42 protein-coding genes and 2 pseudogenes are annotated in these 51,557 nt (G+C 70.0%); 15 read left to right on the forward strand and 29 right to left on the reverse strand.

Annotated elements, in window-relative coordinates; translation table 11 throughout:
• Positions 1-54: 54 nt before the first annotated feature.
• Positions 55-4,761 carry an SDR family NAD(P)-dependent oxidoreductase gene (locus tag CCN37_RS27530; RefSeq protein WP_371505115.1) on the reverse strand — a complete coding sequence of 1,569 codons (4,707 nt, stop codon included), beginning with the start codon at positions 4,759-4,761 and terminating at the stop codon, positions 55-57.
• A gap of 84 nt (positions 4,762-4,845) precedes the next feature.
• On the opposite strand from CCN37_RS27530, the gene CCN37_RS27535 reads away from it, so the two are divergent.
• The 4 genes from CCN37_RS27535 to CCN37_RS27550 are packed head-to-tail and all read left to right on the forward strand — an operon-like array spanning position 4,846 to position 9,046.
• Positions 4,846-5,862, forward strand: a complete 1,017-nt coding sequence (locus tag CCN37_RS27535; protein WP_086826284.1) for a ketoacyl-ACP synthase III family protein — start codon at positions 4,846-4,848, stop codon at positions 5,860-5,862.
• A complete protein-coding gene (locus tag CCN37_RS27540; protein ID WP_086826286.1) occupies positions 5,862-7,394 on the forward strand; it encodes a (2,3-dihydroxybenzoyl)adenylate synthase in 1,533 nt (510 codons plus the stop codon). The genes CCN37_RS27535 and CCN37_RS27540 overlap by 1 nt, the downstream gene beginning before the upstream one ends.
• On the forward strand, positions 7,391-7,615 hold the full coding sequence (locus CCN37_RS27545) for a phosphopantetheine-binding protein (RefSeq protein WP_086826288.1): 225 nt from the start codon (positions 7,391-7,393) through the stop codon (positions 7,613-7,615). Before CCN37_RS27540 ends, CCN37_RS27545 begins: the two co-directional genes overlap by 4 nt.
• Positions 7,616-7,618: 3 nt before the next feature.
• Positions 7,619-9,046 carry an amidohydrolase family protein gene (locus tag CCN37_RS27550; RefSeq protein ID WP_086826290.1) on the forward strand — a complete coding sequence of 476 codons (1,428 nt, stop codon included), beginning with the start codon at positions 7,619-7,621 and terminating at the stop codon, positions 9,044-9,046.
• Here the strand turns inward: CCN37_RS27550 and CCN37_RS27555 are convergent.
• The 6 genes from CCN37_RS27555 to CCN37_RS27580 form a co-directional block, all read right to left on the reverse strand.
• Positions 9,009-10,076, reverse strand: coding sequence for a helix-turn-helix transcriptional regulator (locus tag CCN37_RS27555; protein WP_086826291.1), 1,068 nt, complete (start codon positions 10,074-10,076; stop codon positions 9,009-9,011). The genes CCN37_RS27550 and CCN37_RS27555 overlap by 38 nt on opposite strands.
• Before the next feature lie 148 nt (positions 10,077-10,224).
• Positions 10,225-10,932, reverse strand: a complete 708-nt coding sequence (locus CCN37_RS27560) for a TetR/AcrR family transcriptional regulator (protein ID WP_086826293.1) — start codon at positions 10,930-10,932, stop codon at positions 10,225-10,227.
• Positions 10,933-10,943: 11 nt separating this feature from the next.
• Positions 10,944-12,170, reverse strand: coding sequence for a hypothetical protein (locus tag CCN37_RS27565; RefSeq protein WP_086826354.1), 1,227 nt, complete (start codon positions 12,168-12,170; stop codon positions 10,944-10,946).
• 195 nt (positions 12,171-12,365) lie between these two features.
• Positions 12,366-13,319 carry a DUF389 domain-containing protein gene (locus CCN37_RS27570; protein ID WP_086826294.1) on the reverse strand — a complete coding sequence of 318 codons (954 nt, stop codon included), beginning with the start codon at positions 13,317-13,319 and terminating at the stop codon, positions 12,366-12,368.
• A gap of 5 nt (positions 13,320-13,324) precedes the next feature.
• The gene (gene aspS, locus CCN37_RS27575) at positions 13,325-15,118 is read right to left on the reverse strand and encodes an aspartate--tRNA ligase (RefSeq protein WP_086826297.1); all 1,794 of its coding nucleotides are present in this window, start codon (positions 15,116-15,118) and stop codon (positions 13,325-13,327) included.
• A gap of 76 nt (positions 15,119-15,194) precedes the next feature.
• A complete protein-coding gene (locus CCN37_RS27580; RefSeq protein WP_086826356.1) occupies positions 15,195-16,526 on the reverse strand; it encodes a threonine/serine exporter ThrE family protein in 1,332 nt (443 codons plus the stop codon).
• 315 nt (positions 16,527-16,841) lie between these two features.
• Here CCN37_RS27580 and CCN37_RS27585 point away from each other — a divergent pair, with 315 nt between their 5' ends.
• Entirely contained in the window at positions 16,842-17,678 is an 837-nt protein-coding gene (locus CCN37_RS27585) for a class I SAM-dependent methyltransferase (RefSeq protein WP_086826299.1), read from the forward strand.
• A gap of 10 nt (positions 17,679-17,688) precedes the next feature.
• Here the strand turns inward: CCN37_RS27585 and CCN37_RS27590 are convergent, their stop codons facing one another.
• The 7 genes from CCN37_RS27590 to CCN37_RS27620 are packed head-to-tail and all read right to left on the reverse strand — an operon-like array spanning position 17,689 to position 26,608.
• Positions 17,689-18,849, reverse strand: coding sequence for an acyl-CoA dehydrogenase family protein (locus CCN37_RS27590; protein WP_086826301.1), 1,161 nt, complete (start codon positions 18,847-18,849; stop codon positions 17,689-17,691).
• Positions 18,849-20,801, reverse strand: a complete 1,953-nt coding sequence (locus CCN37_RS27595; protein ID WP_086826303.1) for a biotin carboxylase N-terminal domain-containing protein — start codon at positions 20,799-20,801, stop codon at positions 18,849-18,851. Before CCN37_RS27595 ends, CCN37_RS27590 begins: the two co-directional genes overlap by 1 nt.
• A gap of 9 nt (positions 20,802-20,810) precedes the next feature.
• Positions 20,811-22,409 (reverse strand): acyl-CoA carboxylase subunit beta, encoded by a 1,599-nt coding sequence (locus tag CCN37_RS27600; protein ID WP_210408230.1) that lies wholly within the window; start codon positions 22,407-22,409, stop codon positions 20,811-20,813.
• Entirely contained in the window at positions 22,406-23,548 is a 1,143-nt protein-coding gene (locus tag CCN37_RS27605) for an acyl-CoA dehydrogenase family protein (RefSeq protein WP_086826305.1), read from the reverse strand. The genes CCN37_RS27600 and CCN37_RS27605 overlap by 4 nt, the downstream gene beginning before the upstream one ends.
• Entirely contained in the window at positions 23,545-25,248 is a 1,704-nt protein-coding gene (locus CCN37_RS27610) for an acyclic terpene utilization AtuA family protein (RefSeq protein ID WP_086826306.1), read from the reverse strand. The genes CCN37_RS27605 and CCN37_RS27610 overlap by 4 nt, the downstream gene beginning before the upstream one ends.
• Positions 25,245-26,036 carry a TIGR03084 family metal-binding protein gene (locus CCN37_RS27615; RefSeq protein WP_086826308.1) on the reverse strand — a complete coding sequence of 264 codons (792 nt, stop codon included), beginning with the start codon at positions 26,034-26,036 and terminating at the stop codon, positions 25,245-25,247. Before CCN37_RS27615 ends, CCN37_RS27610 begins: the two co-directional genes overlap by 4 nt.
• Positions 26,033-26,608, reverse strand: a complete 576-nt coding sequence (locus tag CCN37_RS27620) for a TetR/AcrR family transcriptional regulator (RefSeq protein ID WP_086826360.1) — start codon at positions 26,606-26,608, stop codon at positions 26,033-26,035. The genes CCN37_RS27615 and CCN37_RS27620 overlap by 4 nt, the downstream gene beginning before the upstream one ends.
• A gap of 633 nt (positions 26,609-27,241) precedes the next feature.
• Between CCN37_RS27620 and CCN37_RS27625 the strand changes: the two genes are divergently transcribed.
• Positions 27,242-28,306 carry a hypothetical protein gene (locus tag CCN37_RS27625; protein ID WP_086826310.1) on the forward strand — a complete coding sequence of 355 codons (1,065 nt, stop codon included), beginning with the start codon at positions 27,242-27,244 and terminating at the stop codon, positions 28,304-28,306.
• Positions 28,307-28,325: 19 nt separating this feature from the next.
• Positions 28,326-28,901 carry a GNAT family N-acetyltransferase gene (locus CCN37_RS27630; protein ID WP_086826312.1) on the forward strand — a complete coding sequence of 192 codons (576 nt, stop codon included), beginning with the start codon at positions 28,326-28,328 and terminating at the stop codon, positions 28,899-28,901.
• Here the strand turns inward: CCN37_RS27630 and CCN37_RS27635 are convergent.
• The gene (locus CCN37_RS27635) at positions 28,864-29,955 is read right to left on the reverse strand and encodes a cytochrome P450 (protein WP_086826314.1); all 1,092 of its coding nucleotides are present in this window, start codon (positions 29,953-29,955) and stop codon (positions 28,864-28,866) included. The genes CCN37_RS27630 and CCN37_RS27635 overlap by 38 nt on opposite strands.
• Before the next feature lie 50 nt (positions 29,956-30,005).
• Here CCN37_RS27635 and CCN37_RS27640 point away from each other — a divergent pair, with 50 nt between their 5' ends.
• Positions 30,006-30,569: a TetR/AcrR family transcriptional regulator gene (locus CCN37_RS27640; protein WP_143261841.1), complete on the forward strand. Its 564-nt coding sequence runs from the start codon at positions 30,006-30,008 to the stop codon at positions 30,567-30,569.
• A 554-nt stretch (positions 30,570-31,123) separates the two neighbouring features.
• On the opposite strand, the pseudogene CCN37_RS27645 reads toward CCN37_RS27640, so the two are convergent.
• From CCN37_RS27645 to CCN37_RS27660, 4 genes and pseudogenes are all read right to left on the reverse strand, one after another.
• Positions 31,124-32,035: pseudogene (locus CCN37_RS27645) on the reverse strand (RNA polymerase sigma factor); the annotation flags it as partial.
• Between the two features lie 87 nt (positions 32,036-32,122).
• Positions 32,123-33,163, reverse strand: coding sequence for an Rv2578c family radical SAM protein (locus CCN37_RS27650; protein ID WP_086826320.1), 1,041 nt, complete (start codon positions 33,161-33,163; stop codon positions 32,123-32,125).
• Between the two features lie 40 nt (positions 33,164-33,203).
• Complete coding sequence (locus tag CCN37_RS27655) at positions 33,204-33,815, reverse strand: hypothetical protein (protein WP_086826322.1); 612 nt, start codon at positions 33,813-33,815, stop codon at positions 33,204-33,206.
• On the reverse strand, positions 33,816-34,505 hold the full coding sequence (locus tag CCN37_RS27660; protein WP_086826362.1) for an MBL fold metallo-hydrolase: 690 nt from the start codon (positions 34,503-34,505) through the stop codon (positions 33,816-33,818). It abuts the gene before it with no gap.
• 138 nt (positions 34,506-34,643) lie between these two features.
• On the opposite strand from CCN37_RS27660, the gene CCN37_RS27665 reads away from it, so the two are divergent.
• On the forward strand, positions 34,644-35,462 hold the full coding sequence (locus CCN37_RS27665) for a peptidylprolyl isomerase (protein ID WP_086826324.1): 819 nt from the start codon (positions 34,644-34,646) through the stop codon (positions 35,460-35,462).
• 167 nt (positions 35,463-35,629) lie between these two features.
• Entirely contained in the window at positions 35,630-36,223 is a 594-nt protein-coding gene (locus CCN37_RS27670) for a lytic polysaccharide monooxygenase (protein WP_086826326.1), read from the forward strand.
• A 38-nt stretch (positions 36,224-36,261) separates the two neighbouring features.
• Here the strand turns inward: CCN37_RS27670 and CCN37_RS27675 are convergent, their stop codons facing one another.
• From CCN37_RS27675 to CCN37_RS27685, 3 genes are all read right to left on the reverse strand, one after another.
• Positions 36,262-37,236, reverse strand: a complete 975-nt coding sequence (locus CCN37_RS27675; RefSeq protein ID WP_086826327.1) for an aldo/keto reductase — start codon at positions 37,234-37,236, stop codon at positions 36,262-36,264.
• Between the two features lie 70 nt (positions 37,237-37,306).
• The gene (locus CCN37_RS27680) at positions 37,307-37,741 is read right to left on the reverse strand and encodes a MarR family winged helix-turn-helix transcriptional regulator (protein WP_086826329.1); all 435 of its coding nucleotides are present in this window, start codon (positions 37,739-37,741) and stop codon (positions 37,307-37,309) included.
• Between the two features lie 33 nt (positions 37,742-37,774).
• Positions 37,775-38,593, reverse strand: coding sequence for an oxidoreductase (locus tag CCN37_RS27685; RefSeq protein ID WP_086826332.1), 819 nt, complete (start codon positions 38,591-38,593; stop codon positions 37,775-37,777).
• Between the two features lie 54 nt (positions 38,594-38,647).
• On the opposite strand from CCN37_RS27685, the gene CCN37_RS27690 reads away from it, so the two are divergent.
• Positions 38,648-39,574 carry an SDR family NAD(P)-dependent oxidoreductase gene (locus CCN37_RS27690; RefSeq protein ID WP_086826334.1) on the forward strand — a complete coding sequence of 309 codons (927 nt, stop codon included), beginning with the start codon at positions 38,648-38,650 and terminating at the stop codon, positions 39,572-39,574.
• On the opposite strand, the gene CCN37_RS27695 is transcribed toward CCN37_RS27690, so the two are convergent.
• Positions 39,571-41,388, reverse strand: a complete 1,818-nt coding sequence (locus CCN37_RS27695) for an amino acid transporter (RefSeq protein ID WP_246843352.1) — start codon at positions 41,386-41,388, stop codon at positions 39,571-39,573. The genes CCN37_RS27690 and CCN37_RS27695 overlap by 4 nt on opposite strands.
• A gap of 556 nt (positions 41,389-41,944) precedes the next feature.
• On the opposite strand from CCN37_RS27695, the gene CCN37_RS27700 reads away from it, so the two are divergent.
• The 4 genes and pseudogenes from CCN37_RS27700 (at position 41,945) to CCN37_RS27710 (ending at position 44,369) form a co-directional block, all read left to right on the forward strand.
• Complete coding sequence (locus tag CCN37_RS27700) at positions 41,945-42,373, forward strand: hypothetical protein (RefSeq protein WP_086826338.1); 429 nt, start codon at positions 41,945-41,947, stop codon at positions 42,371-42,373.
• A gap of 250 nt (positions 42,374-42,623) precedes the next feature.
• Complete coding sequence (locus CCN37_RS40180; RefSeq protein ID WP_168200890.1) at positions 42,624-42,803, forward strand: hypothetical protein; 180 nt, start codon at positions 42,624-42,626, stop codon at positions 42,801-42,803.
• Between the two features lie 68 nt (positions 42,804-42,871).
• Positions 42,872-43,800, forward strand: a pseudogene (locus CCN37_RS27705) (cytochrome P450).
• Positions 43,797-44,369 (forward strand): ATP-binding protein, encoded by a 573-nt coding sequence (locus CCN37_RS27710; RefSeq protein WP_246843349.1) that lies wholly within the window; start codon positions 43,797-43,799, stop codon positions 44,367-44,369. The pseudogene CCN37_RS27705 and the gene CCN37_RS27710 overlap by 4 nt, the downstream one beginning before the upstream one ends.
• Here the strand turns inward: CCN37_RS27710 and CCN37_RS27715 are convergent.
• The 6 genes from CCN37_RS27715 to ruvB all read right to left on the reverse strand — a co-directional run.
• Positions 44,366-46,639 (reverse strand): bifunctional (p)ppGpp synthetase/guanosine-3',5'-bis(diphosphate) 3'-pyrophosphohydrolase, encoded by a 2,274-nt coding sequence (locus CCN37_RS27715; protein ID WP_086826343.1) that lies wholly within the window; start codon positions 46,637-46,639, stop codon positions 44,366-44,368. The genes CCN37_RS27710 and CCN37_RS27715 overlap by 4 nt on opposite strands.
• A gap of 171 nt (positions 46,640-46,810) precedes the next feature.
• On the reverse strand, positions 46,811-47,344 hold the full coding sequence (locus CCN37_RS27720; RefSeq protein WP_086826345.1) for an adenine phosphoribosyltransferase: 534 nt from the start codon (positions 47,342-47,344) through the stop codon (positions 46,811-46,813).
• On the reverse strand, positions 47,341-48,567 hold the full coding sequence (secF, locus tag CCN37_RS27725; RefSeq protein ID WP_086826348.1) for a protein translocase subunit SecF: 1,227 nt from the start codon (positions 48,565-48,567) through the stop codon (positions 47,341-47,343). Before secF ends, CCN37_RS27720 begins: the two co-directional genes overlap by 4 nt.
• Before the next feature lies 1 nt (position 48,568).
• A complete protein-coding gene (gene secD, locus CCN37_RS27730; RefSeq protein WP_086826350.1) occupies positions 48,569-50,260 on the reverse strand; it encodes a protein translocase subunit SecD in 1,692 nt (563 codons plus the stop codon).
• A 159-nt stretch (positions 50,261-50,419) separates the two neighbouring features.
• On the reverse strand, positions 50,420-50,776 hold the full coding sequence (yajC, locus tag CCN37_RS27735) for a preprotein translocase subunit YajC (protein ID WP_086826365.1): 357 nt from the start codon (positions 50,774-50,776) through the stop codon (positions 50,420-50,422).
• A 57-nt stretch (positions 50,777-50,833) separates the two neighbouring features.
• Positions 50,834-51,557: Holliday junction branch migration DNA helicase RuvB (ruvB, locus tag CCN37_RS27740; protein ID WP_246843350.1), on the reverse strand; the 724-nt coding region annotated here is incomplete at its 5' end.

Here is a 51,557-nt window from a genome sequence, read left to right on the forward strand (position 1 = left end):
ACCCCACGCTGGTACCGGCGCAAGCTGGAAGCCGGGCCACGCTGGAAGCCCGGCTCAAGCCCCAACAACCCCCGACAAATACCCCACAATCGCCCCCACCGACGGATAGTTCCACAACAACGTCGCAGGCAAAGCCACTCCCACAGCCTTCTCCAACTCCACCCGCAAAGCAGAAGCCAGCAAAGAATCCACCCCCAATTCACTCAACGGCCGATCCCCGACCACAGAAGCGTCCACCCCCAACACCTCAGCAACCCGAGTCAGCACGATCTCCGAAACATCCCCCACCACAACCGGAGCGGAAGAAGCGACCAACGAGGACAGCACCAACGGCCGAGGCCCGGAATGTTCCCGCAGCACTCGAAGCACCGCGACCACGTTCTCCCCGCACCCCACAGACTGATCGAACGCCCGCAGAGCCTGAGCAGCCGTGATGTCCGCAGTCCCCCGCGCCGCCAACTCCACGTCCGTCGCCGAAGCCGAAGTCGACATGCCGAGCCCGCGCCAGCTCGTCCACGCGAGGCTCACGGTCTCCCCGCCCCGCCGACAAGCCAGGTCGTCGAGGAACGCGTTCGCCGCCGCATAAGCAGCTTGCCCCGGCAATCCCAACAACGGCCCGGCGGAGGAGAAGAAGACCATGAACTCCAACGAGCCTGGCGGGAACAAGGCGTCGAGCACGCGAGCGCCCGAAACCTTGGGCCGCATGACGGAATCGAAGTCCGCAGCGGACAACGACCCAACGAGTCCACTGTGGACGACGCCTGCCGCGTGCACCACACCGGTGATCGGTGGAGCCTGAACGGCTTCCAATGCCGACCGCACCGAAGCGAGATCCGCGATATCGGCACACACGGGGAACACGCTCACTCCGGCCGCCTCCAAAGCGAGGATCGGCGAAGAAGCGGGCCACATCGAGCGCGGAGGTAACGGCGTCCGGCCGAGCAGCACCAGGCGGCGAGCACCGCGCTGAGCCAGGTGCGAAGCCATCTCCAAGCCCAGAGCACCGAATCCACCGGTGATCAGATACGTGCCCGAAGGACTGCGCTGGAACGAAGCGGAACCGGAGACTGGAGTCAACCGAGGCACGAAGACCGCACCATCTCGCACAGCCAGGACAGGCTCACGAGACGCCAACGCACGCCCCAATGCCGATGCGTCCAGAGCGGAAACCTGTGAAGGCAGCTCGATGGCACCACCCCAGAACTCCGGGTGCTCGCTCGCCAGAACGCGACTCACGCCCATCAACGACGCGGATGACGTGACACACCACAGCCGCGAGCCGGAATGCGACCGCACAAGCGACAGCAAGTCCTCAACGGAGTCAACGGCACACAGAACATGTGCACCGGAATCCCCCTCGGGAACCCCCAGCGCGGCAGCCAACTTCGCGTCGCCCAGAACCGACACCGACGAGAGCGGCTCAGAATCGCCTTCAGGCAGCTCCTGCCAGACAACCGAGTACCGAAGCTCCGCGAGCGAGTCAGCCTCTGCGGTCAGCTCTCCGTAACGCAGTCCCTCGAAGCACGCCGAGCCACCGGGGCCAGAAATCCACACATCCACAGTGGACGGACCCGACACCCGGACCGAGATCGCCGCGGACAAAGGAGCGGTCCCAGACACTCCGAACCGCGCCAAGAAAGACGGCATCCGCAACACGGCAGGCCCGTCGAACACAACGGAAGCCATGGACAGCGCCGCGTCCAGCACCGAAGCCCACCCGGGAACGTCCGTGACCATCTGCCCGGAAAGGACGCCGTCGCCACGCCGAAGCTCCGATAAGCGCCACGGGTACCCCATGGCCGCGACGCCCAACTCAGCCAGCCGCGAGATCACGTAGTCCGGCGCCAACTCCGACGAAGCGTCAACCGAGAAGCCAGCACCCGACGAACCTGATTCCACCAAAGCCGAGGTCGTGACCGCGCCATCGGAGACAATGCGCATGCTGTTGCCGTCACGAACGATCTGCACTTCGCGCGCACCCGACGACGGCACCACCACCGGGTTCCGAAGTGAGACATCACGAAGCCCAGAACACTCCCCCGCTGTCAGGAACGTGTTGAGCAGCACGGCGGCAGGCACGATCTCTGTGTCCAGCACGGGATGCCGCCCCGGGTAAGGCCGCGTGCGCACATTCAACGTCGTGTTCCACACTCGCGTCGACGAACCGTGCACAGTCACCGGCGTGCCGAGCAACGTGTCCGCGGGAAACGACGTGCTCGGACCGGAAACCCAATGGCGCTTGTGCTGCCAAGCAACTCCCGGCAGATCAGTCAAAGCGCCATCGGGCTGAAGCGCCGACCAGTCCACGTCGACCCCGTGGCTGTACAACGACCTAACAGCAGAAAGCACGCCAAGAAGCTCCGGCTTGTTCCGGCGGAGGCACGGCACGACAGCACCCTTGCCGCCCAACACCTCGTTGATCGAGTGGCTGACCACTGGATGCGCGGAAACCTCCAGGAACACGCGGAAGCCGTCTTCGACCGCAGCCTCCACCGCGTCCTTGAACAACACGGGATTGCGCAGGTTCTGCGCCCAGTACGAAGCATCCTGGCGCGGAGCGGACCGCGGATCGGAAACGGCGGTGACGTACAAAGGAACAGAAGGAGAAGAAGGCACGAGATCTGCCACCGCCGAGGCCAGCGAAACAGCCAACGGCTCCATCTGCGGCGAGTGGAAAGCGACATCGGAGTCAACTCGACGAACCACATGTCCGTCCAAAGTGGACAAGAATGCGTCCAGCGCGGCAGGCGTGCCGGCAAGAACCGTCGAAGCCGGAGCCGCCGCGATCGCGGGCACCACGTCCGACCGTCCGGCCAGCAACGAGGACGCCGAGGAGAACGACATGTCCACCATCGCCATCGCGCCCTGACCGGCCGCCAACGGCAGCAGGCGAGAACGACGGCACACCAGCCGCGCGCCTTGCTCCTCCGTCAACGAGCCCGCGACCACGGCCGCCGCGATCTCCCCGACGGAGTGCCCGATCACCGCCGCCGGGCGGACGCCGGACGACGTCAGTACCGCCGCGAGGCCGATCTGCATCGCGAACAGCATCGACTGGATGCAGTCCACACCGCCCAACGAGCCGGACTCCAGCACAGCGCGCGGCGAAACACCGAGCTCCGCAAGGAAAATCGGCTCCAGCCGGTCGATCACTGCGGCGAACTCGGGCGAATCGACCAGCAGGGAGCGGCCCATCCCCGACCACTGCGCGCCGTGCCCGGAGAACACCCACACCACGTCAGAAGCAGTGGAAGTGACCGGGGAAACCGATTCCAGCCCGGCAGCGAGCGTCGCGTGATCACTGGCGACCACCGCCGCACGTGTCGGCAGGTGCGCACGGCGGTGGGCCAGTGTGTGCCCGACATCGGCGAGAGAGCGCTCGCCGATCGCCGACACGAGCCGCGAAGCCTGTTCGCGAACCGCCTCCGGAGACCCCCCGGACACCGGATAGACGCGAAGCCCGCCAGCCGATGAAGAGGGAGCAGCACGCTCAGGCCCCCGCTCCAGCACGACGTGCGCGATCGTGCCGCCGTACCCGTAGCTGGCCACGCCCGCGAACGGCGACTCCAACGGGCGCGGCGAGGTCACGACCTCCAGGCCCGCCCAGTCGATGTCCTCGCGCAGCGACGTCTCCACCACGGTCGGCGGGATCACACCGGCGTCCAGCGCGAGCGCGGTCTTGATCACTCCGGCGATGCCCGCGGCGGCTTCGGTGTGCCCGAGGTTGGTCTTCACCGACCCGACGAGGCATCCGCCTTCACCGACCACAGTGGACAGTGCGCCGACCTCGATCGGATCTCCGACGCGGGTCCCGGTCCCGTGCGCCTCCACGTAGCCGACCTCGCGCGGATCGACCCCGGCGTCGGCGTAGGCCGCGCGCAGCAGGTGCTCCTGCGCTTCCTTCGACGGAGCCATGATCCCGTCGGTCCGGCCGTCCTGGCGAACCGCGCCGCCGCGCACGACCGCCCACACGTGATCACCGTCGGCAAGCGCGTCCGCCAAGCGCTTCACCACGACGACGCCACACCCTTCACCGCGCCCGTACCCGTCCGCGGCATCGGAGAACGTCTTCGAGCGGCCGTCCGGCGAGATCGCCCCGGCCTCGTCGAGCACGGCCGTCAGCCCCGGCCCGGACATGAGCATCACGCCGCCCGCGAGCGCCAGCGGGGCTTCCCCGGAGGCAACGCTGCGGCAAGCCTGGTTCAACGCGACCAGCGACGAAGAACAAGCTGTGTCAACGGAAAAGCTCGGCCCGCGCAGGTCCAACGTGTACGAGATCCGGTTCGCCACCGCGCACGCGGAGGCACCGATTCCCGTCCAGGCTCGGACTTCGGGCAGGTCTTCGAGCAGCCTCCGCCCGTAGTCGTCCGAGCCAACGCCCATGAACACACCGGTGTCCGTGCCCGCGAGCGTCGTCGGGTCGATGCCCGCGTGTTCGAGCGCTTCCCAAGCGACTTCGAGCGCCATGCGCTGTTGCGGGTCGAGCTGTTCTGCCTCGGTTCCCGAAACGCCGAAGAACGCGTTGTCGAACCCTGAGATGTCGTCCAGGAAAGCTCCTCGCGAAGTCACCCGCGACAGCACGGCCGCGTTCTCCCGCGACTTCGACCAGGCCGCGTCCCAACGCCCCTCCGGCACCTCGCCGACAGCGCGGGAACCCGACATCAAAAACGACCAGAACAGCTCCGGCGAAGTGACTCCACCAGCAAAACGGCAGCCCAGACCCACGATAGCGACGTCCACGGAACAAAGCTCAGCACGCACACGGGGACGTGCGCGTGAGTAGCTGGGCAAGTTGAGTACCCGGCTACTCACGCCATGGCGGGCTCACCGTGTTGAGCTTCCCTCGTGCGGACCGAAAGCCTGTTCCTAGCCGGTATCGGCAGCTACCTGCCACCACGTGTGACGACCGACCACGCGGTGGCCGAGGGCTGGTACGACGCCGCAGAACGTGAGTTCGGCGAGATGGAAGCCGTCACCGTCAGCCCGGACGAGCCCGCGCCGGACATGGCGATCGCCGCTGCCAGGAAAGCACTGGAAGAGCTCGACCCCGACGAGTTCGGCGTTCTCCTGCACAGTTCCACCCATCCTCAGGGACCCGAGGGCTGGTCGGCGGCGCACTACATCCTCCTGAACACCCTCAACCGGCCGATTCCCGCATTGGAGCTGCGCCAAGGGTGTTTGGGCATGCTCGCCGGAGTCGAAGCCGCCGCGCACCGGCTGATCGCCGATCCCGCGCACGACGCCGCGCTGATCACGACCGCGGACAACTTCTCCACGCCGATCGTCGACCGCTGGCGGGCGTCGAAGCTGTTCCTGCTCGCCGATGGCGCTTCGGCCGTCGCGGTTTCCCGGCGAACAGGATTCGCGAAGGTGCACGCGATCGGCTCGCTGTCCAACCCCCGCATGGAAATCCTGCACCGCGCGGGCGAGAACCTGTTCCCGCCGGGCGCCACGATCGGTCGCGGGCTGAACTTCCACGAGCGAAGTGAACGCGTGCGCGAACAGTGGGCAGCGGGTGAGGCTCCGCCGATCCTGCACTTCGGGGAACAGGTCGCGGAGATCGCCGAGCGCACGCTCAAGGAAGCCGGGCTCACCTTCGACCAGGTGAGCCGCGTCTGCCACCCGGGCTATTCCCGTGGTGCGCTGGACGCCATTTTCCTGGACTCGCTGGACATCGACGACGAACGTGGGATCTGGGACTACACCAAAACCGTCGGGCACACGGGAGCCGCCGACCTCTTCTTGGGCCTGGAAGACTTGTGGCGCAACGGAAAGGTCCAGCCCGGCGAGTTCGTGCTGCTGGTCGGCGCGACCACCGGGATGGAATCCGGGTGCGCCGTCGTAGAAATCTTGGAGCACTGATGCTGGACGGATGCACGCCTTGGCCCGCCGAGTTCGCGGAGCGCTACCGGGCAGAAGGCTATTGGCGCGGCGAATCCCTCGGCGCAGTCCTTCGAGCCACCGCGCAGCAGTTCGGCCAGCGCACCGCGTTGGTGCACGGCGAACGCCGGATTTCCTATGTGGAGCTGGACGAGTGGGCTGATCGCCTCGCGGCTGGATTCGCCGATCACGGCATCAAGCCCGACGAGCGCGTCGTCGTACAGCTCCCGAACGTCCCGGAGTTCGTGGCGATCTGCTTCGCGCTGTTCCGGCTCGGCGCCAAACCCGTCTTCGCGCTCGCCGCGCACCGGCACACCGAAATCCGTCATCTCCAGGAACTCAGCGGAGCCACGGCCTACATCGGCCCCGGCACGCATCGCGGTTTCGACTACCGCGACATGGCCAAGCAGATCGATTTCCAGCTCCGCTTCGACCTGGAGTCCGACATCGCAGGGGCGCCGAGGGACTTCCCCGAGCCCGATCCGTCCGATGTCGCGTTCTTCTTGCTTTCCGGTGGTACGACGGCACTTCCCAAGCTGATCCCGCGCACGCACGACGACTACGTCTACCAGACGCGCACAGCGGCTTCCGTCTGCGAACTCTCCGCTGATGACGTCTACCTCGCCGCGCTGCCGATCGAGTTCAACTTCGCGTGGGGCAGCCCCGGCGTTCTCGGAACCCTCTGGAACGGCGGCAAGGCCGTCATCGCCGACACCCCGTCGCCTGACGAGTGCTTTTCGCTGATCGAGCGCGAAGGTGTCACCGTCACCGCACTCGTGCCCTCGCTCACGCAGATCTGGGTCGAGGTCGCGGAATGGACAGACTCCGACATCTCCACCCTGCGGCTGCTCCAGGTCGGTGGCGCGCGAATGCGACCGGAGTTCGTGAAGAGCATCGGTCCGGCGCTGAACTGCCGCTTGCAGCAGGTCTTCGGCATGGCGGAGGGACTGCTCACGTTCACCCGGAACGACGTGGACGCACTCGACACGCAGGGCACTCCGATCTCCCCCGCCGACGAGATGCGCATCGCCGACGAATCCGGAAATGACGTTCCCGCCGGGGAGATCGGCGAGCTGATCACGCGCGGCCCGTACACGCTGCGCGGCTACTACCGGGTGCCCGAGCACAACGAGAAAGCGTTCACCGAGGACGGATTCTACCGCTCCGGCGATCTCGCACGGCTGACCGAGAACGGTGAGCTGGTGATCGAGGGCCGCATCAAGGACATGATCATCCGCGGCGGCGACAAGATCTCCTCGGGCGAGGTCGAGTCGCACCTCGCCGAGCACCCCTCCGTCGCCGGCGTCGCGGTGGTCGGCGTCGCGGACGAGTTCCTCGGCGAGCGGATCTGCGCCCACGTCGTGCCCAGGGGCACCGCGCCGAGCCTTGACGAGCTGCGCGCGTTCATGCACGGCCGCGACGTCGCCGAGTACAAGCTGCCCGACCTCCTCAAGATCATCGATGCCTTTCCCCTGACACCGCTGGGAAAGGTCGACCGGAAGGCCCTGCGATGAACGTGACCGAACTCCAGCTGCGCGAGACCCTGGCGACGGTGCTGAACCGGCCGACCGAGGAGATCGCGGGCGACGCGAACCTGGTGCTGCTCGGCATCAGCTCGCTGGAGATCATGCGCCTGGTCAGCCGCTGGCGCAGGCAGAAGCTGCCGGTGTCCTTCGAGACCCTGGTCACCGAGCCGACCCTGGACAGCTGGTTGGCCCACCTGAACGCGGCCTGACCGGTGAGCGCCCTCCTCGTCCAGGACGCCTGCGTCTACACCGCTGATACCGACAACCGAGTCGTACCAACGGGTTCTCTGCTCATCGTCGATGGCCGGATCGCCGAGGTCGGCACGGCGGCGGAGATCGGCCCAGTGGTCGCGCAGATCCCGCCGGAGCAGCTGACCGTGCTCGACGCGCGGCACATGATGGCGTTGCCGGGCTTCGTGAACGCGCACTGGCACGAGACCTTCGCGATGCGCCTCGCCAAGCCGAACTCCGGTTTTCTCAGCTGCGGCGGCGATCTGCACGCGGTGTCAGCGTCCTTCGACTCCTCAGCCGGCTTCGGCGATCTGCTGACCGTCGACGAGGCGACGGCGGTCGCGCGCTACTCGCTGTGGACACAGCTGCGCAGCGGCGTCACGACGCTCGGCGACGCGGGCTCGATCAACCGCCCGGAAGCACTCGCGACGGCAGCCGAAGAGCTGGGAATGCGTTGTGCTGTCAGCACATGGGCGGCCGACGCGGTGTGCTCGCCGGACGAGGACAAGCCCACCAGAACACGCGACGCCGATACCGTCCTCGCGCGCGTCGAGTCGCTGCTGCCGTCGCGCTCCGAGCTGGTCCGCTGCCGCCCGTCCTCCATCTACGTCACGAACATGACCGATGAGCTCGGCCGAGGGCTGGCTGAGCTCACCACGCGCCACGACCTTCCTTTCGCCACCCACGTCGGAGCACTGCGCAACGAAGCCGACGTGATGCTGCGCTACTACGGCACGACCGGCGTGCGACGGCTGGCCGAACTCGGCCTGGTCAACGATCGCCTGATGGCTGTCCACTGTGGATTCGCCGACGCCGAGGAGCGCCAACTGCTCCGCGACGCGGGCGCTCAGGTGAACATCTCCCCCGCGAAGTACGGCATGTCCGGCGAGACCGCGCTGACCGAGGGCTCGGTCAGCGATCTTGAGCTTTCCCTGTCCACGGACGGCCTTCCGCTGCCGTTGCCCGGAATGGTCGAAGCCGTGCGCGCCGCCTGGCTCGGCTTCGGCGAACGCACCGGCGATCCCGAAGCCCTGCCACCGACCACCGCCCTCGCCATGGCCACCCGCGTTCCGGCGCGGGGACTGCGCTGGCCGGAGATCGGCAGCCTGACAAGGGGAAACCGGGCCGACCTCGTGCTCGTGCCGACCGAGGACTGGCGCTATGTGTTGCAGCCCAATCCGTTGGAGGCTTTCCTGTCGCTCGGCTGCTCCAACGACGTGGACACGGTCATCGTCGACGGACAGGTGCTGATCTCCGGCGGGCGCGGGACGCGGACCGACGAGGACGTGCTGCGAGAGGACTACCTCAGCGCACTGGCGTCCTTCAGCTCCCGTTGCCTCGGCATCGACGCCGCGCCGTTGGTGCGCCGCGCTAGGCGGAGAGCGCCGCGGCGAGAGCGACGCGCGTAGTGATGCCGAGCTTGCCGTACACGCGTTGCAGGTGGTTCTCCACCGTGCGCACCGAGACCACGAGCAGGTCCGCGATGTCGCGGTTGGTCAGCCCGTCCGCCGCGTACTGCGCGACCTCGCGCTCACGCGAAGTGAGGCCAGAACCGGTACCCACGCAGGGCAGAACGCGGCGGACCGGCTTCCGGCGCGCTGGCGCGAGGAGTGCGCGGAGCCTGCGCGCGGTCAGCTCCGGCATGACGGCCGCGACGACCTCACCGCACAACGGGTAGGTCATCCGCACACAGGCCCCTTCCACCACAAGGACTCCACGGCGGTTGAGCGATTCCGCTGCCTGCGCGAGCGCCGGGAACCGGTCCACGCACAGCGTTCCGGCGAGGGAGACCATGTTGATCAGCTCGGCCTCGTCCGGGCTCAGCCTGCCCAGCCGCGTCCGGACCACGTCGGCCAGCCTGCCGTCCGCGCAGGCGAGACCGGACCAGCTCCACACCCCGCCGATCCGGCGCAGGCTGCCCTCGGCCACCGCGTGCTCGGTCAGCTCCCGCAGCAGCAACGGATTGCCCGCCGTGAGCAGCCCCATGCCCTCGGTCGTCGCGTCGTCGACCACCGCGCCGAGTCGGGCGAGCAGGACCGCGCGGATCTCGTCGTGGTCGAACGGCCGCACCTCCACGCGCTCGGCCAGCCCGTCCAGCCACAACCGGCTGATCCCGTCCGGCACCCACTCCCCGTTGCGCACGGCGACCACCACGGTGACCCGGTCCAGCGCGGCGGCGCGGCACACCCGGTCGGCCACCTCGGGCTCCAGCAGCTGGGCGTCGTCGAGCACGAGCACGATCCGACCGGTCGTGGGCCACCCGTCGAGGGAGTGCGCGACGTGCCCCTCCGCCACACCCACCGCGAGGTCGACCGCCTCGTCCAGCAAGCGGCTCCGCCCGGTGCCGGGCTCCCCGGTCAGCACCACGCCGCGTCCCCCGGTGAAGGCGGCGCCGATCCGTGCCAGCTCGGTGTCCCGCGCGACCAGCGGCCAGACCATGCCCGTCACTCCCCGTATCACAGTGTCATCCCTTAGGGGAGCCTAACTAGTGAATGTGGGTGTGAACAAGGCGCATCGGCGCACGTGAGATAGCACTCTGTGCGCAAGATCCTCATGTTCGGCGGGCAAAAATCCGTTCAACACCGATCTAGCGGCGACGACGGCGGATCGCGACGAGCCGCGCCTGCGCTCCGTCCAGCGCCCGCTCCACGCAGTAGCGGTAGAACTCGGCGTCGTAGGCGCGCAGCTTGTCCAGGTCCGTCGAGCGGGCGCGCAGCCACTCACCCATCGCGGCCAACCCGGTGCTGTCCCGCTCGGTGGCCAGCTCGGCGAGCATCCTGGCGTGTTCCAGCCGCGCCTCGGGCTGGGCGTTGCGGTCGTCCTCCACCGCGATCAGGTTGAACGCGGTGTTGACCAGGAAGCTGTAGATCGTGGCGGCCTCGTCGCCGAAACCAGCGGCCTTCAGCACGCCGACACCCTCGTCGATGATATCGCGCGCCGCGCTCACCACCGGCCCGAGCAGCACCATCTGCCGCGCGACACCGTGGTAGTGCAGCGCCACCTTGCGCACGTCGGAGAGCAGCGTGCCGAACCACTCCCGCCACGGCAGGTCCGCGCCGGGCACCGGGACCTGGGCGATCACCCGCTCGGTGACCGCCGTCGTCACCTTCTGCCGGTCGCCGACGTGGTGGTAGACCACGGCGGCGCCGACCCCGAGCTCCGCGGCGAGCTGGCGGACCGACCAGCCCTCCAGCCCGTCCCGGACGGTCAGCCGCACCGCCGCGTCCACCACCTGCTCCGGCGTGATCGGCGGCAGCCCGGCGGAGGCGCGAGAACGAGAACGCGGCGGTGTCATCCCTCGGGAAGCTAGCGGAAAGCCGGGTACAGCGGCAGCCGCTCGGCCACCGCGCCGAACCGGGAAACGATTGCTTCGGCAACGGAACGGGCGTGCTCGGCCACCGCGATCCGCCCGCAGGCCACGGCGTCGGTGTGCAACCGGCGCCAACGGTCGGCCAGTGCGGCGCTGCGGCGCGGCGACACCATGTTCGCGTCGATCGGGCCGTCCTGCTCCGTGATGCGCGGCAGCAGCCACCAGGTCGACAGCCACACCCACAGCACCTGCGCGTCCAGCAGCCTCGGCAGCAGCACCGCGTCGTCGTCCAGGTCCGGCCACACCACGCTGACCTCGGCCCGCCACGCCGCGAGCATCGCCTCGGTCATGCCGGGCGGCAGCGAGAAGGAGCACCAGCAGGACGGGAACGGCACCCGCAGGTAGGCCGCGTCCAGCGCGATGTCGCGCATGCAGCCCCACTCGAAGTCCAGGAAGCGCACGCCCCGGCTGGTCACCAGGTTGTTGTCCGGGCAGACATCCGATGGGCTGAACGCCCGGTAGCGCGTGCCCTCCAACAGGTGCGCGGTCCCGGCCGCGTACTTCTCGGCGTCCGGATTGCCTTGCACGCCAAGGGCATCGGCCAGCAGCTCGGGCAGCTCGGTGAGGGCGACCCGCGCCTCACCCGCGATCGGGTCCCGCCACGAACGTTCGCCCAGACGGCGCATCAGCGCGTCGAAGTCCGCCTCGCGGCCCGCCGTTGTGGCGTGCAGCCTGCCCAGCGCGCGGGCCCATGCCAGCAGCGAACTCTCCGCAGCTCTGGGGTCCTCGCCGAGCAGCTTGTCCGCCAGCGTCGGCGCGCGGCCCAGGTCCTCCATCACCAGCACGCGCTCGGCCACACCGTGCGCCATCAGCTCCGGGCTGACCCGCTCCGGCGCGGTGAGCGCGGTGAAGAGCTGGCTGCTCGCGGCCTCGTGGGCGAAGGGATCGGGACGGCTGCCGTCGACATGGTCGTGGTAGTGCTTCACGACCATGGTCCTCGGCAGCGAGAACGGCGTCTCGGCCACGCGCACGCGCAGCACGACCGAGCGGTCGCTGCCGCCCAGGTCCTCGTCGGCGTCCAGTCGCACGGGCGCGCCGAAGCGGCGGCTCAGCACGGACTCGGCCGCCGCCACCGTCGTCGCGGTCTCCGTGTCCGAGCGAACGCCGTTGTGCGGCCCCGTGTCGTGCGGTGCCGCGAGTCCGGTGGTGATGTCCACGCTCATCGTCACCGAACCTACCCCCGCCACTCGCTACGTTCCGACATGATCTGGTTACACTCCGGCAAACGCGCACCACCGCCGAGGGACACGGCCACGGTGATACCTCCTGGGATCGCTACCCAAACATCTCAAGGATGACGTTTCCGCACGGTCTCGTCACTCGCGGAACGGGTGACGAGGGGATGACAGTCGGGGTGTTCACCCGGCTGCCAGCGGGCGTCCACCCGCCTCGGGTGAACTGAACCGGTTCCGCCGGTACCTCGGCAGCAGCACGAGCGTCGCGGCCACCACGATGCCCACCAGGTTGACCGCGAGCTGGGCGCTGGACTCCAGTGCCTTGCCCCAGTCACCGAGCACCACGGCGACGGCCGCGTAGCCCGCGGCGGGCACGGTGGTGACCGAGATGAACACGCCGACCAGCGCCGCGGACTTGGCGGAGGTCAGTGCGAGCATCCCGGCCGCGCCCGCGAGCAGCGCGACGATCAACGAGAACGGTCCCACCTGGTAGACGAAATCCACCTGGTGCTGGGCACCGTTGAACACTTCTCGGTCGAACAATCCACCCGTTTCGCCCAACGCCGCCGCGCCCGCCGTGACCACCATGGCGAGCGGGAAGCCCACCCCGACGGCGAGCGCCGCCCTGCGGACGAGGTCCCAGCGGCGCAGCACGAGCCCGACCGCGATGGCGGCCAGCGGACCGAACTCCGGGCCCACCACCATCGCGCCGACGATCGTCACCGGCGAGTCGGTCACCACGCCGACCGCCGCGAGCAGGCAGGCCAGCGTCATGAACGCCTGGAACGTGGTGGTGAGGCGGGACTCCTCGCCCGTGCGCGCGATCAGCTCCTCCCACACCACCGCGTCCGCGCCGTCGCCGGGCGCGTTCTCCTCGGCCCGGTCGGCCGCGTCGGAGAGCGAGGTGTCGATGGTCTCCAGGGTGATCGCGCCCTCGTGGTCCAGCCGCATCTCGCACAGCTGGGTCAGCACGGCGTCGGCGGCCTCCCGCGCGACGTCGGCCTCCACCACGTCGCCCGCCGGGTCCAGGCCCGCGCCGGGCAACAGGACCAGGTGGGTGGCGCCTGCCTCCGCGCGGAGCACACCGAGCACTGCGTCGGTGCGCTCCGGCGGGCAGACGATCCGCAGGTGCAGCACTGCGATCAGCTCGCCGCTTCGCCCTTCGGCTCCACCGGCTTGGGCTTGAAGTCCACCCCGGCCTCCTTGCGCTGCTGGGGCGTGATCTGCGCGGGCGCGGAGGTCAGCGGGTCGAAACCGCCACCGGACTTCGGGAAGGCGATGACGTCGCGCAGCGAGTCGGCCTTGGCCAGCAGCATGCAGATGCGGTCCCAGCCGTAGGCAATACCGCCGTGCGGGGGCGCGCCGTACTTGAAGGCGTCGAGCAGGAAGCCGAACTTCTCCTGCGACTCCTCCTCGGTCAGGCCCATCACCTCGAAGACGCGCTTCTGCACGTCGGCGCGGTGGATACGGATGGACCCGCCACCGATCTCGTTGCCGTTGCAGACCATGTCGTAGGCGTAGGCCTTGGCCGCGCCGGGGTCCTGCTCGAAGGTGTCGATGCTGTCCGGCGTCGGCGAGGTGAAGGCGTGGTGCAGCGCGGTCCACTTGCCCGAGCCCACCGCGACGTCGTCACCGATCTGGTCGGTGGCCTCGAACAGCGGGAAGTCCACCACCCACGCGAAGGCCCACGCGTCCTCGTCGATCAGGCCGCAGCGGTGGGCGATCTCCACGCGGGCCGCGCCGAGCAGCGCGCGCGCGTCGTTGGGCTGGCCCGCCGCGAAGAAGACGCAGTCACCCGGGTTCGCGCCCGCGGCCTTGGCAAGGCCCTCGCGCTCGGCGTCGCTGAGGTTCTTGGCGATCGGCCCACCCAGCGTGCCGTCCTCGGTGACCAGCACGTAGGCCAGGCCCTTGGCGCCGCGCTGCTTGGCCCACTCCTGCCAGGCGTCCAGCTTCTTGCGCGGCTGGCTCGCCCCGCCGGGCATGACGACGCAGCCGACGTAGGGCGCCTGGAAGACGCGGAAGGGCGTCTCGGCGAAGTACTCGGTCAGCTCGGTCAGCTCGACCTCGAAGCGCAGGTCCGGCTTGTCGCTGCCGTAGCGCGCCATGGCGTCGGCGTAGCTGATCCTCGGGATCGGCAGCGCGATCTCGTGGTCGGCGAGCTCCTTCCACAGCGCGGAGATCACCTGCTCGCCCAGCGCGATCACGTCGTCCTGGTCGACGAAGCTCATCTCGATGTCGAGCTGGGTGAACTCCGGCTGCCGGTCGGCGCGGAAGTCCTCGTCCCGGTAGCAGCGCGCGATCTGGTAGTAGCGCTCCATGCCGCCGACCATCAGCAGCTGCTTGAACAGCTGCGGCGACTGCGGCAGCGCGTACCAGGAGCCCGGCTGCAACCGCGCGGGCACCAGGAAGTCGCGGGCGCCCTCGGGGGTGGAGCGGGTCAGCGTCGGCGTCTCGATCTCGACGAAGTCGTTGGCGTGCAGGACGGTCCTGGCGATCCGGTTGACCTCGCTGCGCATCCGCAGCGCGCGGGCCGGGCCGGAGCGGCGCAGGTCCAGGTAGCGGTGCCGCAGCCGGATCTCCTCGCCCGCCTCGACGTGCTCGTCCAGCGGGAAGGGCAGCGGCGCGGACTCGTTGAGCACCTCGAGGTCGGAGGTGGTGATCTCCACGGCGCCGGTCGGGATCTCGGCGTTCTCGTTGCCCTCGGGGCGGATCTCGACCGTGCCGACGATCTTGAGGCAGAACTCCGAGCGCAGCCGGTGCGCCCGGTCGGCCATCTCGCCCTCGCGGAAGACCACCTGGACCACGCCCGAGGCGTCCCGGAGATCGATGAAGATCACCCCGCCGTGATCGCGACGCCGCGCCACCCAGCCGGTGAGGGTGACGGTCTGGCCTGCATGCTCGGCGCGGAGACTTCCGGCCTCGTGCGTGCGCATCACGGGAGTGCTTCTCCTTGGTCAGGGGTGTAGAGCCCGTCAAGGCTAGCTTGACGTGCCGACGCACCTCGTCCGGGTACTAGCGCAGCGGACCGCTGAACCTCGGGCCCGCGAGCCTGCGCTCCAGGCGGCTCAGCCCGGTGCGCACCGGCTGGGCCAGGTACTCGCCGAGCACCACGCCCGCCGCGAGGGCGAGGCCGATGCCCAGCGCGAGGAACAGCGCGCGCATCCCGCCCGCCAGGTCCTGGTCCACCGTGAGCTTGAACAGCGCCTGGTAGGTGGTCAGGCCCGGCAGCAGCGGCGTGATCCCGGAGACCGCGATCGCCAGCGGGGACATCTTCAGCCGCCTGGACACCACTCCGCCGACGAAACCGATCAGCGCCGCCGCGCCCGCAGACGCGATGATCATGTCGACGCCGAGCAGCATCAGCGCGCCGTAGCTGGCCATGCCCGCCGCGCCGGCCAGCCCGGCGAGGGAGAGCGTGCGCAGCGTGGCGTAGCTGGCGAGGGCGAAGCAGAGCGAGGTCGCCGCCCCCGCCGCGATCATCGCGGGCAGGTGCGCCAGCAGCGGTGGGATCGGCTCGCCCACGGTCAGCGGGGACCCGACGGCGACCCCCAGCTTGAGCACCAGCACCACGCCGATGATCAGCCCGATGGTCATCAGGGTGATCTCCATGGCGCGCCCGGCCGCGGTCACGTTGAAGCCGGTTATCGCATCCTGCACGGCGCCGACCAGCGACAGCCCGGACAGCAGCACCACGATGCCCGCGGCGATCACCAGCGTCGGCCGCATCCCGCCGAGGCTGTCCGGCAGCGCGTTCACGCCGAGCGCGATGCCCGTCGCCAGCGCTCCGCCGATCACCTGCTGGAAGAAGAACGGCAGCGCGATCCGGTTGACCAGCCGACCGATCCGGTCGATCAGCGCCGTCGCCAGCGCGGCGATGCACGCGAGCACCAGCCCGCCACCGAGCAGCACCGCCACCGCGGCGGCCATGCCGGACCAGGCGAGCGTGGCCACCCAGCGCGGGTACGGGTGCGGCGCCGAGCTGATCTCGTCGAGCACCATCCGGGCCTGCTCCGTGGTGAGGGCACCCCTGGCGATGCGCCGCACCAGCCGTTCCACCTCGGCCAGCCGCGTGTAGTCCATGCTGCGGGAGCGGACCACGCGGGTCGCGCTGACCGGAGCGGCGGCGTACCCGCGGTGGCAGCAGATGGTGATCGACGTGAAGGTCACGTCCACCTCGCAGGTGGGCATGCCCAGCGCGTCGGTCACCGCGAGCATGGTCGAGGTGACGTCGGCCGCGCCAGCACCGCTGGCCATCTGGAGTTCGCCGATGCGCAGGGCGAGGTCGAGCACCTGGTGCACGGAGGCGTCGTCGGGGACTTCGGGGCCGTACAGCATGGTGGGCATGATCGCCTGCCGCGCCAGCGCCCGCTGGTCGGTGTCACCACCTTCCCCGCGCCGCACCCGGAACGCCCGAAACGCCAGCCCCACCGCTACCCCCACCGCATAGTCACGTCACCTGGGGCATCGACGAACCAACCCGGCGCGTTGCAGGAGTGGATCATTGCGCTCGTCACATCACCTCCATCCCGAAACCACTTCGCGAATCCGCCGCCGCGTCCACGCTCAACTCCGCCGGGAAACCTCGCGGAGCTGTCCTCCGAGCGCGAACACGGTCCGTCGTGCACGCCGCGGCACCAGAGCGTCCGGTACAGCTGGGGCATGGCCGCCTCAGCACAGGAAAGCTTCCTGAAAGCGTTTCACGCCAGCCATCCGATGGCGACGTCGCAGACGTTCGGCGAGGGACGGGGACCGGACGGCCGCTCCAGCTACGACCTCCTCGCCGCGCGGGTGGCGGGCAGCGAGCGCGTGCTGGACCTGGGCTGCGGGGACGGTGTCCTGATGGAGCTCCTCGCCGCCGCGGGCAGGGAGCTCACCGGGCTCGACCTCTCCCCCGACTCGCTCGCCGTGGCACGCCGCCGTCCGGCGCTGGCCGACGCCCGGCTGGTGGAGGGCCGCGCTCAGCGACTTCCCTTCCCTGACAACGATTTCGACGCATGCGTCTCCCACATGGCGTTGATGTTGATGGACGACGTCGACGCGGTGGCGGCCGAGGTCGCCAGGGTGCTCGCCCCGGGAGGGACCTTCGCCTGCGCGCTCGGCGGCGGGGCGGCCGGTGGCGAGGCGTTCGAGCTGTTCCTGTCGCTGCTGCGGCCGGTGCTCGCGTCGGCCCCACCGCACCAGCAGATCCCGTCACTCGGGGACCGGCGCACCCGGAATCGCGCTGGACTGGACGAGATCCTGGGTCCGGCCGGGTTCGCACCGGTCTCCTGGGAGACGGTGGTGATCGATCTGAGCGCTCCCGCCGAACAGCTGTGGCCGCTCGTCTCCTGTCTCTACGACGTGCTGCCGCTACCGTCCGGCACCCTCGCCGACCTGCGGGCGGAGTTCACCACCGAGGCCGCCGCCCTCGCCCGCGCGGACGGCACCGTCCCGTGCGGTTTCCGGCTCCACATCGCAACCGCATCCCTCCTTCCTCCAGCAGAGCCTCGGTCCTGACATCCTTGCCCTAGTAGGACTTCGGCAGTCCCAGGCTGTGCTGGGCGACGAAGTTGAGGATCATCTCCCGGCTGATCGGAGCGATCCGCGCCACGCGTGCGGCGGCCCAGAGCGTGCCGACGCCGTACTCCGTGGCCATGCCGTTGCCGCCGTGGGTCTGCACGGCGGTGTCCACCGCGTTGATCACGGCCTCGCCCGCCGCGTACTTCGCGATGTTGGCCGCCTCCGCCGCGCTCGCGTCGTCGGAGTCATAGGCCCACGCCGCGCGCTGCACCGCCAGCCGTGCCAGTTCCAGTTCCACGTGCGCCTTGGCCAACGGGTGCGCGATCGCCTGGTGCGTGCCGATCGGGTCACCCCACACGGTCCTGGTGCGCGCGTACTCGTTGGCCTTGCCGAGCGCGTGCCTGCCGATCCCGGTGGCGTACGCCGCGACGGTGATCCGCTCCGGGTTGAGCCCGGCGAACAACGCGGCCAGCCCCGCGTCCTCGCCGCCGACCAGGGCGTCGCCCGGGAGCTTCACGTCGTCGAAGAACAGCGTGTACTGCCGCTCCGGCGAGGTGATCTCCATCGAGATCTCGTGCCGCTCGTAGCCCGGCGCGTCGGTCGGCACGATGAACATCGCGGGCCGCGGCTTGCCGGTCCGCGCGTCCTCGATGCGGGCGACCACCAGCGTCGCGTCGGTCTCGTCGACGCCGGAGATGTAGTACTTCCGCCCGCTCAACCGCCAGCCGTCGCCGTCGCCGTCGCGCCGCGCGGTCGTGGTGATGTTGTGCGCGTTGGAGCCGGCGTCCGGTTCGGTGATCGCGAAGGACATCCTCGTGGAACCGTCGGCGAATCCGGGCAGCCAGGTCTTGCGCTGCTCCTCCGTCCCGGACTTGGCGATCACCGTCGCGGCGATCGCCGGGGAGACCACGATCAGCAGCAGCGGACAGCCGCCCGCCGCAAGCTCCTCGCACACGATGGCCAGTTCGGTGATCCCGCCGCCCCCGCCGCCGTAGCGCTCGGGGACCGCGACGCCGAGGTAGCCGAGCTGTCCCGCCTCGCGCCACAACTCGTCGGTGCGCTCACCGCGCTTGGCCCTCTCCACCCAGTAGCCGTGGCCGTACTTGGCGGCCAGCGCGGCGACAGCGGCCCGTAACGCCCGCTGTTCGTCGGTCTCGCGGAAATCCACTACCCCTCCTCAACGCCGACAGGAACTCCGACAACGGCGAGCACGGTGCCGGCCTCCACCTGCTCGCCCACCTCGACCTCGATCACCTCGACCACACCAGCGCCCGGGGCACGCACCGAGTGCCGCATCTTCATGGCTTCCAACACGATCAGCTCCGCGCCCGCCTCGACGCGCTGGCCCGCTTCGGCGACCACGTCGACCACCGTCGCCGGCATCGGCGCGAGCAGCGAGCCCTCCGCGATCGTTTCGGCGGGATCGGCGAAGCGCGGCATCCGTTGCAGCGCAACCGATCCCAGATCGGAATCGACGAAGACCCGGTCTCCGTAGGCAGCGACGTGGAAAGTCCGTCGCACACCGGCCACATCGAAAGTAGCTCGATTCTCCGTGCTGTCAAACAGGACCACGTCCTCCTCGCCGAGCAGCCGCCCCCGCTCCATCCGGTAGGCGATCTCGACCTCACCACGCGATCCGGCGAATCTCTTGCGCTGCAACTGAGAAGGCAGGTTGCGCCAACCGGGTGGAATCGCCGGATGGGTCCCGCGATCGGCGCTGGTCCCGGCGACAGCGGCGGCCAGAGCGGACAGTCGCTCTGTGCGATTTTCACCCAGGCGCACCACCACCCGATTGGTTTCGAGGAAAGAAGTGTCGATTTCCCCTGCTACAAATTCCTTGTGCCGCAAGACATCGACAAGAAGATCACGATTGGTCGCCGGACCGTGCAGCCGCGCTCCGGCCAACGCCGAGGCGAGCCGCCTGGCCGCGGCGACCCGGGTCGGCGCCCACGCGATCACCTTCGCCAGCATCGGGTCGTAGTGCGTCCCGACCACCGAACCGCTCTCCACGCCGGAGTCCAGCCGCAGCCCGTGGTCGGACGAACCCACGCCGAACTCGACGTCCACTGTGGACAGTTCGAACCTGTGCAGGGTCCCGCTCTGCGGGCGCCAGTCCGCGGCGGGGTCCTCCGCGTAGAGCCGCACCTCGATCGCGTGACCACGCGGGACCGGCGGTTCAGCGGGCAGTCGCGCGCCCTCGGCGATCTCCAGCTGGGCGCGGACCAGGTCGACGCCGGTGACGCACTCGGTCACCGGGTGCTCAACCTGGAGCCGGGTGTTGGTCTCCAGGAAGAAGAAATCTCCCTTGGGGGACAACATGAACTCGACGGTCCCCGCGCCCACGTAGTCGATCGCGCGCGCCGCCGCCACCGCGGCCGAGCACAGTGCCGCGCGCAGGTCCGCGTCGACCGCGGGCGAGGGCGATTCCTCGACGACCTTCTGGTAGCGGCGCTGGATCGAGCACTCCCGCTCGCCGAGCGCCCACACGGTGCCGTGCCGGTCGGCGAGCACCTGGACCTCGATGTGCCTGCCGCGCTCCAGGTACGGCTCGCAGAAGACGGTGTCGTCGCCGAAGGCGCTGGCCGCTTCGGCGCGGGCGGAGCGCACTGCCTCGTCGAGCGCGTCGAGGGAGCGCACGATCCGCATGCCGCGACCGCCGCCCCCGGCCGATGCCTTCACCAGAACGGGAAGATCGGTGTCGGTGACCGCGTCCGGGGCCAGCTCCGGCAGCACGGGCACCCCGGCTTCGGCCATCAGGCGCTTCGCGGCGACCTTGGAGCCCATGGCCTCGATCGCCGCCGGCTCCGGCCCGACCCACGTCAGGCCCGCGTCCTGGACAGCGCGCGCGAACTCGGCGTTCTCGGACAGGAACCCGTACCCGGGGTGCACCGCGTCGGCCTCCGCATCACGGGCAGCGCCGATCAGCAGGTCACTCCGGAGGTAGGTGTCCGAGGGAGCGGCACCGGGCAGGCGCACGGCCACGTCCGCCTCCCGCACGTACGGGGAATCGGCGTCGGGGTCGGAGAACACCGCCACGGTCCGGATGCCGAGCACCCGGCAGGTCGAGATCACCCGGCGGGCGATCTCGCCCCGGTTGGCGATCAGCAGGCTGGAGATCACTGCCGCTCCTCACATCCGGAACACGCCGTACCGCTCGGCACCGCGAACCTCACCGCTGTGGATCGCGGAGAGGCAGATGCCGAGAACGGTCCTGGTGTCCCTGGGGTCGATCACGCCGTCGTCGTAGAGGCGCCCGGACAGGAAGGGCGCGAGGGACTGCTCCTCGATCTGCTGCTCGACCATGGCCCGCAGCCCCGAATCGGCCTGCTCGTCGTAGGGCTGGCCCTTGGCGGCCGCGGCCTGCCGGGCGACGATCGAGAGCACTCCGGCCAGCTGGGCCGGGCCCATCACCGCGGACTTCGCGTTGGGCCAGGTGAACAGGAAGCGGGGGTCGTAGGCCCTGCCGCACATGCCGTAGTTGCCAGCGCCGTAGGAAGCGCCCATCACCACGGTGAGGTGCGGGACCGTGCTGTTGGACACCGCGTTGATCATCATCGCGCCGTGCTTGATGATCCCGGCCTGCTCGTAGTCCTTGCCGACCATGTAGCCGGTGGTGTTCTGCAGGAACAGCAGGGGCGTGTCCGAGGCGTTGGCGAGCTGGATGAACTGCGTCGCCTTCTGCGCCTCCGCGCTGAACAGCACGCCCCGGGCGTTGGCCAGGACACCGACGGGATAGCCGTGCAGCGAGGCCCATCCGGTGATCAGGCTGGTGCCGTAGGAGGGCTTGAACTCGTCGAAGTCCGAGCCGTCGACCAAGCGCGCGATCACCTCGCGCGGGTCGAACGGCTCGCGCAGGTCGGTCGGCACGATGCCGAGCAGTTCCTCGGGGTCGTGCACCGGCTCAGCGACCGGCGACGTCGGTCCTGGGCCGTGCTTGCGCCAGTTCAGCCGGGCGATGACGCGGCGGCCGATGCGCAGCGCGTCCTGCTCGTCCTCGGCGAGGAAGTCGGCCAGCCCCGAGGTCCTGGCGTGCATCTCGGCGCCGCCGAGCGACTCGTCGTCGGACTCCTCGCCGGTGGCCATCTTCACCAGCGGCGGTCCGCCGAGGAAGACCTTGGCCCGCTCCTTGACCATCACCACGTAGTCGCTCATGCCGGGCACGTAGGCGCCGCCGGCGGTGGAGTTGCCGAAGACGAGGGTCACCGTGGGCACCCGCGCCGCCGACGCCCTGGTGAGGTCGCGGAAGAGCCTGCCGCCCGGGATGAAGATCTCGCTCTGGCTCGGCAGGTCGGCTCCGCCGGACTCCACGAGGTTGACCACCGGCAGCCGGTTCGCCATGGCGATATCGGTGGCGCGGAAGGTCTTGCGCAGCGTCCACGGGTTGCTGGCGCCACCGCGCACCGTCGGGTCGTTGGCGACGATCAGGCACTCGACACCGGAGATCACGCCGATCCCGGTGACCAGGCTCGCGCCCACCGCGTAGTCGGTGCCCCAGCCCGCGAGCGGGGACAGCTCCAGGAAGGCGGAGTCCTCGTCGACCAGCAGCTCGATGCGTTCCCTCGGCAGCATCTTCCCGCGCTCGTGGTGCCGCTCGACGTACTTCTGCCCACCGCCCGCCAGCGCCTTGGCGTGCTCGGCGGCCAACTCGTCGAGCTTGGTCAGCATCGCGGCGCGGCGTTCCCGGTGCTCGGGGTCACGTGTGTCCACTGTGGACTTGAGAACGGTCACGCCGTGTACCCCATCCGCCGTGCGGCGAGGTCCGCGAGCACTTCGCTGGCCCCACCACCGATGCCCAGAATCCTGGAGTCCCGGTAATGCCTCTCCACCTCGGCCTCCCGCATGTACCCGAAGCCGCCGTGCAGCTGCACGGCCGCGTCCACCACGAAGTCGCACGCCCGCACGGCGGCGTTCTTCGCCATGCACACCCGCGCGACGACCTCCTCGCCCGCCGCGACGGCCAGCACCACGGAGCGCACGTAGGTCCTGGCGAGCTCGATCTGCTGGGTCATCTCCACCAGCTGGTGCCGGACGAGCTGGCGACTGACCAGCGGTCTGCCGAACGTCGAGCGGTCGCGCACCCACGCCAGCGTCAGCTCCAGGCAGCGTTCCGCGGTCGCGTACGCCTGCACGGCCAGGCTCAGCCGCTCCACCTGGAACTGCCGCATGAGGTGCGCGAAACCGCTGTCCTGCGCGCCGACGAGGTTCCGCACCGGCACCCGAGCGTCCACAAAGGACAGTTCAGCCGTGTCCGAGCAGTGCCAGCCCATCTTCTCCAGACGGCGGCTGACCGTGAAGCCCGGCGTGTCGCGTTCCACCACCAGCAGGCTCACCCCGCCGTAGCCGGGCTCGCCCGTCCGGACCGCGGTGGTGACGAAGTCGGCGCGCGCCCCGGAAGTGATGTAGGTCTTGGCGCCGTTCACGATGAAGTGGTCCCCGTCGCGCACGGCGCGCGTGCGCAGGGCGGCCACGTCGGAGCCGCCGTCCGGCTCGGTCACGGCGAGAGCGCCGATCAGCTCACCGGCCAGGGTCGGTCGCACGAAGCGGTCGACCAGCTCGGCACCACCGGCGTCCACGATGTGCGGCAACGCGATGCCGTGGGTGAACAGCGCCGCGACCAGGCCCGAGGAGCCGCCCGCGCGAATCAGCTCCTCGGTGACGACGGAGACGTCGACGAGGTCACCGCCCTCGCCGCCGACCTCCTCGTCGAACCCGATGCCGAGCAGGCCCGCCCTCGCCGCCTCGGCGTGCAGGGCACGGGGCACCTCACCGAGGCGCTCCCAGTCCGCCAGGTGCGGGCGCACCTCTCGCTCCACAAAGGCCCGGACGGAATCCCGAAGTGCTTGCCGTTCAGGGGTTTCGAAGCTCATCGCGCTCCTTCCACCAACGAGACGGGGAGGTCGGCGACCCGGGCGCGGAGCCATTCCCCGAGCGCCTTGGCCTGGGGATCGGACCGGGTCGAGGACGCGACACCCTCGCCGAGCAGTCCGCGCACCACGAAGTTCACCGCGCGCAGGTTCGGGAACTGGTGGCGCTCCACCTCCAGGCCCGACACCTCGGGCAGCAGGTGGCGAAGCCGGTCCACGGTGAGTTCGTGCACCAGCCACCGGAAACCCGCGTCCGACCGCGCCCACACCCCGAGGTTGGCGTCGCCGCCCTTGTCACCCGAGCGCGCGCCGAACAGCGTGCCCAGCGCGACGGCCGTCGTCGGCTCCGACGGTGACGGCGGGATCTCGTCCTCCCAGGAAAGATCCCATTCCGGTTGGTCGTGGCCGGTATCGGCGATCTCGACGCGCGCGCCGCCGGGCAGCACCGCGACCTGCTGAACGTCTTCTCTGGCCACGTAACCGGCGCGGTACACCCCGAAGGGGGTGCCGTCCGCGGGTGGCGCGGTGACGTGGAAACCGGGGTAGGACGCCAGCGCGAGTTCGATCGCCGCACGGGAGAAACCCTTGGCCAGCCTGGGGTCTGAGGTCTTGATCGTGGCGTGCAGGAGGGCGCTCGCGGTCTCCTCGGTGTCGGCGTCGGCGTGGTCCGTGCGTGCCAACGTCCAGGTCAGCCCGTCCGCTCCGATAGCGGATTCCAGCTGTCCTCGAACGAGATCGGCCTTCGCCTCGACGTCGAGTCCGCACAGGACGAACGTGGTGGCGTTGCGCCAACCCCCGATCGTGTTCAGGCAGACCTTCAGCGTGGAGGGAGGTGGGAAACCGCGGACTCCGGCGATGCGGACCCGGTCCGGGCCGTGCTGCGTGAGTTCGGCGGTGTCGAAGCGGGCCGTGACGTCCGGTCCCGCGTAGTTGGTGCCACCGATCTCGTAGAGCAGCTGCGCCGTCACGGTGTCCACGGTCACCGCTCCCCCGGTGCCCGGGTGCTTCGTGATCACCGAGCTGCCGTCGGCGTGCAGCTCGGCCACGGGGAACCCGGGGTGGGCGAGGTCGGCGATCTCGGTGAAGAACGAGTAGTTGCCCCCGGTGGCCTGGGTGCCACACTCCAGGACGTGGCCCGCCGCGGTCGCGCCGGCGAGCTGGTCCAGGTCTCGCGCGCTCCATCCGAAGTGCGCGATGGCGGGGCCGACCACCAGTGACGCGTCGGTGACCCGGCCGGTGACCACCACGTCCGCGCCCGCGCGCAGGCACTCGGCGATGCCCCACGCACCGAGGTAGGCGTTGGCGGTCAGTGGTTCGCCGAAGCCCAGCTCGGTGGCCCGCTCCCGCAGGTCGTCGCCCTCGACGTGGGCCACCGACACCGCGAGGCCGAGCCGCCGCACCAGCTCGCGCAGCGCGTCGGCCAGCCCTGCCGGGTTGAGGCCGCCCGCGTTGGCGACGATCCGCACGCCCTTGTCCTTGGCCAGCCCCAGGTTGGCCTCCATCTGACGGAGGAAGGTCTTGGCGTAGCCCAGCTTCGGGTCCTTCATCCGGTCCCGGCCGAGGATGAGCATCGTCAGCTCGGCCAGGTAGTCCCCGGTGAGCACGTGCAGGGGGCCGCCGTCGAGCATCTCGCGCACCGCGTCGAAGCGGTCTCCGTAGAAACCGGAGGCGTTGCCGATCAGGAGAGGAGAACCAGCGCTCATGAGAACTGCCCCGCCTTCCGGCCGCCCCCGGGAGGTCCGGCGAACGCCTGCGCGATGCCGAGCCAGGTGCGCGCCACCTCGCCGGTCGCGGTCACGTCGAGGTCATCGAGGTGGCGCCGCTGGGTGACGAGCAGGCAGAAGTCCAGTGCGGAACCGGTGACCCGCTGCTCCGCGTCCTCCGGTCCCCAGGACCAGAGCGTGCCCTCGGGTCCGGTCAGCTCCACCCTGACCGGGTCCTCGGGTGCGGTCGTTCCGTTGACCTGGAAGGCGAATCCCCTCGTGCGCACGCCCAGGTGCGCGATGTGCCGCAGGCGGGTGGTGGGGCGGCGGGTGGCGCCGAGCGCGTCGGCGACGTCCTGGCCGTGCGCCCAGGTCTCCATGATCCGCGCGGTCGCCATGGACAGCGGCTTCATCGGTGGGCCGAACCACGGCAGTTTCGCGGTGGGGTCGGCGAGGGCGAGCGCCGCGGTCAGCTCGCTGCGGCCGCGGCGCCACCGGCGGAGCAGTTCCGCCGGGTGCTCGGTCGTGCCCTCGGTGGCCCCGGCCTCCACGAAGGCGGTCGGGTCGGCCAGGGCACCGCTGAGTTCGGCGGTGAACGCCTCCGGGTCGCGGATGGACAGCACCGACAGCCGGTCCGTCCACGCCAGGTGCGAGACCTGGTGCGCGACGGTCCAGCCCTCGGCGGGTGTCGGCGCACGCCAGCCGCGGTCGTCGAGCCCGGCGACCAGGGCGTCGAGCTCGTCCCCCTCGGCGCGCAGGTCGGCCGACAGGGCGATCAGGTCCGTCATCGGTTCCCCTCGTGGTCGGTGCGCTCACGCGCGGTGGCCAGTTCGCGGTCGAGCGTCCGCGCCCAGCCCTGGACGATGCGCTCGCGGCGGCGGGAGTCGTCGGCGAGCTGGGCGGCCAGCGCCAGCCCTCGGGCGAGGTCGAGCGTGGTCTGCACGGCCAGTCGCACCTCGGCGTCGGAGTCGTCGACGCCGAGCAGTTCCACCGCGAGCCGGTGGGTCTCCCGGCCGAGGCGGGTCTGGAGCGGGAGCACGACCTCGTGCAGCTCGGCGTCGGTGCGCGCGGCCACCCAGAGCTCCAGTGCGGCGGTGAACAGCGGGCTGGCGAAGAAGTCAGCGATCAGGCCGACCACGGCGACGGTGCGCCCCTCGGTGCCGCTGATCTCGGCGGCGCGGGCGCGGAGCACCTGCACGCTCTCGGCGCCGACGTGCTCGACGGCCGCGGTGACCAGCTCCGCCCGGGTCGGGAAGTGGTGCAGCTGGGCACCGCGCGACACCCCGGCGCGCTCGGCGACCAGCGTCGTGGTGGTGCCCGCCCAGCCCCGCTCCACGAGGCACTCGACGGTGGCGGCCATGAGCTTTCTGCGGGTTTCCCGGCTGCGGTCGGCCTGACGCTGCCGGGTGGTCGCGGGTGTCGTCGCGGTCTCGGGCACGAGCCGAGTCTCACCACGAACTAACAAACAGTCAAGCCTGCTTGTTAGTTCACCGGACGGCGCCTGCCTCTGGCCCGCCCGCGCATGGCGGAGCTGAGGGGTCCGTCGGCGCTGGCGTGGCTGGAGCGCCTTTGAATCGAGAACAAGCGGATTCTTTCTACAATTGGGAAAGCGACAAACTTCCCTTACGTTGCAACCGCGCGGCGGTCAGCCGACCAGGTCGCGCTGCGGTGGCTGACGGGGTGCAGAACACCTTCTGCGCCCACTGCGACAAGGCCGGGCTGCCCAACGACGCGTGGGAGTGCCGTTTGCCAGTGATGGCAACGAAACCCGGACTGGTGGACCAGCCCCGGCACCGCTCCCTCGGGTGTCGTCGCAGTGCACACCCTCGAGGGAGAGCGCGGGCACGGGGACCCCGGCCACTCGCTGGAGGTCACGGAGAGCCCCGTGCAGCTCCGCGGCCGCTGATTTTCCTCTCGCCCCTTTGGCGATTGCCTGTCTAATCTGAGCGCGGTTCGTGGCAGGTGCCACGACGTCGCAAGGGGGATTCTCGCTGTGAGTACTGGAAGGACGCTGGGCGCGCTCGTCGCGGCCAGCGCGTTCGCGTTCGGTGTGCCCGCCGTGGCCGGGGCGGAGTCGACGATCACCGCGCTGGCCGAGCTGCCCGGCAGTTCCGGCAGCGGCGCGTGGGGGGTCAACAACTACGGGGTCGCGGTCGGCTGGGCCAACACCGCAGGCACCTCGCACGCCGTGCGCTGGGCGGAGAACGGCGCCGTCACCGACCTCGGCACGCTGCCGGGCGACACCGCCAGCAGGGCGACCGCGATCGCCTGGAACGGCACGGTCGTCGGCCGTTCCTCGTCGCCGCAGGGCTCCCGCGCCGTGCGGTGGTCGCCGGACGGCGTGATCACCGCGCTCGCGAGCCTGCCCGGCACCACCCACTGCACCGCCGAGTCGATCGACGTGCACGACATCGCCGCCGGGTACTGCGCCGCCGACTCCTCGGCGAGCAGCGGGCGCGCGGTCCGCTGGGCGCCGGACGGCGCGGTCACCGAGCTGGGCGCGCTGCCGGACAGCAAGGTCAGCAGGGCGCTGGGCATCAGCTACGACAAGGTCGTCGTCGGCTGGGCGCAGCGCGCCGACGGTTCCAGGCGTGCCGTGCGGTGGGCCGAGGACGGCACCGCGACCGAGCTTCCGTCGCTGCCCGGGGGCGAGCAGAGCGAGGCACGCGGCATCAACAACGGCGTCATCGCGGGCAAGGTCTGGGTCTACGCCCAGGGGCGCGGCGTGAACCACGCCGTGCGGTGGAACGCCGATGGCACCGTGACCGACCTCGGCGCCCTGCCCGGCACGAGCGGAGCGCAGAGCGAGGCGCGCGCGGTGACCGCCGGGGGCATCCACGGCGCGAGCTCGGTCGCCGGTGAGTCCCAGACCGCTGAGGGCCGCTACACCGCCGTGCTCTGGTCGCCGAGCGGAGTCGCCACCAACCTCGGCACGCTGCCGGACGCTGGCCCGGGCACCATCACGTTCGCGACGGCGCTCAACGCGTCCAACGTGGTGGTGGGCAGCTCCGGCGGGCGCGCCGTGCGCTGGACCGCGACCACTCCGCGCCAGCACTGATCCCCGGGGAGGCTGGGGCATGTTGACCGAGCGGTTGGCGCTGCGGCAGTTTCGGCGTGCGGACGCCGAGGTGGTGCGCGCCTACCGCTCGGACCCGGAGGTCGCCCGCTACCAGTCCTGGGAAGCCCCACTGTCCACTGTGGATGCGGAGGAGCTGGTCGCGGAGTTCGCCGCGCTGGACCCGGATGAGCCGGGATGGTTCCAGTACGCGGTGGAACTGCGCGACTGCGGCGAGCTGATCGGCGACGTCGGCGTGAACCTGCACGAGAACCGCATGCAGGCGGAGATCGGCTTCACCTTCGCCAGGCGGCACCAGGGGCGCGGTCACGCCACCGAGGCGGTGTCCCGCGTGGTCGACCACCTCCTTGTCTCCCAAGGGTTGCGGCGAGTCTCGGCCGAGTGCGACGCGCGCAACACCGCTTCGGCCCGCCTGCTGGAACGCGTCGGTTTCCGCCAGGAAGGGCACCGTCCCGAGTTCACGTGGCTCAAGGGCGAGTGGACCGACGACCTCCTCTTCGGTCTGCTGGCCCGAGACTGGCCAGCAAGCGCCGCTCCGGTTACCAGACCACCGGCAGCTCTCGCACGCGCTCGGTGAAGGTGGTGCCCTCGGTGCGCAGGTCGCGTTTGTCCCCGGCTGATCGAAGCTCGGGAAAACGGAGGCGGAGCGCACTGAAAGCCTCGGTTAGCTCCAAGCGGGCCAACGGCGCACCGACGCAGTGCCAGGGTCCGTGCCCGAAGGACAGGTGCGGGTTCGGTGTGCGCGTGATGTCGAAGCGCAGTGGCTCGGGGAAGGTTCGACTGTCCACATTGGCCTGTCCGAGATCGAACAGGACCGCGTCGCCCCGCGCCACCATCGCGTCGCCGAGCCGGACGTCCTGCCTGGCGTAGCGGGGGAAGGTGCTGCCGCCCGCCTCGGTGAAACGGAGAATCTCCTCCACCGCCGATGGTGTCAGCTCAGGGTTCTCGACGAGCAAGCGCCACTGGTCGCGGTGCTCGGAGAACAACACGACGCCGGTGTCCACGGCGACCGCCGCACTGTCGTAGCCCGCGAAGAGCAGCATCGCTGCCATGCCAGCGACGTCCTCGTTCTCCAGGCCCGCCGCGAGCAAACCGGAGAGCAGGTCATCACCGGGTTTGTCGTTCTTAGCGCTGGTCAAGGCGGCTAAGTATGCCGTCAGGTCCTCAAGGCCGGCATCGGCGCGGGAACGGTCGGCGGTGTCGCCCATGGCGTCGATCAGGCTCCTGAAGGCTTGATGATCGGAGTGCGGTACGCCGAGCAGCGCGCACAGGGTGCGGGCTGACAAGGGCGCGGACAGTTGGCCGTGCAGATCGGCTGAGCCGTCGGTGAAGGTGTCCAGCAGCTCGTGCACGAGATCGCGCACTTCCTCCTGCAGCGCGGTGATCCGCCGTCCGGAGAAGAACGGTGCGAGCAGTGAACGCATGGCCATGTGCTCGGTGTGCTCGTCCTCGTGCGAGTACAGCTGGGACGGACCGAGCAGCTGGTGGTCCTCGACGCGCGGCGCGTTCTCCGGGGCGTGGTGGGTCAGGCCGAGCCGCCGGTCCGTGTAGCCGAAGCGGACCTCCGCATGCCCCGTGACCAGCCAGGCCGGGTCACCCGCAGGGGTGCGAACGCGCCTGATCGACACCATGCCTCCTATGTTTACTCTGAAATATACATAGCGGAGTCTACAATGGGTCGGTGACGACTGGGAAGCCCAGGCTGCCGCGGGCGCAACGCCGCGAGCAGATCCTCGCCGCTGCCACGAAAGCCTTCTCCCGCAACGGTTTCGCCGCGACCAGCCTGGACGAAATCGCAACTGAGGCCGAGGTCAGCCGGATGATCCTCTACCGGCACTTCGAGTCGAAGGGTGACCTGTTCCGGGCCGCGCTCGACCGCGCGCTGGATCGGATGACGGCCGCGACCGATGTCGAGGTGGGCGCCCGCAGCGTGCGCGAGCTCGTGCGGTGGGCCGCCGCCGAGCCCGAGGAGTTCCTCGTGCTGTTCAGCTGGGCGGAGCGGGAACCGGAGCACGCGGAGCGCGCCTTGCGGGCGCGCGAGGCGATGGAGTCCGAGGTGCTCGAACGCATCGCCCGGGAGGTCGGGGACGGGCCGTCGTCGAGGTGGGCTGCCCGGCTGGCCGTGGCGACCTGCCTGGAGGCCATCGTGCTGTGGTTGCGGGAGTCAGCGCCGGAGCCGGACGTGGCGATCACGCGGATCACGACGATCGTGACGTCCATTGTGGACTCCGTCGGCCGGTCGTGAGCCTTCAGGGTTCGTGACGCGTGCCGGGGCGTGGGAGGGGACCGACGCTTGCGCACACGGAGAGCAGCACAACGTGAACGAGACCGACAAGCCGTTCGACTCCCATCCCCCTGATACGACAAGACATTCTCGGCGGACTTCAGGCGCGCGACGAGGCCGGGCCGCGCCCTGCACGACGCCGAGTTTGCCGGTCTTCAAGCACAACAAACCCTCATGACACGGCGGGTTTGGTGCGGTCAACGATGATCAACAGGGAGGTTTGAGGGTCTTGAAGACACCCCAACCCCACTGGCGACTGCGACTCAAACACTCACCGGACAAGCGCTAGTCGATGTAGACGCGGAGGACGTGTGAACGAGACCGACAAGCCGTTCGACTCCCATCCTCTTGGTACGACAAGGCATTGTCGGCATGCTTCAGGCGCGCGACGAAGCCGGGCCATGCCCTGCACGACGCCGAGTTTGCCGGTCTTCAAGCACAACAAACCCTCATGACTCGGTGAAGACATCCCAACCTCACCGGCGACTGCGGCGCACACGCTTACCGGACAAGCCCTAGTCGACGTGGACGCGGAGGACGTGTGAGCGGGTGGGATGGCGGAGTTTGCACATGGCCCTGCTCTCGATCTGCCGGATGCGTTCGCGGGAGAGGCCGTAGAGCTCGCCGATCTCGCCGAGGGTTCGGGGCTCGCCGCCGGTGAGGCCGAAGCGCAGGCGCAGCACTCCGGCTTCGCGCTCGGACAGGGTGTCGAGCACGACGTCGAGGTGTTTGCGCATCCGTTGCGACGCCACGAGTTGGACGACGTCGACGGGGTTGGCGTCCTCGATGAAGTCGCCGAGCCGCGCGGTGCCCTCCTCGCCGAGCGGCATGTCCAGCGACAGCGGATCGAGGGCGCTGCGCTCGATCTCCTCCACCCGCTCCACAGCGAAACCCGACCCCGCCGCCACCTCCTCGGGGGTCGGATCGCGGCCGAGGGACTGCGCCAGGTCGCGCCGCACGCGCCTGATCTTGGTGAGGCACTCCACGATGTGCACGGGCATCCGGATGGTCCGCGACTTGTCGGCCAAGGCGCGGGCGAGGGCCTGGCGAATCCACCACGTCGCGTACGTGGAGAACTTGTTCCCCTTGGTGTAGTCGAACTTCTCCACCGCGCGGATGAGGCCGATGTTGCCCTCCTGGATCAGGTCCAGGAACGCCATCCCGCGACCGGTGCAGCGCTTGGCCAGCGAGACCACCAGGCGCAGGTTGGCCTCCAGCATCCGGCTCTTCGCGCGCCGCCCGTCACACTCCAGCCAGCGCAGCTCGTTGCGCTCGCGCACCGGACGGATGTCGTTGCCGCGCAACAGTTCCGCCGCGTAGAGGCCCGCCTCGACGCGCTTGGCCAGCTCCACCTCCTCGTCGGCGCGCAGCAGCGCGACCTTCCTGATGTCCGCGAGGAAGAGGCTGAGCGGGTCCGGGGTCGTGGTGGCGGTGGTCATGGTTCGACCGTAGGTGGGGGTGGCCGGGGTGGGCATTGCGGAAAACCATCGGATTCGCTGTGGAAAACCACAGGTTCACAGGAGGGTCAGCTGCTCCTGCTCGAGGGTCGCCGGGGTCAGCGACTGCGGCAGCGCGCCCGTCGGCCACAGGTCCGCGACGTCGGAGACGCTGGATCTGCCCATGCCCTGGGCGAGGCCGTGCTTGCGCAGCAGTGGCGCCACGCGCTCGCCGAGCCAGCGGCGGTACCTCGGGTCGGCGTAGCTGCCCCTGGCGTAGATCCGGCGGTAGCCGGCGACGAGGTCCGGGCGCTCGCGCGCGAGCCAGGCGAAGAACCACTCGCGCGCGCCCTTGCGCAGGTGCAGCGGCAGCACGGTCACTCCGGTGGCGCCCGCCTCGCCGACCGCGCCGAGCAGATCATCAAGCCGCGCAACGGAATCAGTCAACCACGGCAGCACGGGCGCCACGAACACCCCGCACGGCAGTCCGGCCTCGCGCACGCGCCGCACGAGTTCGAGCCGGGCCTGCGGGCTGGCCGTCCCGGGCTCCAGGGACGCCTGGAGGTCGCGGTCGAGCAGCGCGATGGACACGCCGATCCCGATCGGCACCTTCTCGCCGACCACCGCGAGCAGCGGGATGTCCCTGGCCATCACCGTTCCCTTGGTCAGGATCGAGAACGGGGTGCGCGCGGCGGCCAGCGCGCGGACGATCCCCGGCATCAACTGGTAGCGGCCCTCGGCGCGCTGGTAGGGGTCGGTGTTGGTGCCCATCGCGACGTGCTCGCGAGTCCACTTCGGCGAGCGCAGCTGGGCGGCCAGCACCTCGGGCGCGTTGATCTTCACGATCACCTGGGTGTCGAAGTCGCGCCCGGAGTCGAGGTCGAGATAGGTGTGCGAATCCCTTGCGAAGCAGTAGGTGCAGGCGTGCGAGCAGCCCCGGTACGGGTTGACCGTCCACCCGAACGGCATCGACGAGCCGCCCGCGACCTTGGACAGCACCGACTTCGCGCGCACCTCGTGGAAGGTGACGTCGGCGAAGCCCGGCGTCGGGGCGGCCGTGTACTCCAGCCCCGGCAGGGTCGCGGCCATCCGGTCGTCGCGTTGACTGTCCCACCTCATGGCTACGATTCGAACATGTGTTCGAACAGCGCACAAGGTCTCAGTCCCGGGCGACGACCTTCGACACCACGTCGGAGCCGATCCGCTGCGCGAGCCTGCCCGGCTCGGCCACCGCCGCGAGGGCGAACAGCGGCCGTTCCTCCAGCGAGGACTCCCGCGCTTCGGCGCGCAGCTGGGCGACGAGCAGCTCGGAGAACAGCAGCGCGTGCGGCTCCCCCGTGGCGACCAGCGCGTCGGCCAGCTTGCGCAGCGCGAGCGGCTCCAGCTCCCGCGCGCGGTCGTCGGCGTAGATCGCCAGCCCCACGGACACCGTCCTGCCACCCGCGCTGATCAGCAGGTTCACCGTGCGCAGCCCCTTGGCCTGGCTGACCAGCACGCCGAGGTCGGTGACCGCGCCGAGGTCGGCGCTGGTGGTGCCCAGACCGCGCACGGTGAGCACGCGCCCGTCCAGCCACGTGCGCTTGCGGGCCTCGGCGAAGGAGAACAGCGACAGCGGCAGCGCGATCAGCAGGAACAGCACGAGCCCGGCCGTGGGGTCCACCAGCAGCGCGACCAGGGCGCCGAGCAGCGCCGCGAGCAGGCCGCCGACGGAGCCGACCAGGAACGCGCGCCTGCGCAGCAGCTCGGGAGGGAGGAGATCGAGGGGAACCACTCACAACCCCCGGGTCGGGAAGGCCGCGCCGCCACCGGAGAGGAACGGGTTGGTCGCGCGCTCCCTGCCGATCGTGGAGGCCGGGCCGTGGCCGGGCAGCACGACGGTGTCGTCGGGCAGCGGGAGGATCTTCTCCTTGAGCGAGCGCATGATCTCCTCGGTGTCCCCGCCGGGCAGGTCGGTGCGCCCGATGGAGCCCGCGAACAGGGTGTCGCCGGAGAACAGCAGCCTGCCGCCCTCCTCGGTGGTGGTGCGGAAGCACACCGAGCCCCTGGTGTGGCCGGGGGTGTGGTCCACGGTGAAGCTCAGCCCCGCCACCTCCAGCACCTGGTCGGCGGCCAGCTCGCGGACCTCGTCGGGCTCGCTCATCTCGATGCGGCCGCCGAAGAGCGCGGTGGCCGTCGGGCCGAGCGCGCGCCCGGGGTCGGCCAGCATGGGCCGGTCCTCCGGGTGGATCCAGGCGGGCACGCCGTGCGCGCGGCAGATGTCGGCCGCGGAGAAGACGTGGTCGAAGTGGCCGTGGGTGAGCAGCACGGCGGCCGGGGTCAGCCGGTGCTCGCGCAGGGCCTCCTCGATCGCTTCGACAGCGTCCTGACCTGGGTCGACGATGACGCAGTCGGCGCCTTCTGCCGGGGCGAGCAGGAAGCAGTTGGCCTGCAGCGCACCGACCGGGAAGCCTGCGACGAGCACGGTGGAACCCTCCGGGAAAGCGGTGATCACGGACAGGGGAGAATTTCGGCGTCAGCCTAACGGGGCGGCCGTGCACACCGGGTTCACACCACGTTCCCTAGAATGCGCCGTCACGCACGATCCTCGGGAGGGAGCACTGTGCCGAGCAACGAGCAGCGCCGCCAGGCCGCGAAGCGGAAGCTGGCGCGGCAGCTGGAGCGCCGCGCCCAGCGCGCCAAGCGGCGCCGCGTCATCGGTGTCGGGTCCGCCATCGGCGGCACCGTCCTGGCCGTCGCGCTGATCTTCTGGGTCACCAGGACGCCGCCGGAGCCGGAGGCGAAGCCGCTGGAGATCCCGACGGAGCTCGCCAAGCCGGCCGCGCGCCCCTCCCCGCTGCCCCAGAAGGTGAGCTGCGCGTACAAGCCCACCGAGGGCGAGAAGGCGGCCAAGGACGTCAAGGCCCCCGAGGGCAAGGATGTCGCGGCGACCGGCACCGTCAAGGTCGACATCGAGGCCAACATCGGCAAGCTGCCGCTGACGCTGGACCGCTCGCTGGCCCCGTGCGCGGTGAACAGCATGGTGAGCCTGATCAAGCAGGGCTACTACAACGACACCAGCTGCCACCGGATCAGCACCGAGGGCCTGCAGATGCTGCAGTGCGGCGCGCCGAACCCGGACGGCTCCGGCGGCCCCGGCTACGCATTCGGCGAGGAGGTCTGGCCGGAGCTGACCTACGGCCGCGGCTACCTGGCGATGGCCAAGACGGCGGCCCCGAACAGCACCGGCGGCCAGTTCTTCATCGTCTACGGCAACGCCGCGCTGAGCCCGGACTACAGCGTCTTCGGCACGATCGGCGAGGACGGCCTGAAGCTGGTGGACGAGGTGGCCCGCGCCGGGCACGACGGTTCCTTCGACCCGAACCCGGGCGGCGGCAAGCCGAAGAAGGAAGTCAAGTTCACCAAGGTGACCGTCAGCTAGTACCGCACTGACGAGGGCCCGTCCGGGAATCACCGGACGGGTCCTTCTCATTGCGCGAAAAGCAACGCGAAAAACACGCTTGTGGCGGTACGGGCAGAGCCCGGAAAGCCGATACCGTCCACCTTCCCTGCAATTCCCCGCCGCCGCGGTCAGCATGAGGAGTGACGGTGGCGAGCAAGCTTCTTGGACGGATCAGCGCGGTGGCCGCGGCGTGCGTGGCCCTACCACTCGTGCTCACCGGCGTGGCCGGAGCGCACGGCTACACCACGAACGTCCCGAGCAGGGCCTACCTGTGCAAGACCGGCGCGGTGACCGGCTGCGGCCCCGTTCAGTGGGAGCCGCAGAGCGTGGAGGGCCCCAAGGGCTTCCCCGCGCGCGGCCCCGGCGACGGGCGCATCTGCGCTGGTGGGCTGGGTCAGTTCGCCCAGCTTGACGACCCGCGCGGCGGCTCATGGCCCGCGCGCAAGGTCAGCTCCGGGCAGGGCCTGGCGTTCAGCTGGACGCTGACCGCGGCGCACGCGACCACGTCCTTCCGCTACTTCATCACGCGCAACGGCTGGAACCCGTCGGCACCGCTGACCAGGGCCGCGCTGGAGCCCGCGCCGTTCTACACGGTGAACTTCAACGGGGCGCGGCCCGGGTCGACGGTGACCCACACCGGGACGCTGCCGACGCGGTCCGGGCGGCACCTGATCCTGGCGGTGTGGGATATCGCCGACACCGGGAACGCTTTCTACCAGTGCGGTGACGTGACCTTCTGAAAAGCGGTGGCGGACAGCCTCCCGGCATTCCCGGGAGGCTATCTCCCGTTCATTCCCATGAACGACTCCGGATAACGCGGTCCCGCCGTTTCCCCGAGGTCGAGCGCGGCCGTGTCGGCGGCGTCGAGCACGATGTCCGCGGCGGCCAGGTTCTCCTCCAGCCGCTCCCTGCGCTTGGTCCCGGGGATCGGCACCACGTCCTCGCCCCTGGCCAGCAGCCAGGCGAGCGCGATCTGCGCGGGCGTGGCGCCCTTGCGCGCGGCGATCTCGCGGACCGAGGCCGCCGCGGCCATGTTGGCGTCGAAGTTGGCGCCCTGGAACCTCGGGTCGTTGCGGCGGTAGTCGGTCTCCGGGTAGTCCTCGGCGCGGCGGGCGTCGCTGGTCAGGAAGCCCCTGCCGAGCGGCGAGTACGGCACCAGGCCGATGCCCAGCTCGCGCAGCACCGGCAGGATCTCGGCCTCGAGGCCCCGCTCCCACAGCGAGTACTCCGTCTGGAGCACCGAGACGGGGAAGGTGGCGTGCGCCCGCCGGATGGTCTCCGGCCCGGCCTCGGACAGCCCGAAGTAGCGCACCTTCCCGGCCTCGACCAGCTCGCCGACCGCGCCCGCGACGTCCTCGATCGGCACGTTGAGGTCGACGCGGTGCTGGTAGAGCACGTCCAGGTGGTCGGTGCCCAGCCTGCGCAGGGACTGCTCGGTGACCCAGCGGATGTGCTCGGGCCTGCTGTTGAGCTCGCCCTGCTTGCCGTTCTCGTCGAACTCCCAGCCGAACTTGGTGGCGATGACGGCCTCGTCCCGCCGGTCCCGCAGCGCCTCGCCGAGCAGCTTCTCGTTGGTGAACGGCCCGTACATCTCGGCCGTGTCGAAGAACGTGCAGCCCAGGTCGAGCGCGCGGTGGATCGTGGCGATCGACTCCGGGTCGTCCGGGGTGCCGTAGGAGCGGCTCATCCCCATGCAGCCCAGTCCCAGCGCCGACGCCTTGAGCCCCTGCCGTCCCAGCTGACGGATCTCCATCGTGGTTCACGCCCTCTCGGTTCTGCCTTCGAGAGGAGAAGCTACGAGTTGGAGCGCGCTCCAACGCAAGTCAGTGGTGCCACGCCCGCCCGCCGACGTTGTCGATCATGCGCTGGAGCACCTTGAGCACGCGGACGTACTCCTCGTCGGAGATCCCCTCGTGGATGCGCGCGCGGAGGTCCTGTTGCAGCAGGGCGATCTTCGCGTGCAGCGCCCTGCCGTCCTCGGTGATCGACAGCGCGCTGGGTCCCGAGGTGGCCCAGCCCCGGTCCAGCACCGCGTCGATCTCGGGTTGCAGGCCCGCGCCCACGTCGAGGTAGCCCTCCAGCAGCGCGGTCACCTCGGCCCGCGTCTTGTCGCCCTCGGCGAGCTGGTTGAGCACCCACCACCGGGGCTGGGTGAGGTCGTGCTCGGCGAGGGCCGCGCGGATGAAGGTCACCGCGGCGTTGTGCGCGGCCCACGCCCAGTAGCCGATCGGTTGGCGTGCGAGGTCTGCGTCGTCCATGCGCCGACCGTAGGAACTCAACTCAGGTTGAGGTCAACCGTCCAGTCCGCGCGTGGCGACCTTGTCGAAGCGGCGGTCGGAGAGCAGCCGGTTGAGCCGCAGCAGCAGCTTTCCCATGTAGCCGGTGACGTAGCGCGTCTTCGGCCGCTCGGTCTCCACCGCCGCGCGCACGGTGCGCGCCACCACCGAGGGGTCGGAGAGCTTGTGCCGCTGGGCGTTCGAGCTCTCGGTGCGCGCGGCCATCGCCTCGGCGAGCGTGGCGTAGGCGCCCTGACCGGACAGCTCGCGCATCTCCGCCGCGCTGCCGTCCTGGATCTCCGTGGCGATCAGGCCGGGTTGGACGACGACCACCTCGATACCGAAGCGACCGACCTCCTGGCGCAACGTGTCGGAGAACGCTTCGAGGCCGTGTTTGGACGCGTAGTACCAGGCGCCCAGCGGCAGAGCGATCTCGCCGCCGATCGAGGAGACGTTGACGATCGTGCCGGAGCGCTGCGCGCGCATCGACGGGAGCACGAGCTGTGTCAGGCGCGCCGCGCCGAAGAGGTTCACCTCGAACAGCTCCCGCGCGCGCTTGAGCGGGACGTCCTCGACCGCGCCGTGCAACGCCACGCCCGCGTTGTTGACCAGCACGTCGATCCGGTGCTGCTCTTCGAGGATCGTGCGAACGACGCGTTCCGTCGCGGTCTCGTCGGTCACGTCCATCGCCACGGTGTGCGCCCCCGCCTCGCGCAGGTCTTCCATGCGCTCAAGACGCCGCGCAGCCGCGTAGACGACGTGCCCGGCGCGCAGCAGCTCCAGCGCGGTGGCGTGGCCGATGCCGGACGAGGCACCGGTGACCAGACAGATCATCCCGACTCCCTAGCGGTTGACTTGGAGCGCGCTCCAATTCCTAGCCTCGAAGGCATGACAACGGCTCAGCACAAGATCGGCTCCGGTTTCGGGGCCAGGAGCACCGCCGACGAGGTGCTAGACGGTATCGACCTCACCGGCAAGCTGGCGATCATCACTGGTGGGTATTCAGGACTCGGTCTTGAGACCACCCGCGCCCTCGCAAGAGCCGGTGCGCACGTCGTGGTCCCCGCGCGGCGGCCGGACACCGCGAAGGCCGAGGTCGGCGAGATCGCGGAAATCGACCAGCTCGACCTCGGTGACCTGGACAGCGTGCGCGGCTTCGCCGAGCGGTTCACGGCCTCGGGGCGGCGCGTCGACATCATGATCAACAACGCCGGGATCATGGCGTGCCCGGAGACCCGCGTCGGCCCCGGCTGGGAGGCGCAGTTCGCCACCAACCACCTCGGGCACTTCGCGCTGGTCAACCGGCTCCGGCCGGTGCTCGCCGAGGACGCCCGCGTGGTGTCGGTGTCCTCCGCCGGGCACCGCAGCTCGCCGATCCGGTGGGACGACGTGCAGTTCGAGCGCGGCTACGACAAGTGGGCCGCCTACTGCCAGGCGAAGACCGCCAACGTGCTGTTCGCGGTGCAGCTCAACGCTTTCGGCGTCAAGTCCTTCGCGCTGCACCCCGGTGGCATCCTCACCCCGTTGCAGCGCCACCTGACCAAGGCCGAGCAGGTCGAACGGGGGTGGATCGACGAGAACGGGACTCCGCTCATCCCCGAGTTCAAGACGCCGGAGCAGGGCGCGTCGACCCAGGTGTGGGCGGCGACCTCGCCCCGGCTGGCCGAGCTGGGCGGGGTGTACCTGGAGGACTGCGAGGTCGCCGAGATCTCCGACGACGACGCCCCCGGAGTGCGCTCCTACGCCGTCGACCGCGACGAGGCCGCGCGGCTGTGGGCGCTGTCGGCGGAGCTGACGGGCGTGAACGCCTTCTAGCCGCCGACGTGGATGGCGGGCCGGCGGTCCGGGTCCTCCTCAGCGGTGCGCAGGATCTCCCGGACCACCGGCGCGGTGTCGCCCTTGCCCAGGATCAGGTAGCGGAACAGGTGGGTGAGCGGATTGCCCTCCGACCACTCGAAGTAGCACCGCGGCCGCACCCCCGTGGTGTCGCGCAGCGACAACAGGACCGCGGCGATCGCGTTGGGCACCGCGGGGCTGTCGGCGCGCAGCACGCGGTGCCCGTCGATCTCCACGCCGCGCACGCACAGCACGTCGCTGAAGTCCGACGGGTCCACCACGTCGATCTCCAGGAACAGCACGTCGGCCGAGCCGGGGACCGGGTTCATCCCGCGCTGAGCCGCCTCCTTCGCTGAGTACTCGGCGTTGTCCCCGGCCTGCCGCTGGTTGGCGATGATGTTGAGCGCGGAGTCGTGGGCCAGCGAGTCGGTGACGAAGCGGCGCGCGGTCTCGTCGAACTCGATGCGCTCCGCGCGCAGCTCGGTGGTGCGGGTGACGCGGGAGATCAGCGAGATCACCACGATGCCCGCGATGAACACGAAGGAGATCGCGATGCCGTCCGGCTTCTTGATCACGTTCTCCACCAGTGCGTAGAGCAGCACGAGGGTGAGCACGCCGAAGCCGATGACCGCCCCGCGCTGCCGGTGCCGCGCGGCGGAGATGGTGACCGCGACCGAGCCGGAGACCATCATCGCCAGGATGCCGGTCGCGTAGGCGCCGGACTGCGCGTTGACGTCGGCGCCGAAGGCGATCGTGATGCCGATGCTGATCGCGGTGTAGACCAGCACGACCGGCCGCACCGCGCGCCCCCAGTCCGGCGCCATGCCGTAGGAGGGCAGGTAGCGCGGCACGATGTTGATCAGTCCGGCCATCGCGGACGCGCCCGCGAACCACAGGATCAGGATGCTGCTGATGTCGTAGACGGTGCCGAAGGCCTCGCCGAGCTGCTGGTGCGCCAGGTAGGCCATCGCCCGGCCGCTGGCCTTGCCCCCGGCGGCGAACTCCTGCGCGGGGATGAGCATCGTGGTCACGAAGCTCGTCGCGACCAGGTACACCGACATGATCACGGCGGCGGCGGAGAGCAGCTTGCGGGTGTTGCGGACGCGGTCGTCCAGCCGCTCGCGGTCGGTCTCGCCCTTCGCGGCGACCAGCGGCATCATGCTGACCCCGGTCTCGAAGCCGGAGAGGCCGAGCACCAGCAGCGGGAACGCCAGCACGGCCGCGCCGATCGCGCCGGGCAGGCCGCCGGGGCTGTGCGTGAGCGCGTCCCACCACGAGCTCACCGCGACCGGCTCGGCGACCAGCCCGGCGACGGCCGCCACCACGGTGATCGCGTTGAGCAGCAGGAAGAGCGCGACCAGCGGGATGGCCACGCTGACGGCCTCGCTGAAGCCCATCAGGAACACCCCGCCGAGCACCAGCAGCAGCACGACGGTGATCAGCACCTCGTGCCCGTGCAGGAACGCCGGCATCAGCGGGTTCTCCAGCGCGTGCACCGTGGCGTCGGCGGAGGACAGGGTGATGGTGATGATCCACGAGGTGGCCACGAAACCGAGCAGCACGAGCACGAAGACCTTGCCGCGCCAGAACGGCAGCAAGTCCTCCAGCATGGCGACCGAGCCCTGGCCGTGCGGGCTCTCCCTGGCCACCCTGCGGTACATCGGCAGCATGCCGAGCAGCGTCAGCGCCACGATCAGCAGCGTGGCCAGCGGGGACAGCGCGCCCGCGGCCAGCGCGGCGATGCCGGGCAGGTAGGACAGCGTGGAGAAGTAGTCGACGCCGGTGAGGCACATGACCTTCCACCAGGACTGCGGTGTCCCGTGCCCCTCGCCGGACTCGGGGCCGACCGGCTGCACCCGGTGCTGCAGCAGCCAGGCGGCGAACCGGCTCTTCGGCGGCGTCGGCCGGACCGGACTGTCCACTGAGGCCGGAATCGCCAGTTCTGCCTTGGTGCTCTCATCCACGGGGGCGAATGTAGCGAAGTCGGCTCACGAAGGCTTGAGGAAAGCGACCAGAACCGCGCCCACGAGGGTGAGATCCGGACATTCCAACCACTGTGAACGGATCGTCACCATGCGTGCGCATGCACCCGCATTGCGCGCACCGTCGCGAGGCGTCGTGCCCCGGACGCCCCCGCTCGCCTTTCAGCTCACGATGAAAGGCAACCGAAGAAGCCCCGGGGAATGCGACCGTGACCAGGCAACAGCACTCGGACGCGAATTCTATTCAGCATACGTAGCCTGCAAATTCACTCATCCGCATGACAAGCCGCGAACACCTCCCCTAACCTCGCCCGCATCGCAGCCCTGCGATAGCGAAAAGGTTCACGTGAAATCGAGGGGAATTTCAGTGAAGAACGAGAAGAGGCACGTCCGAACGGCCGTCGCCGCCGCGGTGCTCGGCGCCGCGTTCTCCGTGCTGGCCGCGACGCCCGCATCCGCCGAATCCACCTGCGGCAACGGGCCGCTCCCGCCGAACGAGCACATCAACTGGTGCAACAGCGAGAACGGCTGGGGCAAGCTGAGCACCACGACCGTCTGGCACCCGGGCGGCAACCCGGTGGAAGCTCAAGTGGTCCTGCTCAAGAACGGCGCTCAGGTGCCGATGACGGTGTACCTGGACCGGTCGAACAACCCCGGCGCCGGCCACGACTCGCGCGTGGTCGTCAACAAGGGCTTCGCCGGCACCAACGCCGTGTCCTACGGGCAGTTCTACCGCGGGTGCGCCACCGATGACCGCGGCGGCATCATGTGCACCGAGTGGGTCAGGGTCGGCTGATCGAACAAGCCCGTGCCGCGTCCTTTTCAGGGCGCGGCACGGGCCTTTCAGTCCAGACCAGAACCGATCACCGGTTTGCCCCACTTTCCACCCCGTTCTGCCCAACGACAGAAAATGTCGGTTTTCCTACCGTCACGCCTCATGGAAACCGCCGCCATATCCGCCCCGATGGCTCCGGGGCGTCGCTTTCTCGCCGGGCACGCGCTGTCCCTCCTGCGAAACCCGCTGCAGTGTCGTCACCGACCCCGACGTGCTGCACCAGATGCTGATCTCCGACGCGGAGTCCTACGAGCAGGGGCTGCTGTCCACCGTGACCAAGCCGCTGATCGGGGAGAGCACCAGCACCCTCAGCGGCGAGGAGCACCGCAAGCGGCGACGGATGCCGGCCCGGCGTTCCGCCAGCAGCGGGTCAACGGCTGCACCGCGCTGATGAGCGAGCTCTCCGCCGAGCAGAGCGCGCGGTGGCGGGAGGGCGCGCCGATCGCGTTCAAGGGCGAGATGAACGACCTCGCGCTGACGACGGGCGTGCGGACGCTGGTGGCGGCCGAGGTCAACCAGGACACCGCGCGCGAGATCCGCGAGCTGCTGCCGATCTTCCTGAAGGGCCTCTTCCGCAGGCTCGTGCTCCCCGGCTTCGTGCTGGATCTCATTCCCACCAAGGGAAATCGCGGGTTCACCACCTCCGCGAAGCGGCTGCGCCTCGTGATTGGCGAGGCCATCTCCACCTACCGCGCCGACGCCACCGACCAGGGCGACGTGCTCTCCATCCTGATCCGCGTCCGCGACGACGAGACCGGGACGAGCTACACCGACTCCGAGATCGTGGACGAGCTGATCGCGCTGCTGCTCGCAGGTGCTGAGATCACCGGCAACATGCTGACCTTCGCCTTCCAGAACCTCGCCCACCACCCCGACGCCGAGTCGCGGCTGCGCGCCGAACTGGACGAGGTCCTGGACGGCCGCCCGCGCACCGCCGAGGACATCCCCCGGCTGGTCTTCCTGCAACGGGTCGTCGACGCGACGCTGCGCGTGCACGCGCCCTGGATGCTCACCCGCCGCGCCGCGCGGGAGGCGGTGCTCGGCGGCGCGCGCATCCCGATGAAGGCGTTCATGATCTACAGCCCGCGCCTCGTCTGCCATGACGAGCGCTGGTACCCGAACCGCACCGCTGGGACCCCGACCGCTGGGCACCGGAGCGCGTGGCGCCGCGCAAGCGCGCGTGGGTGCCCTTCGGCGGCGGGGCGCACATCTGCCCCGGCAACCTGTTCGCCCGGGTGGAGATGATCATCCACATCGCCACGATCGCGTCGCGGTGGCGGCTGCGCCCCGAGACCGACGCACCGGTGGCGGAACTCGGCGGTCACCCCAGCGGACATCCCGATGCTCCCCACGCGACGGGCGCTCTAGCTGGGACAATCTCCGGATGAGCGAGCTAACGCACGACTGGGCGGGCGACGTGGACGTCGATCATCTCGCGCGCATCCGCCGGGCCCCGGAGGAGTTCGCCCCCGGCGGCGCCGCGCACCTGGTCCTCGAAGTCCTCGCCTACGCCGCCGAGGAAGCCGAGACCCGCCGCGACGGCCGAGCCCGTGTCACCTGGCACCCGGACGGCTCGATCTCCGTCGCGGACAACGGAAGGGGCACCGACACCCGCGTCGACGGCCGGGGCCGCACCGTGAAGAAGCCGATCATGGCGACCAAGGACCTTCGCTTCTTCGACCTCCCCGGCGCGCAGCTGCTCCCCGACGGGCACCCGCGCCGGGGCATGTCGGTCGTCGCCGCGCTGAGCGAATGGCTCGCCCACACCAACCGGCGCCACAACGGTTCGTGGACCCAGCGCTACGAGCACGGCATCCCGGTCACCGACCTGATCCCGATCGCCGACGACGGCACGACCGGGACGACCGTGCACTTCCGCCCGCGCGAGGACCTGCGCACGCCCGCCGGCGCGCTGGAGCAGTGGTGGCCCCAGCTGTCGATCGAGACCAGCCCCTAGGAAGCGGAGGTCACCCGGTACACGTCGTAGACGCCCTCGACGTTGCGGACGACCTTGAGGACGTGGCCGAGGTGCTTGGGATCGCCCATCTCGAAGGCGAAGCGGCTCACCGCGACCCGGTCCCGCGAGGTGGTCACCGACGCCGACAGGATGTTCACCCGCTCGTCGGCGAGCACCTTGGTCACGTCGGAGAGCAGGCGGTGCCGGTCCAGCGCCTCGACCTGGATGGACACCAGGAACATCGACGAGGACGACGGCGCCCACTCCACCTCCAGCAGCCGCTCCGGCGACTCCTGGAGCTCGTCGGCGTTGGTGCAGTCGGTGCGGTGCACGCTGACCCCGCCGCCGCGCGTGACGAAGCCCAGGATCTGATCGCCCGGCACCGGCGTGCAGCAGCGGGCGAGCTTCACCCAGACGTCGCTGACGCCCTTGACCACCACGCCCGCGTCGGTGTTGCGGCGGCGCTGCACGGTGGAGGGCGTTGACCGGTCGGCCAGCTCCTCCTCGGCGTGCTCGACCCCGCCGAGCACCGCGAGCAGCCGCTGCACCACGTAGCGCCCGCCGACGTGGCCCTCGCCGACGGCGGCGTAGAGCGAGCTGACGTCGTGGTAGCGCAGTTCGCGGGAGAGCGCGGTCATCGAGTCCGCCGACACCAGGCGCTGCATCGGCAGGCCGACGCGGCGGACCTCCTTGGCGATGGCGTCCTTGCCCGCCTCGATCGCCTCCTCGCGGCGCTCCTTGGCGAACCACTGCTTGATCTTCGCCTTGGCCCTGGGCGAGGCGGCGAAGGACAGCCAGTCCCGCGACGGCCCCGCGCCCTCGGCCTTGGAGGTGAAGATCTCGATGACCTCGCCGTTCTCGAGCTTGCGCTCCAGCGCGACGAGGCGGCCGTTGACGCGCGCGCCGATGCAGCGGTGCCCGACCTCGGTGTGCACGGCGTAGGCGAAGTCCACCGGGGTGGAGTCGGCGGGCAGCGTGATCACATCGCCCTTGGGCGTGAAGACGAAGATCTCCCGCCCGGCCAGCTCGTAGCGCAGCGACTCCAGGAACTCGCCGGGGTCGGCGGCCTCCCGCTGCCAGTCCAGCAGCTGGCGCATCCACGCCATCTCGTCGACCTCGACGGAGCGGCCCTGGTGCGAGCCCTTGGTCTCCTTGTACCGCCAGTGCGCGGCGATGCCGTACTCGGCGGTGCGGTGCATCTCGTGCGTGCGGATCTGCACTTCCAGCGGCTTGCCGTCCGGGCCGATCACCGTGGTGTGCAGCGACTGGTAGACGCCGAAGCGCGGCTGGGCGATGTAGTCCTTGAAGCGGCCGGGCATCGGCTGCCACAGCGCGTGCACCACGCCCATCGCGGCGTAGCAGTCGCGCACCTCGTCCACCTGGATGCGCACGCCCACCAGGTCGTGGATGTCGTCGAAGTCGCGCCCGCGCACGATCATCTTCTGGTGGATGGAGTAGTAGTGCTTCGGGCGGCCCTCCACCTTGGCCACGATCCGCGCGCCGTCGAGGTTCGACGAGATCTCCGCGATCACCGTGCGCAGGTAGGTGTCCCGCGAGGGCGCGCGGTTGGCGACCAACCGCACGATCTCGTCGTACTTCTTCGGCTGCAGGATGGCGAAGGCCAGGTCCTCCAGCTCCCACTTCACCGTGGCCATGCCGAGGCGGTGGGCCAGCGGCGAGAGCACTTCGAGGGTCTCGCGCGCCTTGCGGGCCTGCTTCTCCGGCGGCAGGAAGCGCATGGTGCGCATGTTGTGCAGGCGGTCGGAGAGCTTGATCACCAGCACCCTGGGGTCACGGGCCATCGCGATCACCATCTTGCGGATGGTCTCGGCCTCGGCGGCCGCGCCCAGCTTCACCTTGTCCAGCTTGGTGACGCCGTCGACCAGGTGCGCGACCACGTCGCCGAAGTCCTCGCGCAGCTGCTCAAGCGAGTAGTCGGTGTCCTCGACGGTGTCGTGCAGCAGCGCGGCGACCAGCGTCGTGGTGTCCATGCCCAGCTCGGCCAGGATCGTGGAGACCGCCAGCGGGTGGGTGATGTAGGGGTCACCGGACTTGCGGCGCTGGTGGCGGTGCTTCTCCTCGGCCACGTCGTAGGCGCGCTGCAGCAGCGCCAGGTCGGCCTTGGGGTGCAGCTCGCGGTGCACGGCCGCCAACGGCTCCAGCACCTGCTTCACCGAGGTGGCGCGCTGCGCGGTGATGCGCCGCGCCAACCTGGCCCTGACGCGCCTCGTCGCCGACGGCGCCCGCTCGGCAGCGGCCTGTTGCGCCATCGTGGAAGCGGATTCGACCTCTTGACTCACCGCGTTCTCCCCGCTGTCGCACTGCGCTCGTCCGGGGCGAGGGAACTCACCCGTCCCGGAAAGACGAGGATAACGCCGTTGGCGGGCCGGTTTTCACCGGTACTTCGCAAGAACTGATCGAAATACGTCGAGCTGCCCTCCTCACACGGTGAGCAGCGACCGCACCTTTCGCCCGGCCAGTCGCTCCCGACCGTTCAGCGCGGCCAGCTCCATCACCACCGAAACGGCACTGACCTCGGCTTCCGCGTGCTCGACCAACGAACAGGCGGCCTCGACGGTTCCCCCGGTGGCCAGCACGTCGTCCACGACCAGCGCACGGGCCCCGCGCCGGAGCGTGCCCTCGGGCAGCTCCAGCGTGGCCGTTCCGTACTCCAAGGCGTAATCAACCCGATGCGCGACCGCGGGCAGCTTGCCCGGTTTGCGCACCCCGACCACGCCGAGGCCGAGCCGGAGCGCGACGGCGGCACCGAGCAGGAAACCCCTGGCCTCGATGCCGACCACCACGTCGACTCCCCCGTCCGAGTCCGCTCCGTGCGCGGCCATCTCCTCGACGACCACGCGGAAGCCCTCGGCGTCGGCGAGCAGCGGGCTGAGGTCGCGGAAGAGCACCCCCGGCTGGGGGAAGTCCGCGACCTCGCGGATCAGCCCGCTGACGCGCTCCAGCTCCGGGCTCACCTGCGCTTCTTGCCCGAGGGCCGCCCGGCGCTCTTGCCGGTGGGGCGGACCTTGCGCGACTCCGGGCCCTTGCCGGTGCGCGCGGGCACGCTCGCGGCGGCGGCCATGGCCGCCTCCCTGCGCAGCTCCGCGTTCAGCGACTCCTCGTCGGTGGACTCCACGCCGGACTCACCCGCGGCCTTGCGGGCCTGGTTGGCCCGGCGGGCGGCGACCCGCTCGGCCTGCTGCCGGACCTTCGGCTCGGTCAGCTTCAGGTCCACCAGCAGCGGGGTCGCCAGGAAGATCGAGGAGAACGCGCCCGCGATCATGCCGGTCATCTGCACCAGCGCCAGGTCCTTCAGCGTGCCGACGCCGAGCACGCCGACGCCGATCACCAGCAGGCCGAGCACCGGGAGCACCGCGATCAGCGAGGTGTTCAGCGAGCGCATCAGGGTCTGGTTCAGCGCCAGGTTCGACGCCTCGGCGTAGGTGCGCCGGGTCAGGCCCAGGATGCCCCGGGTGTTCTCCTTGACCTTGTCGAAGACGACCACGGTGTCGTAGAGGGAGAACCCGAGGATCGTCAGCAGACCGATGATCGTTCCCGGCGTCAGCTCGAAGCCGACGATCGAGTACACGCCCGCGGTGACGCCGGTGTCGAAGATCAGCGCCACCAGCGCGGAGACGGCCATCCAGCGCTCGAAGTAGACCGCCAGGAAGATCGTCACCAGCACCAGGAACACGATCAGCGCGATGACCGCCTGGGTGGTGATCTCCCCGCCCCAGGAGCCGCTGACCGCGCTGTCGCTGATCGCGGGCAGCCCGCCCTGCGGCTTGAGCTTGTCCGCGAGCGCGGTCTTGAGCTTGGTGACCTGGTCGGTGTTGAGCGTCTCCGAGCGGATCAGCACCTGCTGGCTCGCGCCGGTGCCCGCGACCTGCACGGTCGAGGCCTCGGTGCCCAGCGTCTCGGTGAAGACCGACTTCACCTCGTCGACGGTGATCTGCTTGCTGACGCTGGTGGCGGGCAGCTGGACCTTGGTGCCGCCGACGAAGTCGATGCCGAGGTTGAAGCCCTTGAAGAGCATCGAGCCCAGGCAGACCAGGAAGATCACCGAGGTGACCACGTACCAGCGACCGCGCTTGCCGACGATGTCGAAGGCGCCGTTGCCCAGGTAGAGCCGGTTGAAGACGCTGGGCCGCTTGCCGGAAGGGGCCTGGGGCTCGTGTGCGTTCTCGCCAGTGGTCACGTCAGACCCCCTTCGCGTTCGCGGTGCTGGACGCCTTGGCCATCGAGCGGCTGGCAGCCGCGGTGCGGTGCGCCTCACCGAGGCCGGACCAGGACGGCTTGGACAGCAGCTTGGACTTGGAGGCCATCGCCACCAGCGGGTGGGTCACCAGGAACACGACGACGAGGTCGAGCACGGTGGACATGCCGAGGGTGAACGCGAAGCCCTTCACCTGGCCGACGGCCAGGACGTAGAGCACGGCGGCGGCCAGGAAGCTCACGGCGTCGGCCGACAGGATCGTGCGCCGGGCCCTGATCCACCCGCGCGGGACCGCGCTGCGGAAGCTGCGGCCCTCGCGGACCTCGTCCTTGAGCCGTTCGAAGAACACGATGAAGGAGTCGGCGGTGATACCGATCGCCACGATGAACCCGGCGATGCCCGCGAGGTCCAGGGTGAAGCCGATCCACCGGCCCAGCAGCACCAGCACGGCGTAGATGACCACCGCGGCCAGTCCCAGCGAGAGCACGGTCAGCACGCCGAGGGCGCGGTAGTAGAACATGCAGTAGATGAAGACCAGCGCCAGGCCGATGGCGCCGGCGATCAGACCGGCCTGCATCGAGGCCAGGCCCAGCGTCGCCGAGACCGTCTCGGCCTCGGACTGGTCGAAGGCCAGCGGCAGCGAGCCGTACTTGAGGATGTTGGCCAGGTCCTGCGCCTCCGGCAGGGTGAACCGGCCGCTGATCTGGGTGTTGCCGCCGAGGATCGGCTCGTTGATGTTCGGCGCCGAGACGACGCGGCCGTCCAGCACGAACGCGGCGCGCTTGCCGACGTTGGCGGAGGTGAACTTGCTCCAGATGTCGCTGCCCGCGGCGCGGAAGTTCACGGAGATGACGTAGCCGGGGCTGTTCTGGTCCTGGCCCGCGGCGGCGTCGGCGATCTCGCGGCCGGGCAGGAACACCTCACCGAGCACGAACTTCTCGGTGTTGTCGTCGCTGCAGCTGACCAGCGGCAGTTCCGGCTTGTCCAGCCCGCGCAGCGGGTCCGGGGCGGCGCAGTCCAGCAGCGCCAGCGCCTGGGCCTGCACCTGCGGGTCCTTGCTCTGCCGCAGCTCGCGCGCCTTGGCGACCGCCTCGGCGGTGGAGCCGGGCGCGGGCGGCGGGGTGGGCTGCTGCTGCTGCTCGGCGGCGGGCACCGGGCGGCCCTGCGGCTTCGGCGTGGTCGGCGCGGTGGAGCCCGGCCCAGCGTTGGGCGGGGTGGTCGGCGGGGTGCCCGTGGCGGGCGGCTGCTGGCCGCTGGTCGGCGGCGTCGGCGAGGGCTGCGGCGGCGTCGGCTGGTTCGGCACGGCCTGCAGCACGGGGCGGAAGTTCAGGTCCGCGGTCCGGCCGAGGGACTTGGCCTCGTCGCCGCGCTCACCCGGCACCGTGATGACCAGGTTGTTGCCGTCCCGGACCACCTCGGCGCCGCTGACGCCGATGCCGTTCACCCGCTGCTCGATGATCTGCCGCGCCCGGTCGATGGACTCCGGCGGCGGCTGCTGGCCGTCCGTCGAGCGCACGGTGAGCGTGACCCTGGTGCCACCCTGGAGATCGATGCCCAGTTTCGGGACCGGCCTGCCGTCCCCGGTGAAGAACACCAGGGAATAGAGGAAGCCGACGATCAGGATGAATGCGCCAAGGTATCGCCCTGGACGGATATGCCCAGCCGGAGGTGCCACGGTAGGTCGATCTCCTCAAGCACGGTGTGTGGAAACTGTGAAGTCAGGGTCGACCCACAGCTGTGCGCCCCCACCCGGTGTGACACAGGGGGTGGGGGCGCAGCATATAGCGTTCGACGAGGCGTTCCGCACGGCCTCCGAACGGTTGGTCTGTTTGTCCTACTTGTTCTTCTGCTCTTCCAGCGGCGCCGCGACCTCGGCCTTGGACTCGGTCACGACGTCGTCGTCCTCGACCACGTCGGCGTTGTCCTCGACCTGGTCCTGGACCTTCTCGCGGATCGCCTGACGCAGCCAGGTGGTGTGCACGCCGGGCGCCAGCTCCAGCTCGATGCTGGTGTCGTCGGTGGCGTCCACCACGGTGGCGTACAGGCCGGAGCTGGTCATCACGCGGTCGCCGGGACCGAGCGAGTTCTGCAGCTGCTGCATCTCCGCGTACACCTTCTTCTGCTTGCGCGCGCTGAGGAACAGCGGCAGCGCAAGGACCACGAGCATCAGAGGAAGGATGAAGGAGGAGATATCCATCGTTCTCGTCTCCGGCGGCGATGTCGCCGCCTGGGTGTCGTCATGTCCGATTTATTCGGTTCGCTGGGAACCGAGTGTGCCACGCCCCTGGCCGTCGACCGGAAGGGGTAGCTGCTCCCCCGGCGCCGAGGCCGGGGGTTGCACGCCCAGGTGCCGCCACGCGAGCGCGGTGGCGACCCGTCCACGCGGGGTCCGCGCGAGCATGCCCGCCCGCACCAGGTAGGGCTCGCAGACCTCTTCCACGGTAGCTGGTTCCTCGCCGACCGCCACGGCCAGTGTCGAGACGCCGACCGGGCCCCCGCCGAAGGAGCGCACCAGCGCGCCCAGGACCGCCCGGTCCAGGCGGTCCAGCCCCAGCTCGTCGACGTCGTAGACGCTCAGCGCGGCGCGCGCCACCTCCAGCGTGACCGCGCCGTCCGCGCGCACCTCGGCGTAGTCGCGGACCCGGCGCAGCAGCCGGTTGGCGATCCGGGGGGTGCCGCGCGAGCGCCCGGCGATCTCCCGCGCCCCGTCGGGGCGCAGGTCCACCCCGAGGATGCCCGCGGCCCTGTTCAGCACCCGTTCCAGCTCCTCGGGCACGTAGAACTCCATGTGCGCGGTGAAGCCGAATCGGTCGCGCAGCGGGCCGGTCAGCGCCCCGGACCGCGTGGTCGCCCCGACCAGGGTGAACGGCGCGATCTCCAGCGGGATGCTGGTCGCACCTGGCCCCTTGCCGACCACCACGTCGACCCGGAAGTCCTCCATGGCCAGGTACAGCATCTCCTCGGCGGGCCGG

The sequence above is a fragment of the Allokutzneria sp. NRRL B-24872 genome (assembly GCF_002155965.1).
Classification (GTDB): Bacteria; Actinomycetota; Actinomycetes; order Mycobacteriales; family Pseudonocardiaceae; genus Allokutzneria.

Bases quoted from the DNA above. Each gene is read 5' to 3' on its own strand.
- CCN37_RS27540 (WP_086826286.1), top strand. From the start codon at position 5,862: ATGCTGGACGGATGCACGCCTTGGCCCGCCGAGTTCGCGGAGCGCTAC.
- CCN37_RS27545 (WP_086826288.1), top strand. From the start codon at position 7,391: ATGAACGTGACCGAACTCCAGCTGCGCGAGACCCTGGCGACGGTGCTG.
- CCN37_RS27555 (WP_086826291.1), bottom strand. From the start codon at position 10,076: ATGGTCTGGCCGCTGGTCGCGCGGGACACCGAGCTGGCACGGATCGGC.
- CCN37_RS27560 (WP_086826293.1), bottom strand. From the start codon at position 10,932: ATGACACCGCCGCGTTCTCGTTCTCGCGCCTCCGCCGGGCTGCCGCCG.
- CCN37_RS27565 (WP_086826354.1), bottom strand. From the start codon at position 12,170: ATGAGCGTGGACATCACCACCGGACTCGCGGCACCGCACGACACGGGG.
- CCN37_RS27580 (WP_086826356.1), bottom strand. From the start codon at position 16,526: ATGCCCACCATGCTGTACGGCCCCGAAGTCCCCGACGACGCCTCCGTG.
- CCN37_RS27585 (WP_086826299.1), top strand. From the start codon at position 16,842: ATGGCCGCCTCAGCACAGGAAAGCTTCCTGAAAGCGTTTCACGCCAGC.
- CCN37_RS27605 (WP_086826305.1), bottom strand. From the start codon at position 23,548: ATGAGCTTCGAAACCCCTGAACGGCAAGCACTTCGGGATTCCGTCCGG.
- CCN37_RS27610 (WP_086826306.1), bottom strand. From the start codon at position 25,248: ATGAGCGCTGGTTCTCCTCTCCTGATCGGCAACGCCTCCGGTTTCTAC.
- CCN37_RS27615 (WP_086826308.1), bottom strand. From the start codon at position 26,036: ATGACGGACCTGATCGCCCTGTCGGCCGACCTGCGCGCCGAGGGGGAC.
- CCN37_RS27620 (WP_086826360.1), bottom strand. From the start codon at position 26,608: ATGGCCGCCACCGTCGAGTGCCTCGTGGAGCGGGGCTGGGCGGGCACC.
- CCN37_RS27630 (WP_086826312.1), top strand. From the start codon at position 28,326: ATGTTGACCGAGCGGTTGGCGCTGCGGCAGTTTCGGCGTGCGGACGCC.
- CCN37_RS27635 (WP_086826314.1), bottom strand. From the start codon at position 29,955: ATGGTGTCGATCAGGCGCGTTCGCACCCCTGCGGGTGACCCGGCCTGG.
- CCN37_RS27650 (WP_086826320.1), bottom strand. From the start codon at position 33,163: ATGAGGTGGGACAGTCAACGCGACGACCGGATGGCCGCGACCCTGCCG.
- CCN37_RS27675 (WP_086826327.1), bottom strand. From the start codon at position 37,236: ATGGAGATCCGTCAGCTGGGACGGCAGGGGCTCAAGGCGTCGGCGCTG.
- CCN37_RS27680 (WP_086826329.1), bottom strand. From the start codon at position 37,741: ATGGACGACGCAGACCTCGCACGCCAACCGATCGGCTACTGGGCGTGG.
- CCN37_RS27685 (WP_086826332.1), bottom strand. From the start codon at position 38,593: ATGATCTGTCTGGTCACCGGTGCCTCGTCCGGCATCGGCCACGCCACC.
- CCN37_RS27690 (WP_086826334.1), top strand. From the start codon at position 38,648: ATGACAACGGCTCAGCACAAGATCGGCTCCGGTTTCGGGGCCAGGAGC.
- CCN37_RS27695 (WP_246843352.1), bottom strand. From the start codon at position 41,388: ATGTGCCTCACCGGCGTCGACTACTTCTCCACGCTGTCCTACCTGCCC.
- CCN37_RS27710 (WP_246843349.1), top strand. From the start codon at position 43,797: ATGAGCGAGCTAACGCACGACTGGGCGGGCGACGTGGACGTCGATCAT.
- CCN37_RS27715 (WP_086826343.1), bottom strand. From the start codon at position 46,639: ATGGCGCAACAGGCCGCTGCCGAGCGGGCGCCGTCGGCGACGAGGCGC.